Source organism: Microbacterium sp. MRS-1 (assembly GCF_000585455.1).
GTDB classification, from domain to species: Bacteria; Actinomycetota; Actinomycetes; order Actinomycetales; family Microbacteriaceae; genus Microbacterium; species Microbacterium laevaniformans.
On record NZ_JAUF01000045.1, the window covers coordinates 1 to 41,359 of the forward strand.

Below are 41,359 nucleotides of genomic sequence, written 5' to 3' on the forward strand. Positions count from 1 at the left end.
GCTCCGCATGCTCCTCGCCGCCGGCGGCCTCACCCCATGACCCCCACCGGATGTCCGAAGAGCCACAATGCGACGGCAATCGAGAACCTCTCACGAGGACTCGCGCCGTAGCAACGAGGAAAGTACACGCAGGACATCATGGGCTCGATCTAGCCCCGCAGCAGAGTGAACGTAACGGCGCAACGCCAGGAGAGACGAAAGGAATGAGCCCGAAACCGAAGAACACGAACGACCGACGCCGTAATGACGAAGCGATCCTCGAATGGCGCTACTGGGAAGGGCCGCCGACTCGGCCCTGGCAGTGGTACGCCGCTGTGCTCGGCATCGCGCTCGCCATCGGGTTCTTCATCTATCTTCCGCAGCGGGACACCTTCGTCCCGCTGCTCAGCATGCTGTTCTGGGCAGGTATCGTGATCTGCGCGTCGCTCGCGCCGTCGCGTGAGTACGAAGCGCGTCTGAACCGCCAGCTTCTCGAAGTCCGTGACGCGAAGCGCGGGCGCCTCACGATCGAGCGCAACCTGAACGAGTTCGCCACCTGGAAGATCATCGAGTACCCCGAAGACCGCCTCAACGACATCAGCCGCAAGCTCATCTTCCGCCGACGCGACGGCAAGGGCACGGTCGAGATCGCCCTCACCGGCGACGACGAACGCGACGAGCGGATACTCGGCCGCGTCGCAGACGTGGTGCCAGCGGCACCGGACATCGCCCCGACGCTCTGGGAGCGGTTCGACTACATCGCGCAGCGGTGGATCGGATGGCGGTGAGCCCGAACGATCCAGCGGCTCCGCTACCACTACTCTTCGGGATGGAGAGGAAGACATGGCAAACACCAAGGCGGGGTCGGTTGCATTCACCCTATGGATGGCGATCGTCTGCGGCTTCTGGCTGGGAATCGCCGGTCTCGTCGTCGGCATCGTGCTTGACATCTTCACCGGCATCCACTTCCTCGGTTCCTCGAGCTTCAACCTGATGATTGCCGGCGCCATAGTCGGTGCAATCGGTGGCGGGCTCATCTTTGGCATCGAAGCCGCAGCCGGACACGCAAAGGAAGCGAACGCGGAGCGCGAGCGGGAAGTCCGTGCTCGCGAGGAGGGCGAGCGTAGCCGTCGTGACCAGCTCAACGGAACCGCTGCGCAAGCACGAAACGCCTGCAACGAAGCCGTGCAAGCGTTCGAGCAGCTTCCGGCCGATCTCTCGAACGCTCGCGGCTGGAGCGCCGAGGCTCGGCAGCACTTCAGCCAGCACGCCTACTCGCCGTTCTGGCAGTCGGTCGAGCACGCCTACGATTGCCTCGGCCACTATAACCAGCGCCTCACGAGGATCGCTCAACTCCTGCGCCAGCATGCTGAGGCAGTGCGGAGTTACATCCGTCAGGGCGGAACGGAACGGCTCCCGGCATTCCCCGTACAGCTTGACGCCGCGAACGCGACACAGGCTGCCGAGACGATCACTCGCACTCTGAACAAGATCGTCTACGAGGCACAGCGCGACGCCGTCTTCGCTCAGATCTGGGAGCAGCGGCGCACAACGTCCGCCGTCATCGCCGGGTTCGCCAATCTTGAGAGCGCCGTCAGCCGTATGTCGAGTTCGCTCAACTCCTCGATAAACTCGCTTGCTGCGGAAGTGCGTGGCGTGGGTGCTGAGGTCTCGCAAGCCTCGACGCGAGCTGGACTTCACGGCAATGCCCAACTCGACGCCCAGAAGGAACTGACCGCCAAGGTCGACAAGGCCGTCTACTACCTTCGCGAAGAGGAGAAGCGTGCTCTGCGGCTTTGAGGCTGGGGGCGGCGCGCAACCCCACGTGTCAGCGTCCCTCTCGGCATAATCAACGACATGGCTCGCAAGCAGATCACCCAGTACATCGACGACCTCGACGGTGCCGTCCTCGATGAGGGCGAGGGGACGACGATCCGCTTCTCCCTCCAAGGCCGCTCCTACGACATCGACCTGTCCGCGCCGAACGCGCAGAAGCTCCGCGACGCGCTCGCGCCCTTCATCGAGGTGGCGACGCCTGTCCCTGCCGTGGCGAAGTCAGATCGCTCGCGCACCAAGCGGGGCGTCGACCAGAAGGCCGACCTCGCCGCCATCCGTGCCTGGGCGAACGACAACGGCTACACGGTCAGCGACCGCGGCCGGGTGCCCGCGACCGTCCTTGAGGCGTACAACGCTGCTCACTGAGCCGACGGCTCGATGCTCGTAGCAGCTGGCGCGCTCGTGCCGCGCTCAGCGGTGCGCCATTCGCCGGCGAGCTTGTCCAGGGTGCCATCGATGTCGGCATCGAAGTCGTACTCGTGCGTGAGGTGGTCGAGACGCTGACGGAGAAGATCAAGGCGTCGGTTCGCTTCCTGGAGCGTGGCGGAAGGATCGAGCTCTCCGGATTCCTTGGCTGCGACGTAGAGGGTCTCGCGTGCGTACTTGTCGAAGATCCACTCGACGTAGACGAGTGTGAGGAAGTACCTGGTGTTCGCGTAGTGCGCCTGTTCTCGCTCGCCGGCCGATCCCTGCGTCTCCGGCTGGATCATCTCAGCGATGGTGTCGGCGTAGTCGAAGAGGGCGAAGAGGAAGTCGTGTAGCTGTTTGCCTTTCATGGTCGGGGTCTCCTGGAGCAGCTGCTCCGTTACATATCCGTCCCTGACTATGAGGAATCGCGGCCGTTCTTTCAAGGCCTGTGCGGCGTCCTCTCGGCGGCACCAGTGGTCGCCCGAGAGTGTGGAAATCACAACACGCGCCGCGTAGCGTTCCACCATGACCGAGTCCGAGAGCGCGCCTGCGTCGCCCAGCCGCTTCGGCGTCCGCGTCGCGTTCAGCGGAGCCGAGTGGACGGCCACGATCCCGGCCGTGCCCGATGCGACGATTCACGCGCCCGACCTCCAGGCTCTCGATCACCTGGTGCGCGAGACGATCCGCCTCTACGACGGGGCCGCCAGCGTCGGCACGCTCGTCGAGCCGATCCAGCTGGAGTACGACTACTCGGACGCACGTACCGGCATCGCCTCCTTCGCTGAGCTCGGGGTGCGGATACGCAAGCTGATCGAGGACGATCGGCTTGGCGTGGCGCTGCTGCTGCGTGCTGCTGCGACCGACCTCGACACCTGGGATCTCACCCTGGCCGACTACTCGCACCTGCTCGGTATCTCGACGGCACACGCCGCCGAGATCCTCCGTCTGCAGGACGAGTACGAAGAAGAGCCCTCGGCTTTCCCGGAGGAATGGCTCAAGGACTCCTGATGCTCATTACGCCGTGCTGTACGTGTCACGCGCGGTTCCACGGCGGGAGCGGGTACTCGCTCGCCGGTTGCGGCGTCAGCAGCGCCAGGACGCACAACGTCGCCACCACGGCCGCGCTGAGGACAACGACCAGCGTCGCTGTGACCCGTGACGACCGCGGGCGGCGTGTGGCGCCGGCGAGCAACGTGACCATCGCCAGCGCGAGTAGCACCAGCCATCCGAACAGCCCCGCCACGCCGAGGGCGACGCCGAGTTCGCTTTCGCCCTCTTCCCAGCCGTAGCCGTGGGCGAACCCGCCCGACCAGATCAGCCCCGAGAGCGCGAACCAGAACGCCGCAGATGCCCCGACGACAGTCGCCACGATGCCGAGCACGATCCCGCCGCCGATCCGCATCCCCCGATTGTCCCCGCCGATGTCGACAGGGGCGGGTAGCATGTGCTCATGGTCGATCAGACGCTCCTCTCCCAGGCGAAGGGCCTCGGCGTGGCCGAGCGCGTCGAGCTGATCAACGAGCTCTGGGCCTCCATCGACGCCGACGTGCTGCCCGTCTCCCCCGCAGAAGCTGCCCTCATCGACCAGCGCCTGGCCGAGGCCGACGCCGAGCCTCTCGCGGGCCGGTCGTGGGAAGAGGTCGAGGCGTCGCTGCGCGCCCGAGTCCGGTGAGCTACTCCGTCCTGTTCCGCCACAACGCGGAACGCGATGCCGAACGCGCCCAGGACTGGTACTCCCTGCACGCCCCGGAGCAAGTCGACCGCTTCACCGACGACCTCGCCGCGACTATTACCTCGATCCGCCAGTCGCCCTATGCGTTCCGCGTTCTTCGCCGTGACGCCCGCCGCGCCGCGCTGAGGATCTTCCCGTACCTCGTCTGGTACCGCATCCACGACGAGCTGCAGGTCATCGAGGTGCTCGCGGTCGTGCACCAGCGACAGGAGCACGAACGGCTGCAAAGTCACCTCGACTGAGTCCTGGTAGCTGCCCGAATTCCTACTGTGTGAAGCCGTCGAAGAGTCGCAGTTCCTCCTCCAACGCCTCTCGCTCCGCCGACTTCGCTTGGTCGATACGTTCGAGGATCTTCTGACGCTGCCTGGCTGTGTAGCTGGATACCGAGGGCGCGCCGGTGACTGCGCTGTCTGAGCGTCCCAGATCGGTCTTGCGTCGTACCCTGCCTTCAGTCGTTACTGCGCCGGCGACGATGTCGGCAACCAGCGGAACTGCAACCCACTCCCGAAGATCCTCGCGGGCAGACGGGTTGATGGTCTCTGGGCGAGATTGCTGGAGCTCAAGGAATCCGGCCCAGTGGCTCTGGGCAACTTGCGGATAGGCGATCATGCCTCCGGCCCCACTCCGCCGATAAGGGCCGAACTTCTGCGCCCAGGAGCCGGAGCTTACGATCTCCACCCACCATGCTGTGATCGCCGGGTAGTAGCTACCGTTGCTCCATACGGAACCGTCCTGCCCGAGCAGGATCGACACAGTCTGCCAGCCCCATTCGCTGTCCTGACGGCGTCCCTCGAGTGCCCAAGCCATGCCCCAGAACTCGCTCGTGGCTGTCCGATGGAAGAGGTTCCCACCGAAGACGCGGAAGGAGTACGTCAGTGTCTCCGCGCTCAATGAGTGAGTCACATAGACGGGCACAGGCGTGATACCCCGCTCTTCGAGCAGCGCTATGAGCTCCGGGGCCCACTCGGGAACCCAGGCAGCCTTCCGCGAGGCCGCTCGGGCAAGCTCCGCGGCAGCCTCCTCCGCCCTCCGTCGTTCGAGTGCATCGGCATCGTCAAGCAGGCCCATCGGTGCCTGTCCCTTCTGTGAGCAGAGGTGCGAGGTACTTCGATCGGTTCTCACGCCAGAAGTATCGGTAGAAGAGCATCATCGTGTGGTCGAGCCACGAGAGGTTCCTCGGAATGGAGAGCACGTCCCGGTTGAGTGAGCCGAGGGTCAGCTCTCTGGTGGTTGGCGCTTCCATGAAGTGGGTGACGAAGAGCGGCATCAGGGGCAGGCCGGCGCGAGCACCCCAGTTCGTGACGTCGTAAAACACCTGGGAGACCTCATGCCAGTGCTGCTCGTACTCCTCGTCGCCCCAGTCGTCTTCCCGTTGGCGGTATCGGTCTGAGAGGTATGCCTCCAGCACGGGAATCCGGCCGTCCGAGCCCGCCCAGGCTTCTGGCTCCTGCCGAAGAATCTCCTCCGCGATGTCGACGTACCCGCGGATACGAATGACCGCGTCGAGAGTCTTCTCGATCGCCTCAATGGCGACACGGGCGTTCACATAGTCGAACTCTGAGCGATCAGGGTCGCAGAGCACCTTCCGGTAGAGCTCGGTGAAGGTTGCGGTGTCCACGGTGTCCGGGCGGAGCATGCTCTCCGCGAACGCCCGGTAGAGCTGGCGCATCCGCTCAGGGTCGGAGCGCCACCCCGAGTCATACGCAGCCATCACCTCGACAGCACTGTGCGGTTCGTCGCGGATTAGGGCGGTTCCCCCGGCGTTGCCGCCGTTGATCAGGACGTGCTCCCAGGCGCCGACAATGCCCCAGGGATGCTCGACGACTTCTCGGACGGCATCAGCGGTAAGTCCCTTGGCTGCGACGTAGGCGATGACGTCGCCGTAGTCGCCGGCTATCGCGCCCCGCATGGTGTTGCCGAGGCGGTGCGCGCTGCCGATGATTTTCTTCTCCACGATCTGCACCAGGTCGAAGTCGACGGGGTCGAGTGGCCCATCGGGCACGAGGAACAATGACGCCATACCGTGCAGGCAGAACATGAAGAAGTGCAGCAGCCGCCAGCGCACCGCGCGGTCGGGATGCTCGCTGATCCGCTGCGCGACGGTCGCGAGGTCCATGCCTTCCAGCAGATCCTTCGGCCAGGGGTGCCGAGCAAGTCCAGGCGGCCCGGCCGCGATGACGTCGAAGAATGCGAACACCCCGGCGAGCGGTTCACGGGATTCGAGCGCCATGCACGCCTCCAGGAGCGCCCCGTAGTGCTGCTTCGGTCTCTTGATTAGGCGCGAGATGAGGTCGCGCAGATAGTCGACATCGAAGTGCTGGCTGGTCTGCGGTGCGTCGGCCCCGATGACGTCGATCGGGGCCTCGGTGTCTGCGGCCGCCAGGAGCGCGGTACGCGCGCCATCCGGGTCGACGTAGAACCAGGCGGGCCAGGCGCCGCGCTGGCGCGCGTCTTCGGCAAGCATCGCCAGAGCGGCTTCGTCCTGGAAATGCTCGGCGAGGCCTTCGAGCAGCTTGTCCGGCTCTCCTGTGATGTATCGGGGGTCGTCTTGGGCGTCGATGAGCCGGCGAATGAGCGCCAACTGCGCGTCCGACGTCATTCGCGTGAACAGGTGGGTAGCGACCACGCGCCAGTCGTCACCGCTGGCGAGCAACCCGAGGAGCCGCTCCACCATTGTCGATGGATCGCCGCCTTCACGCTCCTGCATGTACATGGCGACCAGATGCTCCTGCACGGTGCGGTGCACCCAGCGATACGAGGTGTGCAGGCGCAACGCTGCTGCGACCGCCATCGTGAACAGACCTTCGGCCTGCACGATGCGAGCCAGGTCTTCGCGATCGGGCCGTTCCACGGTGCGGAGTATCTGACTGAGCGTCTCGCTCTCGCGCCACCGACTTGCGTCCTTCTGGTCGTCGTCGCCGTATGCCATCCGCCAGGCGAGGAGCCTGGCCAGGTGCATCAGGTTCTCGATGACGACGTCGCTCGGTTCGTGAAGGCCGGCAGTCTTCCAGATCCGTTCGAGCGTCAGTGCGATGTACTGCTCATACAGGTCGGAGAGCGAGTCGAACTCACGGTCGAAGCTCGCCGCGTAGGCCACGAACCCCAGCAGCAGCGGACTGCCGCTGATGTCAGAGGCGACATCCGATTCCAGAATCGCGAGCGCCCGCGCCTTCCGGGGGTCGTCCGCGCTCTCGAACCACAACTCGAGGAGCTGCTTCGCGCTCTCGCTGCGCACCGACTGCATCGTGACCGTGTCCCAGCCTGCGGGCACGCTCACCCGCGGCCCGGGCCGCGAGGACACGACCACCGCGCCCGGGACGTCCGCCAGAGCTTCGATCGCACGCCGCACCCGATCTGCGAGAGCGCCCTCGGGAACCTCGTCGAGGCCATCCAGACAGAGCACAGTGCTGTCGTCGGCCTCCAGCCGTCGCAGCACCTGCTTCCGGGCCTCGGCGTCGACGGGGGCGTAGAGGCGTGCGCTGAGATCGATTAGAACGCCGAGCAGTTCCGGCAGCGGCAAGGTGCGTTCGGGGAGCTCTTCGGCCAAGTCGATCAACGGTACAAACACGCCCACCGCGCCGGGCAGTTCCTTCATCTGCGTGAGGGTGATACTCCGCAGCAGGGTCGACTTGCCCGTGCCCGGCTCGCCCACGACGTAGGCCCGCGCGCCGGCGGCCCGCAGGAGCTCGCTCGTGTCCTCCGACTCGTCTCGCCACAGTGGCGGCAAGGTCGGTACGGCGTCCGGGTCGGGGTCGTCTGCCGGAACGCGGATGTGCGGGTTGAGCATCGGCGCGAGGATCGAGGTCGTCAGATGGGCCGGGTAGTGCAGCGGCAGCCGCGCAAGACGACGCACAAGCTCCGCCTCGACGTCCTCCGTCCACCCCGAGGCAACGATCGAATGCTCGGCGTGCAGCGACGCCGCCGCGGATGCGCGGGCCGCGGCCGACTGCGTCGCAGTCAGGAGGGCATCCTGGAGCGCGATCAGGGCGCGGTCGACGATGTCCGACGCGAACTTGACCGTGCGGTCGTCGCGGAACCGGAACTTGTTGCTGTCCCAGTCCAGGCCCAGGACTTCGGCCGCTCGTTGCTGTCGCCACTCCCGCTCGTCGACCGAGCCGGGCGTGACCCACATCTTCTGCAGGTAGAGCAGGTACCGAGCGGCGTTCGCCTCTGGCGAGTCAGATCGCGGCGCCTCCAGAACGCGCTTCACCTGCTGCCAGGTGTCCTCCTTCGTCCACTCGACGCCGACGCCCGAGACAGCGATGAACTCCTCGTTCGTCTTCGGGCATCCGACGACAGTGGTGAAGGCGTCGACGGTGCGCGTGCCGCGCCGCTGTCCTTCGCGCTCGTACTGCCCGATCAGCAGGTGACGCAGCTCGCTCACTACGGTCGCGGAGTCGAAGGCCATGCCTCTCATCGTATGAGAGCACCTGTTTCCCTCAGCCGCGCACCACAGTCGCCTTATTGACAATCATTATCATTAGTGATATAATACGCAGTCGAGGGTGGCCCCTCCAATCCGGAAGGAGGCCACCCCACAATGGCCCATTCACACACACGACCTGGACGCCCGGCGTTCACCATCCCATCCTCGCCGAACCGCCTCTCGCAGATGCACTCGCTCGCCGCGAGTGCACTCGAGGAGCTATTCATCTTCTACGACGACCGCAAGGCCAGCGCCGAGGAGCTCGCGGGATCATCCAAGATCGGCATCCTGGAGCTCGTCCACGTCTGGGTGCTGCACGGCAACGCCGTCGACTTCCTCGACACCTACGAGAAGTACCTCACCTCCGTCGGCGAACTCGTCGCCGTATACGGCGGCAAGCTCACCGACATCCTCACGCTGGAAGAGGCGAAGCCGCGCAGCTTTGCCGCCGAGCTCCCGTTCGGCTTCCAGCCGCTGCCTCCGGTGCCGACACTGCTGCATCCCGCAGTTCAGCGCGAGACGTACGAGCACGCACGAAGAAGGCGACAGGCCAGCTACGAGCTGAACTGAACCCACCAAACCATCAGCAATGGGCCACCGGCCCCGTACCGACTTATCATCGGCACGGGGCCTTTCTCATGCCCGGATGCGGCAGTGAAGCCGACTGGCAGAACCTCGGCACAACGGCAGAACCGTCCCGTTGAGTCTGCCGATATGCCAGCCAGAGTCGATGGCATGAACAGCATCGCTCCCACGCTCGAACCCACCGCCAACCCCACGTCGCCCCCGGCAATCCCGCCGAAGGTCGACCCGATCGTCATCTTCTACGTCAGCGACGCGAACGCCGCCGCGATGCGCGCCATGACCGTCGTGACGGAGGAGCTCGAGATCCACGGGCGCCTCTCGATCGACGCCTCCACGCTCGAGCTTGCTCACGAGCTCGCCGGCATCACCACGGCGTTCGCGGAGGCGCTCACTGCCATCGCCAACCAGGCCGACGGGGAGCCCGCCGGTGGCTGAGTCGCTCGACCTCTCTGACGTCGCGCTCTCCGTCGACGTGGAGGTCGTGGAGCGCGTCGCGCGCATCACGACCTCCCGCGCGCTGGCGAGCGCCATCGAGGAGGGCATCAGCCGCCACGGCACCAGCTTCACCGTCTACGTCCTCCTCGTCGCCAGCGACGACGACTTCACCCCGGACGCCCTCGACGGTGCGTACCGCTCCTGCTACGTCGGCTCCTTCACGGACTGGAACGACGCCAGCCGCTTCCTCAAGGCGCTCATGAGCACGGTGACCGGCGACACCAACGCGCCCTTGCTCGACGCGCTCAACCTGCTGCAGTTCATCACGGTCGGACAGGACACCTTCGTCTTCGCCCGCCCGCTGGGCCTTGGCCCTCTCGATCCGCGCGGCGCTCTCGCCTCGTGAAACGGCGGGAGCGATCGGGGATTAGGCCCTCCGATCGCTCCCTGTCACCTCAAGAAAACCCACCCCATCCATCTGCGAAAACGAACACGGAAGGCATCTCTCATGACGTACATCACGGTACCCCGCGCTCTCGCGGCGGTCACGCTCGCCGGCGTTGCGGCGCTGGCCCTCACGGCCTGCGGCGACTACAACGCCCCGGGCCAGCTCGGGCAGCTCCAGCAGCAGCTCCAGTCCTGCCCGGACGGCCTCAAGGTCGCCACCCGCGTCGACTGGGACGGCACCGGCTCCGGCCGCTCCACCCAGCTCGACACGGAGCGCCTCGCCATCATCGAGCAGCTCGCCACGGAGGTCGCCATCTGCGGCGGCCACTTCACCGTGACCGGCTACTCGTCCTCCTCCGGCGCGACCGTCACGCTCTACGACGCCGAGATCACCATGCCCGGCGCGACTTCCAACGCGCAGCTGCGCCGCGTCCCCCAGGCCGTCGAGGATCTCATGACCGAGATCAAGGACGCCTACCCGGACGCGCTCGCTTCGCTGCCCACGGACGGCTCGGACATCACGGGCGTCTGGCGTCTCGCCAGCGAGCAGCAGGCCCAGCTGGGTGACGGCTACCAGTTCCAGTACGTCAACCTCACGGACGGGCTCGACAACGTCGGCGTCACGCTCGACGCCGGCCTGACGCCGGAGCGGGCGACCACTCTGGCCGATCAGATCACGGTGCCGAAACTCGACGGGGCCGAGGTGACCGTCGCGGGCATCGGGCGCGTCGCCGGCGCCCCGGTCTCCTCGCACCTGGCCGAGGCGCTGGTGGCGTACTACGACCGCCTCTGCGAGCGCACCGGCGCGGCCTCCTGCCTCGCTGTGACGGACTGGCGGTGACCACGATGAGCACCCATCAGAACCGTCTGGGCCTCCTCGTCCGCCGCGTCTCGTCCCCGATCCCGGGGCCGAGCGTGGCGGCGCTGGAGCAGCTCCAGGACGCTGAGCAGATCACCTTGCAGCGCGTCGATGAGGCCGCTGCGGTGGCGAAGCCGGGGAACATCTCTGGCACCTGGGTCGAGCAGGAGTACGACGACCTCGAAACCGAACAGGCCCCCTCCTGGACGGCCGCGGGCATCGAGACCGCCCGCCCTGTCGAGGTCGAGGCCGCTGGCCTCCAGCCCGCCGCCGACGCCGCAGAGCGCATCGTCACCGGGCATACGCCGGTGCTCGAAGCGGCCGCCGCCCGCTACGTGGATACGCAGGAGGCGCTTGCGCCGTTCCGCCGCCGAACCGGCGGCAAGCTCATCCACTACGCCATCAAGGGCGCGCTGGTGCTCGGGGACGCGGTCGGGGTGACCCTGCTCGGCATCAACATCGGGGACTACCCGCTGCTCGCCGGCCTCATGTCCGTCTCCGCCGCGACCGCCGCCGTCACGGCGGGGCTGGTCGGAGCGGAGTACCGGGTGCTCCAGGCAGCCGACCGCCGCGCCTGCGACCCTGACGCGCTCACCGAGAAGCAGAAGCCCTTCCGCTACCTGTTCACCGGCGCGAACTTCGGCCGCTCGATGCTGAAGCTCGTCACCGGCATCTCCCTGACGGCCGCGGCGCTCATCGCGGCGGCGATCTTCGCTGGACGCGCTGAGATCGAGGGCAGCCTGGTCGGTGCCCTCTACGGCGGCATCGCCCTCGCCGTCGCGGGAGCGAGCTTCATCGAGTCCTTCATGCACGCCGACGAGATCGCCGACGTCATCGACGGCTCCGCGAAGGCCTACGACGCGGAGATCGCCCGCCACGAGCGCCTCGCCGCATCGAGCCCGTGGCGCACCCAGCTCGAGCGGCGCGCCGACGCTGATTCGGTCATCGACGAGCACATCCAGCGTGGCGAGGCTGCGGGGCACCGCATCCGGGCAACGAAGTGGGGCATCCTGCGCCGCAACCCTGGCGTCGCCGGTCACGGCCCCGCTGCGGGTGTCCCTGGGCCGGTCGGGCGCACCGACCGCACGCAGGGCGGGGGTGGTTCCCGGTGACTCCGCGCATCCAGCCGCCCCGGCTGCAGCCCGCAGGGCTCCTGCCAGTCCCTGTGACCGTCTATGGGCGCGAGCGGGGGGAGCCGTGGTTCGAACTCGGCTTCCCCGGCCTCGACCCGGTGCGACCGAGCCTGGACATCCTCTGCTTCGACCACTCCGGCTCCGTCGTCGCCCCTGGCGGCACCGATCCGATCGGGCGGCGCTTCCTGGAGGCGAAGCAGGCGATTCGCATCGTGCAGGCCTGGACCTACACGTCCCGCCCCAAGGTCGCGGTCATCCACTTCGACCAGCCTTCGGCCGGGAACAGCGGCGCGGTGCCGCTGAACTCCACGCACGCCGGGCGGCAACTCGCCGCCGCGTTGAAGGTGCCGATCGACGCGGCAGGGTCGAGCAACCTCGCCCCGTCGCTGACGGTGGCGGAGGAACTCGCCAAGGCGCATCCGGATCATGACGTGCGCTTCACGATCCTCAGCGACTTCCAGATCACCGACCTCGACCCGGAGACCGTCTTCAAGCGGCTCGCGGACTTCCCTGGGCAGGTGCACGCCGTGCTGCTGAACGCCCCCGCGCCGCCGGATCTGGCCGGGGAGAACATCACGATCACCGAGATCGCGCACGGAGACGCCCCTGGCGCGCTGTCGGCGGCGATCCACCGCTCTCTCACGGCCACCCGGCGTGGCCGACGCCTGTCGGTGCTGCACGCCGACCGGACCCGTCCATCGATCCCGCCGCTCTCGCCCGAGCATTCCCGGAAGGGGAACCGCTGATGCGCACCCACGACCTGCCCCGGTTCTCATTCACCGAGGGCGAGCTGCTCCAGGCCCGCATCGAGCTCACCGAGTTCGTCCACCTCATGGCCGACCAGACGAAGGAGCGACTCGGCTTCGGCTGGACGCCGCACCCGGACGCGCCGAACACCTGGCGCGCTCTCAAGACCGCCTGGCAGCACAGCCTCGCCACTAGGGAACCGTTGCCGGTGTTCGACGGCGGCTCCGACGCCGTCATCTTTGCCGGCCCGGAGGCGAACTGGGCGTACCGCTTCTGGCACGACGTGACGCACCTGGAGCGGGGACGGGACTTCACGTCGCCGCACGAGCTGGACATGGCCGTCTTCCACCTCTGGGAGGCGGAGCGTCACGGGCTGGAGCGCGGGAGCCTGCCCTGGCGGCTGCTCCATGCCGATGCCGTGGGCCAGGTGCTGCACTGGGCTGTCCGGCGCGAGTTCCTCATCGACCAGCGCGCCTTCATCGTGAACTACCTCCGGTTCGGCGTCGAGGACGCCGTGCTGGCGGAGATGGCCCGCACCGGGCAGCTCGCCCCGCAGGTGCTGCCGATCGGGATCGACATCACGACTGCGGCCGAGACGCCCGTCGAGCCGACGCACTGGACGGCGCGGACGTGATCGCGGCCGCCTATACGAAGAACCCGCCTGTCGCTACAGGCGGGCGGGTTCTTCGTGCCCTCGAGTGGGGCCTCGTGTTAGGCGGCGAGGGGTTCGTGGATGTCGCCGACGTCGAGTGCTCGTACGTTCTCCTGGACGAAGCGCGTCAGGTAGGTGAGCGCCTCCGGACGCCGGTCGCTCATCGTCTCGGTGACTTCGTAGGCCACGTCGTAGAGCGTGAGTGCGTCGGTGTCGAGCTCCGCGCCGTTGAGCATCAGGAAGGTGTTGGTCAGAACGACGGCCATGCGCTTATTGCCGTTCTGGAACGGGTGATCCTTGCAGGCCGCATAGAACAGCACGGCGGCCTTCTCTTCCAGACTCGGGTACTGCTCGCGCCCGTCGAACGAGGCGAACGGCGCAGCCAGCACCGCTTCGAGTCGGTGCGGGGCGCGCGTGTGGAACGCGGGCATCGGCTCCGTTGTGAGCAGCAACTGCGCGCTCTCGAACGCGACCTCGGCGTCAGCGATCGTCAGCGCAGCCGTCACGTACGCGCAAGGAGCTCCAGTGTCTTGCGGTAGCGCTTCACCGTCCGCTTCACGGCGGCTTCAATCAGCACCTTCTTCTGTGGAGGTGTCATCTGCACTGGTGATGGTGTCGGCTTCGAACTCTTTTCCATACTTCTGCATGTATTTTACTTCATTTCGCCGCGCATTCCAATACTCGGGAGGCGAATACACGTTTGCGACACACACTCCCAACCGCGACATTTCCGCAAGAGAAATGCGACATTTTGTCGCGGTGGGCGATAGCGCATGTCGCATTCCAGGGAAAGTCGGGAATCGTTACCTCTGTTCTCCCGATGTGACATGCGATGAGACGGTTGTGTCTCCGAAACCGTCACGTATAACAAACGACGGCACCCGGCCATTCATCGCCCCCTCGATCATCGAGGAGGCGAACTCTTCATCAGCTCGCGCCGGGAGAAAGGAATACACCCGCTATAACCACAACTCCACCACCAGAGAAGACAGCACCGTCTTCTCGCTATACCGGCCCGCGCTTCTCGACCATCCTGGCCGACCCGCCCTGGGATGTGCAGCAGAAGGGCGCGAGGGGCGCCGAGCGCAAGTACGACCTCCTCACGCTCGACCAGATCAAGGCAATGCCCATAGAGCAGATCGCGACCGAGGATGCGCACCTCTGGCTCTGGGTGACGAACGCGACGCTGCGCGACGGGTACGACGTGGCCGAAGCCTGGGGCTTCACCGTGCGCAGTCCGCTGACCTGGGTGAAGTGGCCGCGGATCGGTCTGGGGAACTACCTGCGGAACAACACCGAGCACTTGCTGTTCGCCACCCGCGGCAAAGCGCCGGTCAAGTACCGTTCGCAGCCGACCTGGTTCACCGCGCCGACCACCGACCACTCGCACAAGCCGGAAGCCCAGTTCTCGACCATCGAACTGGTCAGCGGCGCCGGCCCGAAGCTCGAGCTCTTCGCACGGCGCCGTCCACCGCAGACACCGGACAGCCCGTGGAGCGCGTGGGGCAACGAGATCGACTCCGACATCTCGATCCCGGACTACCCGGTTCCGAGCGACTTCGACGACCAGACCGAGAGGAGCTGACTCATGTCCTGGTTCAGCAATGACGACAAGAAGCACGACGAAAAGAAGAAGGACACCATGAGCCAGAAGTTCTTCAACGCCTGCCTGCTGATCCTCGGCGGGGTCATCGTCCTCGCCCTGGCGATCCAGTTGCTGTCCCAGATTTGGGTCTGGGTCGTCATCGGGCTCGCGGCTTTCGCGGCCGGATGGATCGCCTTCCGCATTTGGATGGCACGCCGGAATCGGTGGTGAAAAGCGTGAGCACGTTCACCTCTGAAGGGATGTTGTGGAATACGCAACACCTCTTGACGATTCGCACCCTATTTCGTATAAGCAAGTCGGGAAGGACTGTCCCATTTTGTGGACAGCAGACGGTGGGTCTGTCATTCCGCTCAAGTAATAGCAACCGTAAGCAGGAGACCCACCCTCATGCCTAACCCGAAGCCCCAGCGTGCCACCAAGCGCGCCTATCGCAGTAGCGACCATCAGCTGCGCGCATTCTCCGACCCGACCTACCAGACCGACATGCTCGCGCTGGCTGACGCCTTGCGGCTGCACACGGCCCAAGCTCAGGCCGACGCGGAGCACCGCCCGGCGGGTCTTCTCGCCGGGGTGCAGAAGCTGGCCGGATTCCGGCCGGAGCTGGCGATGGAGAACACGGAGGCCCCCGATGCCTAAGCCCACGTCCTCCCTGGTGTTCTCCCGCCTGTTCCTGCCGCATCCGCTCCCCGCGGATCACGTCGAGGCCTTCCTGACTCGTCTTGCCTCCGACCGCCGCGATCAACCCGTCATCCTGGAGACCCGCGTCAGTTCTGAGGGCATCGTGCACCTCGTCGGCTGCGACCAGAGCTACATCCACGAGCTGCGCCGGCTGCTCGGCGATCTCATCCCTGGCACCCTCATGACCGGCCTCGACGGCTACGTCCGTAATCCCTTGCGCACCAGCGGCACCGTGAAGATCACGCCGGTCGGACTGCCGCTGAACGTGCACGGCCCCGAGCGGATCAGTCGCGCCCTCTACTCGACGCTCTCGCGCCGCTTCCAGCCTGGCGAAGAAGTCGTCCTGCACGTGCTGCTCGGCCCCGGCATCCCGCCGCGTCAGGTGCCGCCGAAGATCGCCCCGCCGGGCGGGATGGGCGTCTGGCAGGCTCTCACGAAGGGGAAGACCGACGCGCCCAACGAGATCCGCAACGCGGTGCGCGACCGTGCTGCCCAGTACGGCATCGACGGCACGATCCGCATCGGCGTGAACGCCGTGGACGACGACAAGCGCCGCCGCCTCGGCCTGGAACTACTCGCCGGGCTCCGCTTGGCAGAGTCCGCCGGCACGAGCATCCGCCTGTACCGTGACCAGTCCTCGACGCTGAATACCCCAAGCCGTCCGCGCTCCTTCACGGCGCACCTGGCCGTCTCCGAGCTCGTGCCGCTCTCCGGCTGGCCGCTCGGCGCCGATCCGCTTCCCGGGATGCCGCCCGCGCATCCGAAGCTGCTGCGCGCCGAGAGCAAGGTCTCGGACGGCCCGCTCGCCATCGCGACCTCCCTCGTTCCCGGCGACAACCGAAGCCTCGGCATCTCGTTCGCCGCCGCCATGCACCATCTGTTCGCGCTCGGCCCGACCGGCGTAGGCAAGACCACCATGCTGGAACACCTCATGGCGACGGTCATCGAGGCGGGGCATGCCGCGCTCATCCTCGACCCGAAAGACCAGACGCCAGCGGCGCTGCTGCCCCGCATCCCGAAGGAGCGGTGGGCGGACGTCTACGAGATCAACGCCGCCGACGAGCATCCGAACGGCTTCAACCCGTTCGATCCCGGCGACCGCGATCCTGACGTACAGGCCGACAGCATCCTCGCGGTGTTCGAGAAGGTCTTCATCGACCTCGGCCCGCGTACCTCGGATATCCTCAGTGCCTCCGTCAGGACGCTGCTTCGCACCGGCACTCCCGAGAAGCCGAACACGATCCTCGACCTGCCCCGGCTCTGGACGGACGCCACGTTCCGCCGCCAGCAGGCAGGCAAGATCGCCGGCGACGTCACGCTGGCGGGATTCTGGGCCTGGTACGAGTCGCTCAAGCCCGCCGCACAGATGTCCGTCGTCGCGCCGGTGATGAACCGGCTGCGGCAGATCCTGCTGCGCCCCGGCGCGGTGAAGATCCTCGGACAGCCGAGGCCCGCCTTCCGGCTCCGAGACATCTTCCGCGAGCGGAAGATCGTCATCGTCCCGCTCAACGAGGCCCTCATCGGCCCCGTCACGGCGAACCTCATCGGCGGCCTCATCATGGCCGAAGCCTGGCAAGCCACCCAGGAGCGCGCTTCGGAAGAAGGGCATCAGAAGCGTCCGGGATTCGTGTTCGTGGACGAGGCCGACCGCTTCATGAACGGCACCCTCACCGTGTCGCTCGCGGACGCCCTCGCGCGGAGTCGGTCGCTCTCGGTCGGCTGGGCGCTCTCGACCCAGTACTGGGATCAGCTCCCGAAGGAGATGAAGTCCGCCATCAAGTCGAACGCGAGGACGAAGGTCATCTACCGGCTCGAAGACGAGGACGACGCCCGCACGATCGCCAAGCTCGCTCCGGACCTGGAGCCGCTGGACTTCATGAGCCTCGGTAAGTACGAGGTCTACCTCCGGCTCCTGGTCGACGGCATCACCACCGGCTGGGCGCTCGGTAAGACCCTGCCGCCCGTCGCCGGTGCTCACAAGGTGACCGAGGTGCGCCGCGCCTCCCGCGAGCACCACCAGCCCGTGCCGTTCGACCACGAGAACCTTGTCGACGTCACCCCGGGGCTGGAGGAAACGGAGCCGCCGCCCGACCTGCTCCAGCCCGCACCGGGGCCGCTCGGACGCCGCAGGAGGCAGCCATGAGCGCCCTCTCCCGAGCGATTCGCGCGACGGCGAAGCCGGGCGCGCCTCGTCGCATCGACCGTCTCACCGACCGTCACATCGCGACGCTCACGATGTCCCGATACCCGCGTATTTCCGCCCCTGTCGCCTCTGTCCCGGATGGGACTCACCCCTTGTTCAGGGGTGACGCCAGCTGCGACGAGCCGCCGACCAGACGCCCGTACCGGAGCATCCCGACCAGTACGAGGAGGGGAGCATGAACCCCGTCGATGCCGCCTTGCTCGCCACGCTCTCGGCCCGCGACCTCGCGATCCTAGACGACCTCGAGCAGCTGCGCCTGCTGACGTCCCGCTCCATCCAGCAGCTGCACTTCCCGGTCGCCCCCGGCGCCCACGCCACCATGACCGGTGCCACTCGAGCTGCGATGCGCGTGCTGAACCGTCTCAAGAGCGAACGCCTCATCTCGCACCTCGCCCGGCGCGTGGGAGGAGCCCGGCGTGGGTCACAGGGCTTCATCTGGCAACTCACCAGCCTGGGCGACCGCATCCAACGCGCCCGAAGAGGCGAGAAGGGACGCCGCCGCTACACCGAGCCCTCGACGCAGTTCGTTGACCACACGCTCGCCGTCACCGATCTCGTCACCACACTGCGCGTCCTTGACCGGCAGCGCCAGGTCGAGCTTCTGAAGGTCGAGACGGAGCCGAGCTGCTGGCGCGAGTTCACCGGCCCGCACGGCACCGTCCTCACGCTCAAGCCCGACCTGTACGCGGTCACCGCGGCCGGGGCGTGGGAGGACTCTTGGTTCGTTGAAGCCGACCGCTCCACCGAGCACCTCCCCGTGATCCTCGCCAAGTGCCGTCTCTACGCCCGCTACGCCGCCACCGGCATCGAGCAGCAGTCCGCGGGCGTCTTCCCGATCGTGCTCTGGGTCGTACCCGACAAGGCCCGCGAGGCGCAGATCATCCGCGCCATCCGCGGCGACCACTCGCTCCCGGACGACCTGTTCCGCGTCGTCACGACCGAGCAGTTCGCCGCGCACTTCACCACTACCAACCCCTGACCTTCCGAAAGGAGGACACCCCTATGGAACACATCCCCCGATCCCGCGCCGGCCACGGCGACCAGGAACACAGCACCACAACGCAACACGAACACGCCGACACCGGCGAAAGCCTCCCGGAAGACGAGATGGCTTTCCTCATCGAGGCCCTCCAGCACAGCACCCGCGAAGCGATCCTTGGCGCGCTCGCCGAAGGGCGGCCCCTCACCCACGCGGAAGCGCGCCTGCTGATATCAACGATCCCTGCTGGCGACGACGCCCGCCACATCGACATCCGAAAGCGCTTCATGATCTCCGGCAGCGGCGACCCGGCCGAGGCGCGTGCCAGCCTGCAGCCCGCCTACCGGGGCGAGCACAGCCGCGAGACGGTCACCACGGCGGACTGGCTGGGCACCCACCTCATCCATGCTCAACATCCGCAGCTGGCAAGCGGCCTGCTCCCGCTGATGGCCGACGCCGTCGTGCGGTTCCCCGACAGCCCCGCCGAGCGCGACGGCATCTGGAAGACCATCGCCTACGTCACCAGAGACGAGCTGACCGAAGCAGAACACGAGACGCTCCACGAACAGCTGGCAGCCCACGTCAACGAACACGGCGAGCCCTTCCGCGCCTTCCTACGCCTCCCCGGCGTGAACGCCCAAGACTCCGCCCTCGTCGCGAAGTTCCAGGCCGCGCACGTCACCACCGTCGATGACCCTGACGATCTGTACGACCCGGCGCTGCCGGTGGCGATCGATGCCATCGACCTGAACGGCCGCATCCACGTCTTCGACGTCTCCGGCCTCAGCGGAGGGCAGTCGTGATGGAACGACCGACCCCGAACCCCGAGCGGCGCGATGAGTTGTCCGAGCTAGAAGAACTGCTGCAGACGCTGCCCGAGCCGAAGGAGGCGGGGATCTTCGTCACGGCGATGTTCTCCGACAAGACCCAGGACGTCATTTTCGAGACGCAGGCCGCCGGGCAGAACATCGACCCGATCACGGCGCGCCTGATCGCGTACACCCTCACCGCGCATGCCCCGGACGAGCTGGAGACCGCGCGGCTCCGACGCTTCTTCGCCACCGGAATCGGCTCACACGAGCACCTCAAGGCCGAGTACCTGCCGCTGCGCGAGCACCCGGCAATGGAGCCTGAAGAGCATCTGCTCATCGACTCGCTCGGCACCTACTTGGCGAACAGGGAAGGTGACCAGCCGCGACAGGATCGTCGAGCACGTCGGATGGGACAAGTGCTGTTCGCGCTTCTCACGCACGCCGACGGCCACCACGACGGTCTGCTGTTCAAGACCCGCGCTCAGGTCGGCGAACTGGGAGCTGCCGCGCTCGGACTTCGCCTGGCCCGGCTGGCTCATGATCACGGCGAGCCGTTCATCGCGTTCCTGCGCGCCCCGGCCGTCGACGCCGCCGCGCCGGACATCGAGGCGCTCTTCCGTACCGCCTACATCGGCGAGCAAGACGAACTCGACGCCGTCCGCAAGGCGCCCGACAGCACGCACCCCGTCACCTGGAACACCGTCGAGATCGGAGGACGTAGCTATGTCTTCCACGGCTAACGCCCCGACCATCCCCACGTTCACCGCGATCCGAAGAGAGGAGGAAACCCGCATGGAACGACCATCATCAACCCCCGGCGAACGCCCTGTCCGCCAGCGCACCGCTGACGTGCCGAGCTTCGTGAACAGCTACCACGAGGAGCACGCCACCGCACTGATCTCCCAAGGCATCGAAGACGCCCGAAGGCAAGGGCTCGGCCTCAGCGCCTCCACCGCGCGCATCATCGCCGCGGCGCTGCACAAGGGCCACGGCACACACATGGAGCACTTCGCCGCCACCGGCGATCTGAACCCCGATGGCGTCCTGTCAGAGCTGGATCAGATCCGCAGCCTCGGGCTCGAGCACGTGCCCTGGGTCGTCGCACTCTGGGACTTCCTCGAACGCATCGAGGGAGCCGACCCCGACCTCATCGAGACCGAGCACGTCGAACCCGCCCCAATGGTCTTCGCCCAGGCCGACGACCCCGACATCGGACCACGCCCCGGCGGCGCCTGGCTGCACACCGACGTACCCGCCGCCGAGCTCCGCGAGCAGATGGAACAGCTCCTCACCGAGCACGCACCATACAGCGACCGCATCGTCGTAACCGCCTCCGTCGGCTTCCACGGCATCGACATCCCCGAAGACGCCAGCGCTGCCGACGTCATCACCTACGCGGACGGCATCCGCCGCTACGGCGAGGCCTACGCCGTCTTCGCCCGGCTCGTCGGCTACCCGGTCGGGCCTGCCGCGTTCTCGCTCCGCTACGAGAACACCTACGACACCATCACCGAGTTCATGGCCGATCACACTGAAGGGCTCACCGCCGCGGTCGAAGCCGCCGGAAAGGTCGCCACCCAAGCTCGCGAGGACACGGTCGATGAACACGAGGAACGGCTGCGCCGCGAATGGCTCGTCCTCGACGGCCACCAAGGCCGCGTCCACGTCTTCACCCGCAAGTTCGGGCTGCCCGAGCGGGAGGACGACCTGTAATGGAACGCGAGCCGATTCCCAGTGGCGAGCAGCCGAACGACCTCGCGAAGCTGGCGAGCGAGTTCCTCGCCATGCACGACATCGAGGCCGCGCGCCGCGAAGGCCGCGACATCGACGTCATGACCGCACGCATGTTCGCGTCACTCCTGCAACCCTCGCCGGATTCCGCGCTGGCCCGATTCGCCAACGCCGGCGAAGGAACCAACGCAACACTCCGCGCCGAGTACCTCCCGATCTACCACCAGGCCGACGCACCAGAAGAAGTCACCGAGGCGATCGACTGGCTCGGCGCGCATCTGGTCACGGCGGACAACGCCCGCCCGACCCCGGTCAAGCGGCCACCCGGCTCCCCGAAGCTGCGGAACATCCTTTGGCAGACCGACATCACCGTCAATCAGGCTCCGCTCCAGGTCAGGGTCCGCGCCGACACTCCGGTCGATGCCGTCGAGACCCTCGGTGAGCGGCTGGCTCCGCTGATCGCTCAAGACCCTGTGCCGTGGCGGCTCTTCCTCGCCCTGCCAGACGTCGACGCCGCCTCCGAGCACCTCACCGAAGCGTTCGAGGCCAGCTACCGCGGCGCGTTCGAGACCGAGAAGCAACTGCTCGATGCGTTCACCGACGCCCCGCAAATCCGCGACGTCCTCGACGGGCTCCGCGACAGATTCATCGGCGGCTACTGGGTCGAGTTCGACGAAGCCGGACTCCTCGAGGAACTCCGCGAGCACAAGGACGTCATCTTCCACGACGGCAGATTCCACGTCTTCGACCAATAACCACTCATCCCTCGAAAGGAGGAACCCCTATGGAACAACAACCCCAGAATCACGGCCCCGAGCAAGCCGAGAGTCGTATCGAACCCGCTGACGCCATCGACCGGATCGCCAGCGATGGCATCGCCGCTGCGCAGGAGGCCGGCAGCGAGATATCTACCGATGCCGCCAAGGCGATCGCACACGGCCTCGTCCAACTCCTCGGACGACCGAACACCGCGCTGGAGCACTTCTCCGATACCGGCGATGGCGACTACCTGAAGCTGCGTGAGGAGTACCTCGAGCTATACGCCGACCCGACCATCCCGGCTCACGCGAAGGAATGGATCGACTGGCTCGGCACCTACCTGATTCAGCGTGACAACGCTCGCCTGGCAGAAGGTGAGGAGGCTGGCAATGGAACGCGATAGCCACATCCCCCGAGACCCGGAACGTCGCCCCGACGACCAGCGCCTGCGCGCCGAAATCATTGAGCGCCTGCCCGGGACCGGAGAGCACGCCTCGCACCGCGCCATCGAGGTCATCGGCGCGATGATGGGCGCCTGCGTCATGGCTCACACCAAAGGCCGGCCCCTGAGCAGGGAGGACGCCCAGGGTGTCGCACACTTCCTCGCGCTCGGCATCGACAAAGGCACGGCACTGCGCAACTTCGCAGACGGCCGCGAAGTCGACGTTGACGAGGTCCGCTCCGAATGCCTCGAACTCGCGTCCCGTCCGAACGTCTACCCGGAAACCCGCGAAGTCATCAACTGGCTCGACGGGCACCTCCTCGACCGAGCAGCACCGCAACTGCGCCCAGCGCTTCCCGCCGATGAAACGCAGTGGCGGCATCTGATCTCCTACAAGGAGGATCTCGGCCTCACCGTGGCGATCCACGGCAGAGGCGACGAGAACCTGTTCGAGGACGGCACGGTGCTCGACCACGCCGAGCGGTTCGCACTCGATCGCGGCATCCCCGGAGTCGCCTACCTCCGTCTCCCGACCACCGACACGAGTCGGCCCGACGTCGAGCGTGGCTTCGCGTCGGACTACGTGGGCTCCTACGCCGACCTGGCCGAGCTGTTCGACACGACGACCAGGGTCTTCCAGCTCGACGATGACAACCACACGACCCCGGTCTCGTACCGCGACCTCAGCGACACCGCTCGGGCGCAGTTGCACGACGGTGCCGGTACGCATTGGAGCGCCGTCGCTGTCGCAGGACAGATCCACCTGTTCAAGAAGAACCACCATGCGAAGGAAGAGACAGTGAAATAGCACCTCTGTTGGACGTATAGGCGCAATAGCCGGAGTTCGCCGAAGGCAGACAGAAAGTGTTGTAAAAAACGCCTTTCATCAGGACTTTTCCACAACAAAGGAGTAGAATGGGTGAGATATGTAAATGGAGACCCGCACCATGAATAGCGCGACAGCGGCTATGCGCCTGGGCCCTTCCATAAAACAGGCGCGCACCCAACAAGGCCTCTCTCTCCGCCGGCTCGCGGAACGTACAGGCGTTCCCCGCACCACCATCGAACGCATCGAGCAGGAGAAACTCGAACGTCCTCGGCCGGACATTCTTCATGCTCTCGGAGAGGCCCTCAGCCTGGCCGTACCCGATCTGTACTCGCTGGCGAATTACCCGACCGTCACAGCACTGCCGTCGTTCGCGCCCTACCTGCGCGCCCGCTACCAGGGCCTCTCGGTACAGGCGATCACCGAACTCGACATCTACTTCCGCACCCTCGCGGAGCGTGAAGGCATCCTCGTCGACGGCCCCGCTCCCGGCGAAGACGAGCAGTAGACCCGCAGCACAGGCTGCGAACACCACAACAACCAGTCACTCCCGGGTGGGGGAAGGAGGAAACAACCAATGACACCTTTGACACACGCCGCAGCATCTGAAGCGCCGACGGCCACGCAGGTCTCGCGCCGATCCGTGCTGCGCCGGTTGCGCAAGCTCGTGCCCGAGCAGAGCTTCCCGTTCAGCTGGCGCGCCACTGAGCGCATCGCGGAGCACCAGTCCTCGCTGCTGCGTCGGCTGGCCCGCACCGCAGCAACCGACCCGGTCGGGTTCGTGGAGAACCTCCCCGCGATCGTCATCCGCTTCGTGCCCGACCTGCCGCGCTCCAGCGAGAGCCACTGGGATGAGACCTCGAAGCACTGGGTCATCCAGATCGTAGAGACCCGCTCGACGGCGTCTCGCCGGTTCCTGATCCTGCACGAGCTCAAGCACATCCTCGACCACGGCAAGTCCGTCCATCTCTACGACCCGCACTTCCGTCGCGGCCCGCTGCAGGCGCAGATGGCCGGAGATCACTTCGCCGCCTGCGTCCTCATGCCCGCAGCCGAGATGCGCCGCGCCATCCGCGACGGGCTGACGACCACCAGCTCACTCGCGAAGCACTTCGACGTGCCCAAGCACCGCGTCGTGCTGCGCCTGAACGACCTGAACCTCATCAACAAGATCACCGACAACTAACGAAAGGAGGGGAACCCCTTCATGAACGACACCATCCAACAAACCGCCACCGGGCGCCTGCTCACGCTCCCGGAGAGCATGGAACGGCTACGAGTGAGCAAGGCGACGCTGTATCGGCTGATCCGAGACAGGGAGATCCCCTCGGTCAAGATCGCTGCCCGCCGCTTCATCTTCGAGTCCGACCTCGAGCGATTCCTCACGCACCAGCGCGTCGCCCAGCGGCCAGGAGCACATCATGGCTAAGCGCGCGAACGGCGAAGGAACCATCACCCTGCGCAAGGACGGCCGCTGGGAGGCCGCCTCCTACGTGCCGACACTCGACGGGCGGATGAAGCGCGTCCGCTTCTACGCCCGTTCGCGGAAGGAAGCCCATGAGAAGCTCGTCGCCAAGCACGAGGAAGTGCGTCGCGGCCTCCTGACCCCGAACTCGCAGGTCACGGTGGCCGAGTACCTGCAGCAGTGGCTGGAGTCTGTCGTGCCGCGCCGCAACCGGCGCAACACGGCGCGGGGCTACGAGGGCGTCGTCCGGCTGCACATCGTGCCTCGCATCGGCAGCAAGCGCCTGACCTTGTTGACTGTGCGCGACGTCCAGAACGCCGCCTATTCGCTGCTCGACGACGGCCACTCGATCCGCACCGCCCAGAAGTTCCGCACCGTGCTGTCTGCAGCGCTCACCCGCGCCATGCGCGACGAGCTCGTGAGCCGGAACGTCGCACGCCTCATCGAACTGCCGATGGCCAAGCGCAAGGAGTTCCTGCCCTGGAACCCCGATGAAGTCGCGACGTTCCTGCGCACCGCGCACGGGCACCCCTGGTACATCGGCTACCTCATCGCCCTGACCTACGGCCTCCGCGCCGGAGAGATCGCCGGGCTGCGCTGGGCGGACGTCGACTTCGCCACCAACCAGATCACCGTCCGGCAGCAGATCAGCCGTATCGACGGCTCGCTCCAGGCCGCATCCGTGAAGACCGACGCGGGCAACCGGCGACTGCCGCTCGTCCCGTTCATCAGGCACGCCCTGCTCGAGCACGCCACGGCGACCAGCGCCGTGATCAACGAGCACCTGTCACCGATCCCATCCGAGACGTTCACGACGGAAGGCACCGTGCTGACCAGCAAGGTCGGCACGCCTGTAGAACCTCGTGGCCTCCTGCGCACCTTCGACATCCTCACCGCACGGGCGGGACTTCGCCGCATCACCCTGCATCAGGCGCGCCACACCGTCGCCACGCTGCTCGGTAGCCTCCAGATAGACCCGAAGGACGTGCAGATGATCCTCGGGCACTCCAACGTCTCCACGACGATGCAGATCTACCAGCACGGCAACCACGAGCGCCGACGCGACGCCATCATGGCCGTCACGAACACCCTGGAAGCACACCTCGGGCAACCGTCGCCGGATGTGTCCGCGAGCGCGTCGGAGTCTGTGGAAAACTCGTACGGTAGCCGTCAAGGCGACGACGTTGCCGTCAACGCTTTCCCGCTCAGCGCGGCCGTTCTACAGGGGTCGCAACGTGATACGGAGCACGAAAACCCGAACGACCCTAGCGCCCTTCTAATCTTCAGGCCAGCGGTTCGAATCCGCTCCGGGGCACCACATTCGACCCCTGTTATTTCCGTGTTCGCGGACCTTCCACACGACCAAATCGTGTTGCTGGAAGTACGCGCGCGTAACCAGTTGTTCGGCGCGGTTGCCGTCAACGGTTGCCGTCAGATCGTCACATCGACCGTCGCATCGGCACCCCGGTTGCAGGCCGCTCTCAGTGACCTCATCGCGCTCCGCGAGGTGCTCGGCAACGCACACACAGCGCAGCGGACCCGCGCCGCGTTCCCCCTCAGCCTCATCCCGACCGACCGCCTCGACCCGATGGAGGAAGCAGCATGACGCCCCGCATCAACTACGGCCTGCCGGACCTGCCCGGCATGCCCGACCTCGACAAACTCACCGCGCCGCACGTCCGCCAGCTCCAGCTCGGGAACGTCCTGGACGCCACGCTCGACCTGGACGCGGTGCCGAAGGGCCAGCGCGCCGTCGTGTACTTCCGCGTCTCCGACCCCTCGCAGACCAAGACGTCCCGGGACTACGCCAACGGCGCCTCGATGGAGACCCAGCGGCAGCTCTGCTACGAACGCGCCACCGCCCTCGGCTACACCGTGATCGAGGAGTATGTCGAGCCCGGCAAGTCCGCGATGTCGATCGAGAAGCGGCCCGTGTTCCGGCAGATGCTCGCCCGCATCCAGGCCCGCCGAGACGTCAACGTCGTGCTGGTCTATATGTTCGAGCGCGCCGCCCGCAACCAGTGGGAGGACGCCGTGCTCGGCATCGTGTTCCAATCCCTCGGCGTGCAACTCATCTCCGTCACCGAGCCGATGGACGACACCCCGGCAGGCAAGGCCATGCGCGGCATGATCTCCGTGTTCAACGAGATGATGTCCACCTCCCGCGGTGCCGACATCAAACGCAAGATGGAAGCCGCCGCCAAACGCGGCCAGACCCTCGGCCGCGCCCGCCTCGGCTACCTCAACGTCCGCGACATCTCCGAAGGCCGCGACATCCGCACCATCGAAATCGACACCGAACGCGCCCCGTTCGTGAAGCTCGCCTTCGAGCTCTACGCCACCGGCGAGTACACGCTGAACGACATCGTCGACGAGCTCACAGACCGCGGCCTCACCACCCGGGCCACGGCGAAGCGCCCGGCCGGGCCGGTGTCCGTGAACAAGGTGCATCAGATGCTCCGCGACCCGTACTACACCGGCGTGGTCACGTACGACGGCGAGCAGATCCCCGGCAAGCACCACCCGCACATCAGCCAGGAGCTCTTCGACAAGGCGCAAGAGGTCAGCCGCATCCGCGGGAAATCCGGCGAACGCCGCCGTGAGCACCATCACTACCTCAAAGGCACCGTGTTCTGCGGGCAGTGCAAGCAGGAACGCGACATCGACCGGCGCTTGCTCGTCCAGCGCACGGTCGGCAAGAACGGGCAGGAGTACTTCTACTACTTCTGCCCCGGCACCAAGGACGGCACCTGCACCAGCCCGCACCACAACCTCTACCGCGTAGAGGACGCCGTCGAACGCCACTACAAGACCAAGCGCTACACGCCCGAGTTCCTCCGCGCCTTCCGCGCGCTCATGGCCGACACCCTCGGAAGCCAGGACGAAGCCCAGCGACTCCTCAAGAAGCAACTCGACGGCCAACTCGACGCCCTCGACGTGCAGGAAGAGAACCTGCTCGACCTCGCCGCCGACGGCACCGTCGCCCCCGGGAAGATCAAGGTGCGACTGCGGAAGATCGGGCAGGAACGCGAACGGCTCACCACGCAACGCGACGCCGTCGCGGTCGACCTGACCTCCGGGGCGAAGTTCCTCGACTCCCAGCTCAGCCTGCTGGAGAACCCGCACGAGCTGTACAAGAACACCACCGACGAAGTCCGCCGCCGCCTCAACCAGGCCGTGTTCGGCGCGATCTACATCACCGACGAAGACGTCGTCGGCAGCCGCCTCACCTCTCCGCATGACGCGCTGTTCGCCACCGAAGCTGCCTACCAGGCCGCTACCCTCGGCCTGAACGAGGACGCCATCCGGCAGCACTTCGCCGCTGCCTTCGCCCGCAGCCAGGGCCAGACCATCCCCGCCAAACACAAAGAGACCGCCCCGAAGGGCGGTCTCTTTGCTGACAACTCAACAGTCGCGACAACGGCCTGGAGCTCACTCTTCACCGGCTCTGCAGCAGGTGCTGTTTCGAGTAAGCCTCCTATGGTGGAGCTGGGGGGAATCGAACCCCCGTCCAACGCTGAGATACTGCGTCTTCTCCGGGCGCAGTCTGTGAAGACGTTCTGCTCGGCTCCGACCTTTGTCACAGACACCTAAGTCGACGAGCCCAGCCTGGGAAGAGTCCCGTGTGACGTCCAGGCGCCGTCACACAGCAAGACCCCTAGATGACGCCAGGGTCCGTGGCGGGGTCACACACGGTCTGACGGACTATCGGGCTCGCTTAGGCAGCGAGGGCGAAGTCAGTGCGCTTGGATTCGGCACTTGTAGTTTTGCAGAGATCGTTAACGAGATAACCCTGCATCCTCGGCCCGCTTCTCGCAGATTCACAGACGCTGTCGAAACCGATCAGCCCCTTGTGCGTCACGGCGACGTGCCGTGCGGCGAATGAGCCACTGTCACTTTGTGGAGTTATCAGCGGATGCCGTCGGCACCCGAGCATTACAGTTTACCCCATGAGCGAGGTCACGATCACCGTCCGAGGAGAAAGCCACACCCGTGTGCTGCCCGAGCGCGCGGTCGCGCACGTCACGGCATCCGCCGACGGGCCCGAGCGCGCGGACGTCGTCGCGCGGGTGGCCGGCCTCACCGAGCCGATTCGCATCCACCTGGCCACACTCGCATCGGCGGGCACGATCGCCGACTGGTCGAGCCAGCGCATGTCGGTATGGGCCGACCGACCCTGGAACAGCGAGGGCCGGCAGCTCGACCTCGTGCACCACGCATCCGTGGAGATCACCGCGACCTTCGCAGACCCGGGCTCCCTCTCCGACTGGCTCAACGACATCGCAGCGGTCGACGGGCTGCAGGTGGGCGCGGTCGACTGGCAGCTCACGCCCGAGACCCGCGCTCGCGTCGAGCGGGAGGTCGCGACGGATGCCGTCGCCGCAGCCGTGGAGCGCGCCTCCGCCTATGCCGCGGCGATCGGACGAAGCGAGGTCGTACCGGTCGAGATCGCTGATCTGGGGCTGCTGGGCGCCGCATCCTCCCCCACCCCCGCGCCGCGGATGATGGCGAAGGCCGCGGCGGAGTTCGATCGCGCCGCCGCCGTCGAGTTCCGCCCCGACGACATCGTCGTATCGGCGGGCGTCGAGGCCCGCTTCATCGCACGCTAGGTCGCGGCATTTCGTGCGACGCGCGCCGCACGGCGTCGCACCGACTCCGCAGAATCACACGTACTCCGCATCCAGACGCGCCTCCGGCTGCGGAGTTCGTGACATTCTGCGGAGTTCGTGGGGACTACTCGCCGCGGAGGTTGCGGCTGCGCATCGCCCGCTCGGCCTCGCGCTTGTCTTCGCGCTCGCGGATCGTCTGCCGCTTCTCGTACTCGCGCTTGCCCTTGGCGATCGCGATCTCGACCTTCGCACGCCCGTCGGAGAAGTAGAGCTTCAACGGAACCAACGTGTACCCGCCGGCGCTGACGGCGTGCGACAGCTTGACGATCTCCTCCTTGTGCAGCAGCAGTTTGCGGGTGCGCTTGGAGGCGTGATTGGTCCAGTGCCCCTGCGAGTACTCCGGGATGTGCACGGCATCGAGGTAGGCCTGGCCCCCGTCGATGTAGGCGTATCCGTCCGACAGGTTGGCCCGGCCCTGACGCAGCGACTTCACCTCGGTACCCGTGAGCACGAGGCCCGCTTCGTACGTCTTCTCGATGGTGTAGTCGTGGTGCGCGCGACGGTTGGTCGCGACGACCTTCTCCCCGCGTTCCCTGGGCATGGTTGATCCTCTGTGGTGGATGGCGTTGTTCCGCCGATGGACGACGGGATGCCGCGGACACGGCAGCCCGTCAGTCTATCTCACGCCCGCAGCCACCGGCGGATCGCGAAGCTCGCCGACAGCGCGGCGAGCACCAGGCCGATGACCACGATGACGGGGATGACGATCGCGGCATCCCCCATGTCGATCCAGTCGGTGATGAAGCTCACGCGACCCTTGAGGTACTGGCCGACACCGAAGTGCACGCCCACGACGATCGCGGCGCCCGCCATGAGCGAGCCGATGAACGCGGCGAAAACGCCCTCCAGGATGAACGGCGTCTGGATGAACCGGTTGGAGGCACCGACAAGTCGCATGATGCCGACCTCCCGTCTTCGCGCGTAGGCCGACAGCCGGATGGTGGTCGCGATGAGCAGGACAGCCGCGATGAGCATGAGCACGGCGATGCCCACGGCGATGTACGTCGCTATCGTCAGGGCGGAGAACAGAGGCTCGAGATACTGCAGCTGGTTCTTCACCTCTTCCACCCCGGCCATCCCGTTGAACGCCTCGGTGATGACGTCCGCCTTCTCGGGGTCGATCAGGCCGACGAAGTAGGTGTTGCCCAGCTGCGCAGGGGTCACATAGTCCTTGTACTCGTCGCCGTAGAGCTTCAGCAGGTTCTGGTAGGCCTCGTCGGAGGACTCGAACCGCACGTCGCGCACAACCCCGCTCAGCGCGGAGCTCGACAGTCGTTGCGAGACCTGATCGATCTGCTCCTGCGTCGCGGCGCCGTCGGCACACGTCGTGGCCGTGGAATCCTCGCGGCACATGATCACCGAGACCTGCGCACGCTCGGACCAGTAGTCGCGCATCTTGCCGATCTGCATCTGCATCAGCATCGCGGCACCGACGAACGTCAGCGACACGAACGTCACGAGCACGACGGAGATCACCATCGACGCGTTGCGGCGCAGTCCCGTGAGCGCCTCGCCGAGAATCAGCTGCATCCTCATGAGGTCGGTCCCACTTCGTCGTTCTCGTCGGCTTCGCGGCCGCGGCGGTCGGCGACCCCGAGTTTGCCGAGGTCGATGTCACCCACGCCCAGCTCGCCGAGGTCGACCTCGGGGGCGGCGATGGTGATCGGACGCGTGAGCGGCACCGGCTCCCCGCTCGCCGGAAGAGGCGCGGGACGCTGCATGGCCGGTCGCGGCGACGCGTCCGCCGCCCGGTCGGCAGGCGTCGTGGCTGCAGGCGCGGGAGCGGCCGGGCGTGTGAGGGGCGGGGTCGCCGCGGCATCCGGCGCCGTCGGAGGCGCGGGGACGGGCTCGACGGGAGCTTCCGCGATCTCGCGCTGCAGTTCGAGCACCGCGGTCAGGGCGGCCGTTGCTGCCGCGCCGCGTTCCGTCTGCGGTTGCAGCGAGGGCAGCGATGACGTGTCGCCGTAGCCGCCGTGGCGGTCGTCGCGCACCATCACACCGCCGCGCAGCTCGATGACGCGGCGCTTCATCTGATCGACGAAGCCGGCCTCGTGGGTGGCCATGACCACCGTCGTGCCACCGGCGTTGATGCGGGCGAGCAGCTGCATGATGTCGATGGAGGTCGCCGGGTCGAGGTTTCCGGTGGGCTCGTCGGCGAGCAGGATCTGCGGCCGGTTGACGATCGCCCGCGCGATCGCGACGCGCTGCTGCTCGCCACCCGACAGCTCGTGCGGCAGGCGCTTCTGCTTTCCGTCCAAGCCGACGAGAGCGAGCGCTTCGGGCACGGCCTGCTGGATGAACGCGCGGGATGCGCCGATGACCTGCAGCGTGAAGGCGACGTTCTGGAACACCGTCTTGTTGGGCAGCAGACGGAAGTCCTGGAAGACCGACCCGATGTGCCGACGGAAGTACGGAACCTTGCGTGTCGAGAGGCTCTTGAGGTCGCGACCGAGCACGACGACGCGGCCCTCGCTCGGGCCGTCCTCCCGCAGGATCAGGCGCAGACAGGAGGACTTTCCCGAGCCGGACGCGCCCACGAGGAAGACGAACTCCCCGCGCTGCACCTCGAAGTCGACGTCGCTCAGCGCCGGCTTGCTGGTCCCTCGGTATTTCTTGGTGACGTGCTCGAACCGGATCATGACTCGATGAGCCTACGTCGCCCCCCTGCGGATGCCGGGTGCGACACTCGCCGCGTGTCGACTGCACTCCCGACAGCGTGGCCGGGTGCGCATGCTCGATCGTCGGCATCGGCGAGAGCGCGCACGTCATCGTGCTGCACCCACGCGGCACGAGCCGAACCGGCGGCCTGTCACGCGGATGGTGGACGGATGCCGACGACGTCGTCGCTCCGCTCGACGCGCTTCACGTTCCCTCGGTCTCCGTGCTCGCTCATTCGGCCGGCACGCGGCTCGCGCTGGCGACCGCGACGCGCCACCCGGGCCGCGTCGCGCCCCTGGCGCTGATCACACCGCCGGCGACCTGGCTGTGCGGATCGCCATCCGACGCCGCGGCCATCGGCGCCGCCCGCACCGAGCCCGAGGTGGTTTCCGCGCTCGTCGCGCTGGGCGAGGACACCGCGACCACCGACGCCGACGTCGACGAGCAGTTCCAGCGACAGGCGCCGGCCAACTACGCGAAATGGACGGAGCGTGAGCGCGACCATGCCCGTGTCGGGCGGGTGTCTCTCGCGGCGGCATCCGCGTGGTTCCACGACATTCCAGCCGAGGCGGCCGAGCGCATCCGCTCGGCGCCTCTTCCAACGATGACGGTCATCGCCGGCGACGCCGACCTGCTCACCGGGGTGCAGCCCGTGGCCGACTATGCCGCAGCGATCGGGGCCGAACTCGTCTGGCTCGCCGCGTGCGGCCACTACCCCTGGGTGGAGCAGCCCGCCGCGTTCCGCGACGCGGTCACGACATGGCTGGGCCGCGACTGATCAGTCGTCGTCGTCCTTGCGCTTGCGCCAGCGGATGCCGGCGGCGATGAGGCCGTCGAGGTCGCCGTCGAAGACGACGGCGGGGTTGCCGACCTCGTAGCCGGTGCGGAGATCCTTGACGAGCTGCTGGCCGTAGAGGAAGTAGGAACGCATCTGGTCGCCCCAGCTGGCCGTGATGGTACCGGCGAGCTCCTTCTTCTTCGCGGCCTCCTCTTCGCGCTTGAGCAGCAGCAGACGCGTCTGGAGCACGCGCATGGCCGCAGCGCGGTTCTGGATCTGGCTCTTCTCGTTCTGCATCGAGACGACGAGGCCTGTCGGCAGGTGGGTGATGCGCACCGCGGAGTCGGTCGTGTTGACCGACTGACCGCCCGGGCCCGACGAGCGGAACACGTCGACGCGGATGTCGCTTTCGGGCACCTCGACCTCGACGGCCTCTTCGAGCGCGGGGATGACCTCGACCGCGGCGAACGACGTCTGGCGCTTGTCCGCGCCGCCGAACGGGCTGATGCGCGCCAGTCGATGCGTGCCGGCCTCGACCGACAGGGTGCCGTACGCGTAGGGCGCGTCCACCTCGAACGTGGCGGACTTGATGCCCGCTCCCTCCGCGTAGGAGGTGTCCATGACCTTGACGGAATACTTGTGCCGTTCCGCCCAACGCAGGTACATGCGCAGGAGCATCTCGGCGAAGTCGGTGGCGTCGTCGCCGCCGGCGCCGGAACGGATCGTGACGACCGCGGGGCGGTCGTCGTACTCGCCGTCCAGCAGCGTCTGCACCTCGAGCTGGCCGATGACGTCCTGCAGCGCGGCGATCTCGCGGCGCGCCTCGGCCGCGGTGTCTTCGTCGTCCATCTCGTGCGCCAGCTCGACGAGCACATCGAGGTCGTCGAGGCGCTGCTCGACGTCGGTGACGCGCTTGAGGTCGGCCTGACGATGGCTGAGTGCGCTCGTGACCTTCTGCGCCTTCTCGACGTCGTCCCAGAGGTCGGGGGCACCGGCTTCGTCGGACAGGCGCGCGATCTCCGCACGCAGTCCCTCGACGTCGACCACCGCCTGGATGTCGGAGAAGGTGGAACGCAGGGCCTGGATGTCGGCGGAAGGATCGAAATCAAGCATGACACTCCAGACTAACGTGGATCGGGTGAGCTCCCGCATGCCAGATCCCGCGTCCGCGCCGGGCGTGGGACCGATGCTCTGGCGCCTGGCCCCCATGATCTACGGTCCGACCGTGCTCTTCGCCCTCGGCGAGGGGGCCGTCGTTCCGCTCTTCCCGGTGATCGCGGCGCAGCTGGGCGCCGACGTTCCGACCGCAGCACTCGTGGCCTCGGCCCTCGTCGTCGGGCAGCTCTGCGGCAACATCCCGGCGGGCTGGGCCGTGAGCCGCATCGGCGAGCGGATGACGATGATCGTCGGCGGGGTGCTCGCACTCGGCGGCGTCGCCGGGATGCTGTTCGCACCGAGCCTGCCGGTGCTGGCGGCCGCGGTGTTCCTCATCGGATTCTGCGCGGCCGCGTTCGGTCTGGCACGGCATTCGTTCATGACGACGCGCGTGCCGGTCGCCTACCGGGCGCGGGCGCTGTCGCTGCTGGGCGGCACGTTCCGCCTCGGCATGTTCGTCGGGCCCTTCCTCGCCGCCGCCCTCATTGCGATCTTCGGCGATGAGCACTCGACGGTCTGGTTCTTCGGCGCGTGCCTGCTCGCCACGATCGCACTGCTCGTGTTCGGCGCCGACCCGGAGGATGCCGTACCGGTCCCCCGCGTCACGCGCTCGTCCGGCGACTCGAGGCTCGCTGAAGACACCGGTGAACCTGTCACCGGGTCGATCCCCGTGCCCGAACGCGTGGGCGTCTTCCGCACGATGTGGCGCTTCCGCGGCGTGCTGTCGCGGTTGGGGCTCGCGGCGGCATCCCTCTCGGCGGTGCGATCGGCGCGTCAGGTTGTGCTGCCGCTGTGGGGCGTGTCGATCGGGCTCGACGCGCAGACGATCGCGCTCGTCGTCGGCATCTCCGGCGCGATCGACTTCGCCCTCTTCTACGCGAGCGGCCAGGTGATGGACCGCTTCGGCCGCCTCTGGGCCGCGCTTCCCGCGATGGTGCTGATGGGGTCGGGTTTCCTCGCGCTCGCGTTCACGCACGACCTCTCGCAGGCGGCGATGTGGTTCGCCCTGTTCGCGGCGGTTCTGGGCGTGGGCAATGGTCTTTCCAGCGGCATCTTGCTCACGCTCGGCGCCGATGTCGCACCGCAGGACGACCCGGCGGCCTTCCTCGGGTCGTGGCGGACGCTGACGGATGCCGGGGGCGCGATCGCTCCCCTGCTCGTCTCTGCCGTCGCCGCGGTGGTCTCCCTCTCGGTCGCCACCGGCGTCATCGGCGTGATCGGCCTCGCGGGGGCGGCCGGGTTCATCCGCTGGGTGCCGAGGTTCGTGCCGCGCACGCGATGAGTGCGCGCCGATCACGGCTGCGGCAGGATGACGGGATGAGCCCCTACACCCGCCCGTCGATCGCACCGCAGGTGTTCGTCGACGCCGACGGGCAGGTCATCGACTACGGGCACCGGTGGTCCGACTCGCCGCCGACCGAGGCGTATTCGGTCACCGTGCATCCGGAACGGTACGCTCCGCTGCACGCGGTCGCCGCGGCACTCATCGACCATCTGCGGCTCACGTACGACGTCGAAGTCGACGAAGGTGCGCATGTCGTCGCCGACCTTCTCGCAGCACCGAGCTGGGATGTGCCGCGCGCGGTGCGGGTGCGCCCCCGCGATCCGGAGTGCGCTCCGCTGACATTCGTGCTCACGGCTTTCCCGGGGGTGATGGTGCACGCCGGCCTGCTGCAGGACTTCCCCTACCCGCTGTGCGGATGCGACGCCTGCGACACCACGTGGCAGCGCGAGGCCGACGAGCTGGAGGAGCACGTCTTCGCCGTCGTCAGCGGCAATTGCAGCGAGAGCGTCGAGCGGCGTGACGGAGAGCCGGCGGCGTGGTACCAGGTGCGATACCCGAACGGCTCGTCCGGAGGATCCTCGAGCGCGACCACCATCGAGCCGGGCCATCTCGCGGCGGCGGAGCGCGTGCTCGATCAGCTGCCGTCGGGATGGGCCGCGTGGCCGCGCCGCCGGGAAACCGCGGAGGGCGAGTCGGCTACCTGAGAGCCGTGCGGCTGGTCGCGGTGGCCTGTAGCGGCCAGCCGTCCGGGACGAACAGCGTCAGCACGGGAGGGTGCCAGGTCGTCGCGACGGTGACGCGCGCCGAGACACCATCGGGTGTGGATGCCGCAACCAGCTCGGCCGTCTGGGTGGCCGCGAGCAGCTCCTCGGCCTGAGCGTAGACGCCGGCGTCCGTCAACCGTGCGGTGGGACCGGTCGCGTCGACGGTGAGGGTGAAGCCGTCCGCGCCGGCGAGTGCCGCCGCGTCCGCTGCGGCATCCAGGCGCTTCTGCGTGAGGTAGAGACTCGTCGCGTCGACGCACACGAGCACCAGCACGACCGCGATGACGAAGTAACCGAGCGCCAGGATCAGCACGCTGCCGTCTTCATCGTCTCGAAGGCGCGACGCGAGGGCCCTCACGGCTCGACCCAATAGCGGGAGACCTTCTGCACCCCGGTCGCGGTGACCGGCACGCGCGTCGCCTGGTCGAGACCCAGCACCGGCGGGACCAGCGGCAACGGCACCTCTGCCGTCACCGTGACCGAGAGCATCGCTCCGGCCGCGGGGCACGGCCCGGGCGTCGCGCACTGCACCTGAACGTCGAGAGTCGAGCGGTCGATGCCGTATTCGGCGACGATGGCATCGACGACCCGCTGAGTGCGGGCGTCGGCTGTCGCTCGGTCGGATGACGAGGCGATCGTGCGGGCGAGCTGCCGTGCAGCTGTTTCGGCTCCCAGCGCCTGGGATTGGATGCTGCCGAGCGCGACGATGAGGTAGACGATGGGCACGAGCAGGATGAGCCCGACGGTGATGAACTCCAGGGATGCCGAGCCGCTGTCGTCTCCGAGCGTCGCGCCCCGAATCGCCCGCGGTGGGTCAGTCGAAAGTCTCACGCGGGGCACGGGCGCTCACCTCCATCCCGGAGGGCACTCCGAGCAGTCCCACCAGTGGGAGCGTCGCCACGACGCGGACCTCCACCTCCGATCCGCGCGCCGTGTCGGTGTCGGCTGCGCTCACCCGAGCGCCGATGCCGTCACCCACGGCCGTCGCGATCAGCTGTGCAGTGCGTGCGGCGCCGGCTTCGGCATCCGTGTCGGCGAGAGCGCCGAAGTAGGCGCCCTCCACCGCCGCATCGTGGACGACGTTGCGGATGTACACGGCGAGCGCCAGCTGCAGCACGCCGAGGGCCAAGAGAGTGAGAAGCGTTCCGACGAGCACGAACTCGACGGTGCTCGAGCCGCGCTGATCGTGGCGGAGGCTCTCCACGCCGATTCCCGGAGTCAGAGTCCCGAGACGCGGCTCAGCGCCTGCTCGAACAGCGCAGCCAACGCGGGGCCGGCGAGAGTCCAGATCGCGACGACGAGTCCGGCCGTCATCAATGTGACGAGCACCCAACCCGGAACGTCACCCGTCTCATCGTCGACGAACTCGCGCAGTGCGGATCGGTGTGAACTGTCCATGCGTCGAGTCTGATCGGATCAGATTTCGCACGCGGGAGTTATCCACAGCAGTGGGAACGAGGCGCGAGGTATCGCGCTACGCGACGACGACCGGCACGGCTCAGCCTGTCAGCCGACACCGAGGCGCAGCATGACGATGCCGGGGAAGATCGCGAAGAGAACCGACAGGGGCAGAATCAAGAACACGAGCGGCAGAAGCATCAAGATCTCCTTGCGCCCGGCCAGCTCCAGCAGCCCCCGCTTGGCGTCCTCTCGCGCGTCGACGGCCTGCTCCTGCAGAACATGCGCGAGAGGCGCTCCACGGTCCATCGCCGCCACGAGGTGCTCGATTGCTCGCGCGAGTGCCGGCACGTCGAGGCTCTTCGACACCGAAAGCAGCGCGTCCGGCAGGCTCGATCCGGTGCCGCTCGCCAGGACTGCCGCGCGGAGCTCACCGGTCAGCACGCCGGAGCCGACCTCGCCCACGCGACGTAGCGCATCGCGCAACCCTTCACCGGCAGCCAGGCACAGCGAGAGGAACTCCAGCACGGTCGGAAGTTCCTCCTCGACGCGCGTGATCCGCTGGCGCGCCGCTCTCGTCAGTCGGTAGTCGCAGCCGAGAACTCCGGCCGCGGCGAACAGTGGTGGCAGAAGAGCGAGGGTCGGCGCTGCGCGTCCGAGGAGAGTCAAGGCGACGATGAGAAGGCCGCCCGCGCCGAGGCCCCCTACGGCCCACCCGAGCTGCAGGGCGCGGAAGGCCACGACGTCCTGACGCCACCCGGCCTGGCGGAGGCGACGCGCGACGCTCCCTCCACCGCCGAGTCCGACCCAGGATGCGGCGACCCGGTCTCGCACGAGCCGCCACGAGGAGGCGACCGCCGGCGCCGCGAGCGGAGTGATGCCGCGCGGATCGGCGATGTCGCGCAGGTAGGGCGCGACGCGACGCGACAGCGAGGGCGCCGCCCACCGCGGAAGCCGGCCGATGGCCAGCACAAGCCCCGCTCCCAGCGCGACACCGAGGACGACGGCGGATGCGGCGAGGCTGACGATGCTCATGCGAACCACCGCCGCGGCTCCGGCAGGCGACCGATGCGAATGGTGAGGCGGTAGGCGCCTACCGAGACAACGGCACCGATGATCACGACCACGACGCCGGCGGGACTCGCATACGCGCTGGCACCTTCGGGGCGAAGCGCCAGCAGACCCAGAACGATCCAGGGTGCGACCACACCGACGACCGCTGCTCCACGCACCCATGACTGTCGCGCCTCGACTTCGGCGCGGAGGGTGGCGTCGGCCCGCACGGATGCCGAGAGCGCACGAAGCACGGCGGTCAGCTCGGTCCCTCCGACCTGGCGTGCCATGCGGAGTGTCTCGATGATCCGGTCGGCCACCGGATCGGCGAGAGCGGCCTTGAGGCGGAGTGCGCTGGAGTCGAAGTGTCCCGATGCGGCCATGTCGACGCGGAACCGGTCGAACGCGGGTCGCAGCGGAGGGGGTCCGCTCGTGGCGAGAGCGGCCACGGCATCCGGCAGCGACATGCCGGCCCGGGCGGACGAGATCAGGAGGTCGCACACGTCCGACCACAGCGCGCGGCGTGACCGCCGAAGCCGCCGCGCACGCCCGCGGAGCCAAGTGAAGGGCGCTGCCGCTCCAGCCGCCGCCGCGACCAGCGCGACGGCGCCGAGTCCGGTCGCCAACCAACTGATGGCGCAGAACAACGCAGACAGGACAGCCGCGATGAGCACCGGGCGCATCGTGGAGGCGTGGGCGAAGCCCGCCTCATCGAGCATGCGCGATACACGACCGTCCCGCTGCGGTGCCTCGCGGCGCTCGTTCGCCGGCCACAGCCAGGGCGACAAGACGAGGAGGATGCCGGCAGCGAGCACCGCGCCCCAGACGACCGTCATGAGCCGCCCCGTCGAAAGACGACGCGGGTGTCGATGGCATCGTCGTGAATGCGACCGGTCGTCTCGATGACCTCCTCGACGAATCGCTCACCGCCGGTGCCGCGCCGACAGTGCACGACAAGGTGGACGCCGGTCGCGATAGCAGGTTGGACGAACGCGGCGTCGATGTTGCGGCCCGCAAGCAACGGCAGGGTGGCCAGGCGCGACAGGGCATCGTCGGCGCTGTTCGCGTGGATCGTCGCCGCGCCCGGCACGCCGGTATGCAAAGCGAGAAGGAGATCGAGTGCCTCCGCGTCACGGACCTCCCCGACGATCAGGCGATCGGGGCGCATGCGCAGTGCCTCCTTCACGAGGCGACGCAGGCTCACCGCGCCCGTCCCCTCCAGACTCGGCTGGCGCCCCTGCAGGGCGACGATGTCGGGAGCCGTGACCGCCAGTTCGAAGGTCTCCTCGACCGTGATGATTCGCTGCTCGGGGCGACACCCGCCGACAAGCGCCGCCAGCATCGTCGTCTTGCCCGCATGTGTGGCTCCGGACACCAGGACGTTTCGCCCCTCCACCATGGCGTCGCGCAGCATGTCAGCGACGTGCGCGGGCAGCGATCCTGCGCCGACGAGGTCGTCCAGACTCCGCCGCGCGGGAAGGAACTTGCGGATGTTGACGGCGAGGTGCGAGCGCGTGATGTCGGGGATGACGACGTGAAGTCGGCTTCCGTCCGGAAGTGACGCGTCGACGAACGGCTGGCTGAGATCTACCCGTCGTCCGGTGGCGTGCAGCATCTTCTCGACGAGATCGCGCACCGCCTCGTCGCTGAGGCGCATCGGGACGCGCTCGCTGCGCCCCGCGCGCGCCGCGAAGACCGCACCGGGACCGTTGATCCAGATCTCCTCGACCTCCGGGTCGTCCAACAGCGGTTGCAACGGTCCGTAGCCCGTCACCCGCGCAAGCACGTCGCGGACGGCGGCGCCCTCGTCGTCGACGAACTCGAGCCCACGGGCGAGGGCATAGTCGTTGTGACGGCGAACCTCCGCTACGGCCGCCTGGTGGGCGCAATCGGGGTGGCGGAGCGGATCGGCCTGTTCCTCACGAAGCCGGTCGCGCACACGTTCCGCGATCGCCTGCACAACACTCGCCGACGCCCCCGCCGACACGAGCGGCGCGTCGGGCGTGTACGTGGAGGGGCTCACCCCGGCATCGTGGCATCGTCGACGCACCGCCGGTGAGAGATATCCACAGCCCGACGCCTGTCCGGCGACAGCTCTCTGCCGCGGCAGCAACGTCGTTGAGCGGTGCTTCAACAAGCTCCCGCAGTGGCGCGGGATCGCGATGCGCTCAGACAAGACCGCCCGCGACTACCACGCCGGCCTCTGCCTCGCCGCGACACTCCACCGGCTCACCACCGGCGTTCTCTAGGCATCGAAGTCGACTGCTTCACCCTCGCTCATCCGCTTCAATCGCGCCAAGTGGTATCGCCACCCCTCTGCGTGTTCCGCAGGCAACGAGTGCGGAGTTCGAGCACGGCAGAATCCTGACTCGGTGAGGGTGACCGAGGTTGCCTGCCCGTGCGCTACCAGCTCGATCACGACGTCGAGAGGGTGCTCCCAGCCCTGTTCGGTCCAACTGAATCCGAGCACATGCGGCTCGTCACAACGCGTGACGCTCCCCGTCGCGCATACCTGACGGCCTTCCTCGACCCAGGTCTCGACGAGCGGCGAGCCAACGGCCGCCTCGAAGCGCATCTCAGGCCACCATGCACCTCGTCCAGCCGTCAGGAATCGCCAGACAACCTCGGCGGACGCATCAACGTCCGCCGCCACCGTCACCGAATCACGAGGCATACAGCCAAGCTATCGATCCAATCGAGGCCTTTAGCAACACGCCCTAGCTCGACCGGGAAGCGCGCATCATCCAGGACCACCACGCCAACGCAGGCATAGCGATGCCGACGGTGACGGCGGTGTCCCGCGTCAAGTAGTTGGCAGGATTTCTTCTGTTTCAAAGGTGGGGGTGGTGGGGTCGGCC

49 protein-coding genes, 1 other RNA gene and 1 pseudogene are annotated in these 41,359 nt (G+C 67.4%); 33 read left to right on the plus strand and 18 right to left on the minus strand.

Annotated features, from left to right (window positions below; genetic code table 11):
• Positions 1-203: 203 nt before the first annotated feature.
• Genes AS96_RS08935 through AS96_RS08945 form a run of 3 tightly spaced genes read left to right on the plus strand, consistent with a single transcriptional unit; the run spans position 204 to position 2,181 of the window.
• Positions 204-767, plus strand: a complete 564-nt coding sequence (locus AS96_RS08935; protein WP_036288617.1) for a hypothetical protein — start codon at positions 204-206, stop codon at positions 765-767.
• A 55-nt stretch (positions 768-822) separates the two neighbouring features.
• A complete protein-coding gene (locus tag AS96_RS08940; protein ID WP_155947544.1) occupies positions 823-1,779 on the plus strand; it encodes a hypothetical protein in 957 nt (318 codons plus the stop codon).
• A gap of 57 nt (positions 1,780-1,836) precedes the next feature.
• Positions 1,837-2,181, plus strand: coding sequence for a histone-like nucleoid-structuring protein Lsr2 (locus AS96_RS08945; protein WP_036288623.1), 345 nt, complete (start codon positions 1,837-1,839; stop codon positions 2,179-2,181).
• On the opposite strand, the gene AS96_RS08950 is transcribed toward AS96_RS08945, so the two are convergent.
• Positions 2,175-2,750 carry a hypothetical protein gene (locus AS96_RS08950; RefSeq protein ID WP_155947545.1) on the minus strand — a complete coding sequence of 192 codons (576 nt, stop codon included), beginning with the start codon at positions 2,748-2,750 and terminating at the stop codon, positions 2,175-2,177. The two genes, AS96_RS08945 and AS96_RS08950, sit on opposite strands and share 7 nt — an antisense overlap.
• Here AS96_RS08950 and AS96_RS08955 point away from each other — a divergent pair.
• Positions 2,749-3,231, plus strand: coding sequence for a hypothetical protein (locus AS96_RS08955; protein WP_036288629.1), 483 nt, complete (start codon positions 2,749-2,751; stop codon positions 3,229-3,231). The two genes, AS96_RS08950 and AS96_RS08955, sit on opposite strands and share 2 nt — an antisense overlap.
• A gap of 25 nt (positions 3,232-3,256) precedes the next feature.
• Here AS96_RS08955 and AS96_RS08960 read toward each other — a convergent pair whose 3' ends face one another.
• Positions 3,257-3,667, minus strand: a complete 411-nt coding sequence (locus tag AS96_RS08960; RefSeq protein WP_155947546.1) for a hypothetical protein — start codon at positions 3,665-3,667, stop codon at positions 3,257-3,259.
• A 6-nt stretch (positions 3,668-3,673) separates the two neighbouring features.
• Here AS96_RS08960 and AS96_RS08965 point away from each other — a divergent pair, with 6 nt between their 5' ends.
• Positions 3,674-3,895, plus strand: a complete 222-nt coding sequence (locus tag AS96_RS08965) for an addiction module protein (RefSeq protein WP_036288634.1) — start codon at positions 3,674-3,676, stop codon at positions 3,893-3,895.
• Positions 3,892-4,197, plus strand: coding sequence for a type II toxin-antitoxin system RelE/ParE family toxin (locus AS96_RS08970; protein WP_036288637.1), 306 nt, complete (start codon positions 3,892-3,894; stop codon positions 4,195-4,197). The genes AS96_RS08965 and AS96_RS08970 overlap by 4 nt, the downstream gene beginning before the upstream one ends.
• Positions 4,198-4,219: 22 nt before the next feature.
• Here AS96_RS08970 and AS96_RS08975 read toward each other — a convergent pair whose 3' ends face one another.
• Positions 4,220-5,023: a hypothetical protein gene (locus tag AS96_RS08975; protein ID WP_036288639.1), complete on the minus strand. Its 804-nt coding sequence runs from the start codon at positions 5,021-5,023 to the stop codon at positions 4,220-4,222.
• Complete coding sequence (locus tag AS96_RS08980; protein WP_036288642.1) at positions 5,010-8,363, minus strand: NACHT domain-containing protein; 3,354 nt, start codon at positions 8,361-8,363, stop codon at positions 5,010-5,012. Before AS96_RS08980 ends, AS96_RS08975 begins: the two co-directional genes overlap by 14 nt.
• 204 nt (positions 8,364-8,567) lie before the next feature.
• Here AS96_RS08980 and AS96_RS08985 point away from each other — a divergent pair, with 204 nt between their 5' ends.
• From AS96_RS08985 to AS96_RS09015, 7 genes are all read left to right on the plus strand, one after another.
• Positions 8,568-8,951, plus strand: a complete 384-nt coding sequence (locus AS96_RS08985; protein WP_036288655.1) for a hypothetical protein — start codon at positions 8,568-8,570, stop codon at positions 8,949-8,951.
• 165 nt (positions 8,952-9,116) lie between these two features.
• The gene (locus AS96_RS08990) at positions 9,117-9,401 is read left to right on the plus strand and encodes a hypothetical protein (protein WP_036288658.1); all 285 of its coding nucleotides are present in this window, start codon (positions 9,117-9,119) and stop codon (positions 9,399-9,401) included.
• Positions 9,394-9,807, plus strand: coding sequence for a hypothetical protein (locus AS96_RS08995; RefSeq protein WP_036288660.1), 414 nt, complete (start codon positions 9,394-9,396; stop codon positions 9,805-9,807). Before AS96_RS08990 ends, AS96_RS08995 begins: the two co-directional genes overlap by 8 nt.
• 102 nt (positions 9,808-9,909) lie before the next feature.
• Positions 9,910-10,689: a hypothetical protein gene (locus AS96_RS09000; protein WP_036288663.1), complete on the plus strand. Its 780-nt coding sequence runs from the start codon at positions 9,910-9,912 to the stop codon at positions 10,687-10,689.
• Positions 10,686-11,819: a hypothetical protein gene (locus tag AS96_RS09005; protein WP_036288665.1), complete on the plus strand. Its 1,134-nt coding sequence runs from the start codon at positions 10,686-10,688 to the stop codon at positions 11,817-11,819. Before AS96_RS09000 ends, AS96_RS09005 begins: the two co-directional genes overlap by 4 nt.
• Positions 11,816-12,586: a hypothetical protein gene (locus AS96_RS09010; RefSeq protein ID WP_155947547.1), complete on the plus strand. Its 771-nt coding sequence runs from the start codon at positions 11,816-11,818 to the stop codon at positions 12,584-12,586. The genes AS96_RS09005 and AS96_RS09010 overlap by 4 nt, the downstream gene beginning before the upstream one ends.
• On the plus strand, positions 12,586-13,221 hold the full coding sequence (locus AS96_RS09015) for a hypothetical protein (RefSeq protein WP_051498814.1): 636 nt from the start codon (positions 12,586-12,588) through the stop codon (positions 13,219-13,221). Before AS96_RS09010 ends, AS96_RS09015 begins: the two co-directional genes overlap by 1 nt.
• Before the next feature lie 77 nt (positions 13,222-13,298).
• On the opposite strand, the gene AS96_RS14695 is transcribed toward AS96_RS09015, so the two are convergent.
• Positions 13,299-13,745 carry a type II toxin-antitoxin system death-on-curing family toxin gene (locus tag AS96_RS14695; protein WP_051498815.1) on the minus strand — a complete coding sequence of 149 codons (447 nt, stop codon included), beginning with the start codon at positions 13,743-13,745 and terminating at the stop codon, positions 13,299-13,301.
• Positions 13,746-14,272: 527 nt separating this feature from the next.
• Here AS96_RS14695 and AS96_RS09025 point away from each other — a divergent pair.
• From AS96_RS09025 to AS96_RS15990, 16 genes and pseudogenes are all read left to right on the plus strand, one after another.
• Positions 14,273-14,824, plus strand: a complete 552-nt coding sequence (locus AS96_RS09025) for an MT-A70 family methyltransferase (protein ID WP_269319610.1) — start codon at positions 14,273-14,275, stop codon at positions 14,822-14,824.
• A gap of 3 nt (positions 14,825-14,827) precedes the next feature.
• Complete coding sequence (locus AS96_RS09030; RefSeq protein ID WP_036288674.1) at positions 14,828-15,055, plus strand: hypothetical protein; 228 nt, start codon at positions 14,828-14,830, stop codon at positions 15,053-15,055.
• 177 nt (positions 15,056-15,232) lie between these two features.
• Positions 15,233-15,481, plus strand: coding sequence for a hypothetical protein (locus AS96_RS09035; protein ID WP_036288677.1), 249 nt, complete (start codon positions 15,233-15,235; stop codon positions 15,479-15,481).
• A complete protein-coding gene (locus AS96_RS09040; protein WP_155947548.1) occupies positions 15,474-17,666 on the plus strand; it encodes a type IV secretory system conjugative DNA transfer family protein in 2,193 nt (730 codons plus the stop codon). Before AS96_RS09035 ends, AS96_RS09040 begins: the two co-directional genes overlap by 8 nt.
• A gap of 235 nt (positions 17,667-17,901) precedes the next feature.
• Positions 17,902-18,705, plus strand: a complete 804-nt coding sequence (locus AS96_RS09045; RefSeq protein ID WP_036288680.1) for a replication-relaxation family protein — start codon at positions 17,902-17,904, stop codon at positions 18,703-18,705.
• Positions 18,706-18,833: 128 nt separating this feature from the next.
• A complete protein-coding gene (locus AS96_RS09050) occupies positions 18,834-19,508 on the plus strand; it encodes a hypothetical protein (RefSeq protein ID WP_155947549.1) in 675 nt (224 codons plus the stop codon).
• Positions 19,508-20,257 carry a hypothetical protein gene (locus tag AS96_RS09055; protein WP_036288685.1) on the plus strand — a complete coding sequence of 250 codons (750 nt, stop codon included), beginning with the start codon at positions 19,508-19,510 and terminating at the stop codon, positions 20,255-20,257. The genes AS96_RS09050 and AS96_RS09055 overlap by 1 nt, the downstream gene beginning before the upstream one ends.
• Before the next feature lie 52 nt (positions 20,258-20,309).
• Positions 20,310-21,230 carry a hypothetical protein gene (locus tag AS96_RS09060; RefSeq protein ID WP_036288688.1) on the plus strand — a complete coding sequence of 307 codons (921 nt, stop codon included), beginning with the start codon at positions 20,310-20,312 and terminating at the stop codon, positions 21,228-21,230.
• The gene (locus tag AS96_RS09065; protein WP_036288691.1) at positions 21,230-22,003 is read left to right on the plus strand and encodes a hypothetical protein; all 774 of its coding nucleotides are present in this window, start codon (positions 21,230-21,232) and stop codon (positions 22,001-22,003) included. The genes AS96_RS09060 and AS96_RS09065 overlap by 1 nt, the downstream gene beginning before the upstream one ends.
• A 29-nt stretch (positions 22,004-22,032) precedes the next feature.
• Positions 22,033-22,410 (plus strand): hypothetical protein, encoded by a 378-nt coding sequence (locus AS96_RS09070; RefSeq protein WP_036288694.1) that lies wholly within the window; start codon positions 22,033-22,035, stop codon positions 22,408-22,410.
• A complete protein-coding gene (locus AS96_RS09075; RefSeq protein ID WP_036288697.1) occupies positions 22,397-23,257 on the plus strand; it encodes a hypothetical protein in 861 nt (286 codons plus the stop codon). Before AS96_RS09070 ends, AS96_RS09075 begins: the two co-directional genes overlap by 14 nt.
• 124 nt (positions 23,258-23,381) lie before the next feature.
• Positions 23,382-23,783: a helix-turn-helix domain-containing protein gene (locus AS96_RS14700; RefSeq protein WP_081768017.1), complete on the plus strand. Its 402-nt coding sequence runs from the start codon at positions 23,382-23,384 to the stop codon at positions 23,781-23,783.
• A gap of 69 nt (positions 23,784-23,852) precedes the next feature.
• The gene (locus AS96_RS09085; protein WP_036288700.1) at positions 23,853-24,461 is read left to right on the plus strand and encodes an ImmA/IrrE family metallo-endopeptidase; all 609 of its coding nucleotides are present in this window, start codon (positions 23,853-23,855) and stop codon (positions 24,459-24,461) included.
• Between the two features lie 21 nt (positions 24,462-24,482).
• Positions 24,483-24,704 (plus strand): helix-turn-helix domain-containing protein, encoded by a 222-nt coding sequence (locus tag AS96_RS09090; RefSeq protein ID WP_036288702.1) that lies wholly within the window; start codon positions 24,483-24,485, stop codon positions 24,702-24,704.
• Entirely contained in the window at positions 24,697-26,346 is a 1,650-nt protein-coding gene (locus tag AS96_RS09095) for a tyrosine-type recombinase/integrase (protein ID WP_051498818.1), read from the plus strand. Before AS96_RS09090 ends, AS96_RS09095 begins: the two co-directional genes overlap by 8 nt.
• 38 nt (positions 26,347-26,384) lie before the next feature.
• Positions 26,385-27,245, plus strand: a pseudogene (locus tag AS96_RS15990) (recombinase family protein); the annotation flags it as partial.
• A 976-nt stretch (positions 27,246-28,221) separates the two neighbouring features.
• Here AS96_RS15990 and ssrA read toward each other — a convergent pair.
• Positions 28,222-28,591: a transfer-messenger RNA gene (gene ssrA, locus AS96_RS14995) on the minus strand.
• 99 nt (positions 28,592-28,690) lie between these two features.
• Here ssrA and AS96_RS09105 point away from each other — a divergent pair.
• Entirely contained in the window at positions 28,691-29,350 is a 660-nt protein-coding gene (locus tag AS96_RS09105; RefSeq protein ID WP_036288705.1) for an SIMPL domain-containing protein, read from the plus strand.
• A 124-nt stretch (positions 29,351-29,474) separates the two neighbouring features.
• On the opposite strand, the gene smpB is transcribed toward AS96_RS09105, so the two are convergent.
• The 3 genes from smpB to ftsE form a co-directional block, all read right to left on the minus strand.
• Positions 29,475-29,951, minus strand: a complete 477-nt coding sequence (gene smpB / locus AS96_RS09110) for an SsrA-binding protein SmpB (RefSeq protein ID WP_036288708.1) — start codon at positions 29,949-29,951, stop codon at positions 29,475-29,477.
• A gap of 80 nt (positions 29,952-30,031) precedes the next feature.
• Positions 30,032-30,946 (minus strand): permease-like cell division protein FtsX, encoded by a 915-nt coding sequence (gene ftsX / locus AS96_RS09115; protein WP_036288711.1) that lies wholly within the window; start codon positions 30,944-30,946, stop codon positions 30,032-30,034.
• A complete protein-coding gene (gene ftsE, locus AS96_RS09120; RefSeq protein WP_036288714.1) occupies positions 30,943-32,049 on the minus strand; it encodes a cell division ATP-binding protein FtsE in 1,107 nt (368 codons plus the stop codon). Before ftsE ends, ftsX begins: the two co-directional genes overlap by 4 nt.
• A gap of 38 nt (positions 32,050-32,087) precedes the next feature.
• On the opposite strand from ftsE, the gene AS96_RS09125 reads away from it, so the two are divergent.
• Positions 32,088-32,846: an alpha/beta fold hydrolase gene (locus AS96_RS09125; RefSeq protein ID WP_231477193.1), complete on the plus strand. Its 759-nt coding sequence runs from the start codon at positions 32,088-32,090 to the stop codon at positions 32,844-32,846.
• On the opposite strand, the gene prfB is transcribed toward AS96_RS09125, so the two are convergent.
• A complete protein-coding gene (gene prfB, locus AS96_RS09130; RefSeq protein ID WP_036288717.1) occupies positions 32,847-33,959 on the minus strand; it encodes a peptide chain release factor 2 in 1,113 nt (370 codons plus the stop codon).
• Between the two features lie 73 nt (positions 33,960-34,032).
• Here prfB and AS96_RS09135 point away from each other — a divergent pair, with 73 nt between their 5' ends.
• Positions 34,033-35,283 (plus strand): MFS transporter, encoded by a 1,251-nt coding sequence (locus tag AS96_RS09135; RefSeq protein WP_081768019.1) that lies wholly within the window; start codon positions 34,033-34,035, stop codon positions 35,281-35,283.
• 35 nt (positions 35,284-35,318) lie between these two features.
• Complete coding sequence (locus AS96_RS09140) at positions 35,319-35,990, plus strand: DUF6226 family protein (protein WP_036288723.1); 672 nt, start codon at positions 35,319-35,321, stop codon at positions 35,988-35,990.
• Here AS96_RS09140 and AS96_RS09145 read toward each other — a convergent pair.
• The 8 genes from AS96_RS09145 to AS96_RS09185 form a co-directional block, all read right to left on the minus strand.
• Positions 35,983-36,408 (minus strand): pilus assembly protein TadG-related protein, encoded by a 426-nt coding sequence (locus AS96_RS09145; RefSeq protein WP_036288727.1) that lies wholly within the window; start codon positions 36,406-36,408, stop codon positions 35,983-35,985. The two genes, AS96_RS09140 and AS96_RS09145, sit on opposite strands and share 8 nt — an antisense overlap.
• A complete protein-coding gene (locus tag AS96_RS09150; protein WP_331280307.1) occupies positions 36,405-36,881 on the minus strand; it encodes a TadE family protein in 477 nt (158 codons plus the stop codon). Before AS96_RS09150 ends, AS96_RS09145 begins: the two co-directional genes overlap by 4 nt.
• Positions 36,865-37,254, minus strand: coding sequence for a TadE/TadG family type IV pilus assembly protein (locus tag AS96_RS09155; protein WP_036288733.1), 390 nt, complete (start codon positions 37,252-37,254; stop codon positions 36,865-36,867). Before AS96_RS09155 ends, AS96_RS09150 begins: the two co-directional genes overlap by 17 nt.
• 14 nt (positions 37,255-37,268) lie before the next feature.
• Entirely contained in the window at positions 37,269-37,448 is a 180-nt protein-coding gene (locus tag AS96_RS09160) for a hypothetical protein (RefSeq protein ID WP_005055077.1), read from the minus strand.
• 108 nt (positions 37,449-37,556) lie between these two features.
• Entirely contained in the window at positions 37,557-38,483 is a 927-nt protein-coding gene (locus AS96_RS09165) for a type II secretion system F family protein (RefSeq protein ID WP_036288736.1), read from the minus strand.
• Complete coding sequence (locus AS96_RS09170; protein ID WP_036288738.1) at positions 38,480-39,337, minus strand: type II secretion system F family protein; 858 nt, start codon at positions 39,335-39,337, stop codon at positions 38,480-38,482. Before AS96_RS09170 ends, AS96_RS09165 begins: the two co-directional genes overlap by 4 nt.
• A complete protein-coding gene (locus AS96_RS09175) occupies positions 39,334-40,524 on the minus strand; it encodes a CpaF family protein (RefSeq protein WP_036288741.1) in 1,191 nt (396 codons plus the stop codon). Before AS96_RS09175 ends, AS96_RS09170 begins: the two co-directional genes overlap by 4 nt.
• A 222-nt stretch (positions 40,525-40,746) precedes the next feature.
• Positions 40,747-41,175 carry an SRPBCC family protein gene (locus tag AS96_RS09185; RefSeq protein ID WP_231477194.1) on the minus strand — a complete coding sequence of 143 codons (429 nt, stop codon included), beginning with the start codon at positions 41,173-41,175 and terminating at the stop codon, positions 40,747-40,749.
• Between the last annotated feature and the right edge of the window lie 184 nt (positions 41,176-41,359).

Coding starts and splice junctions, on each gene's coding strand:
- AS96_RS08935 (WP_036288617.1), top strand. CDS start 204: ATGAGCCCGAAACCGAAGAACACGAACGACCGACGCCGTAATGACGAA.
- AS96_RS08940 (WP_155947544.1), top strand. CDS start 823: ATGGCAAACACCAAGGCGGGGTCGGTTGCATTCACCCTATGGATGGCG.
- AS96_RS08945 (WP_036288623.1), top strand. CDS start 1,837: ATGGCTCGCAAGCAGATCACCCAGTACATCGACGACCTCGACGGTGCC.
- AS96_RS08955 (WP_036288629.1), top strand. CDS start 2,749: ATGACCGAGTCCGAGAGCGCGCCTGCGTCGCCCAGCCGCTTCGGCGTC.
- AS96_RS08950 (WP_155947545.1), bottom strand. CDS start 2,750: ATGGTGGAACGCTACGCGGCGCGTGTTGTGATTTCCACACTCTCGGGC.
- AS96_RS08960 (WP_155947546.1), bottom strand. CDS start 3,667: ATGCTACCCGCCCCTGTCGACATCGGCGGGGACAATCGGGGGATGCGG.
- AS96_RS08965 (WP_036288634.1), top strand. CDS start 3,674: ATGGTCGATCAGACGCTCCTCTCCCAGGCGAAGGGCCTCGGCGTGGCC.
- AS96_RS08975 (WP_036288639.1), bottom strand. CDS start 5,023: ATGGGCCTGCTTGACGATGCCGATGCACTCGAACGACGGAGGGCGGAG.
- AS96_RS08980 (WP_036288642.1), bottom strand. CDS start 8,363: ATGGCCTTCGACTCCGCGACCGTAGTGAGCGAGCTGCGTCACCTGCTG.
- AS96_RS08985 (WP_036288655.1), top strand. CDS start 8,568: ATGCACTCGCTCGCCGCGAGTGCACTCGAGGAGCTATTCATCTTCTAC.
- AS96_RS08990 (WP_036288658.1), top strand. CDS start 9,117: ATGAACAGCATCGCTCCCACGCTCGAACCCACCGCCAACCCCACGTCG.
- AS96_RS09000 (WP_036288663.1), top strand. CDS start 9,910: ATGACGTACATCACGGTACCCCGCGCTCTCGCGGCGGTCACGCTCGCC.
- AS96_RS09015 (WP_051498814.1), top strand. CDS start 12,586: ATGCGCACCCACGACCTGCCCCGGTTCTCATTCACCGAGGGCGAGCTG.
- AS96_RS09030 (WP_036288674.1), top strand. CDS start 14,828: ATGTCCTGGTTCAGCAATGACGACAAGAAGCACGACGAAAAGAAGAAG.
- AS96_RS09035 (WP_036288677.1), top strand. CDS start 15,233: ATGCCTAACCCGAAGCCCCAGCGTGCCACCAAGCGCGCCTATCGCAGT.
- AS96_RS09040 (WP_155947548.1), top strand. CDS start 15,474: ATGCCTAAGCCCACGTCCTCCCTGGTGTTCTCCCGCCTGTTCCTGCCG.
- AS96_RS09045 (WP_036288680.1), top strand. CDS start 17,902: ATGAACCCCGTCGATGCCGCCTTGCTCGCCACGCTCTCGGCCCGCGAC.
- AS96_RS09050 (WP_155947549.1), top strand. CDS start 18,834: ATGGCTTTCCTCATCGAGGCCCTCCAGCACAGCACCCGCGAAGCGATC.
- AS96_RS09055 (WP_036288685.1), top strand. CDS start 19,508: ATGGAACGACCGACCCCGAACCCCGAGCGGCGCGATGAGTTGTCCGAG.
- AS96_RS09060 (WP_036288688.1), top strand. CDS start 20,310: ATGGAACGACCATCATCAACCCCCGGCGAACGCCCTGTCCGCCAGCGC.
- AS96_RS09065 (WP_036288691.1), top strand. CDS start 21,230: ATGGAACGCGAGCCGATTCCCAGTGGCGAGCAGCCGAACGACCTCGCG.
- AS96_RS09070 (WP_036288694.1), top strand. CDS start 22,033: ATGGAACAACAACCCCAGAATCACGGCCCCGAGCAAGCCGAGAGTCGT.
- AS96_RS09075 (WP_036288697.1), top strand. CDS start 22,397: ATGGAACGCGATAGCCACATCCCCCGAGACCCGGAACGTCGCCCCGAC.
- AS96_RS14700 (WP_081768017.1), top strand. CDS start 23,382: ATGGAGACCCGCACCATGAATAGCGCGACAGCGGCTATGCGCCTGGGC.
- AS96_RS09085 (WP_036288700.1), top strand. CDS start 23,853: ATGACACCTTTGACACACGCCGCAGCATCTGAAGCGCCGACGGCCACG.
- AS96_RS09090 (WP_036288702.1), top strand. CDS start 24,483: ATGAACGACACCATCCAACAAACCGCCACCGGGCGCCTGCTCACGCTC.
- AS96_RS09095 (WP_051498818.1), top strand. CDS start 24,697: ATGGCTAAGCGCGCGAACGGCGAAGGAACCATCACCCTGCGCAAGGAC.
- AS96_RS09105 (WP_036288705.1), top strand. CDS start 28,691: ATGAGCGAGGTCACGATCACCGTCCGAGGAGAAAGCCACACCCGTGTG.
- smpB (WP_036288708.1), bottom strand. CDS start 29,951: ATGCCCAGGGAACGCGGGGAGAAGGTCGTCGCGACCAACCGTCGCGCG.
- ftsX (WP_036288711.1), bottom strand. CDS start 30,946: ATGAGGATGCAGCTGATTCTCGGCGAGGCGCTCACGGGACTGCGCCGC.
- ftsE (WP_036288714.1), bottom strand. CDS start 32,049: ATGATCCGGTTCGAGCACGTCACCAAGAAATACCGAGGGACCAGCAAG.
- prfB (WP_036288717.1), bottom strand. CDS start 33,959: ATGCTTGATTTCGATCCTTCCGCCGACATCCAGGCCCTGCGTTCCACC.
- AS96_RS09135 (WP_081768019.1), top strand. CDS start 34,033: ATGCTCTGGCGCCTGGCCCCCATGATCTACGGTCCGACCGTGCTCTTC.
- AS96_RS09140 (WP_036288723.1), top strand. CDS start 35,319: ATGAGCCCCTACACCCGCCCGTCGATCGCACCGCAGGTGTTCGTCGAC.
- AS96_RS09160 (WP_005055077.1), bottom strand. CDS start 37,448: ATGGACAGTTCACACCGATCCGCACTGCGCGAGTTCGTCGACGATGAG.
- AS96_RS09165 (WP_036288736.1), bottom strand. CDS start 38,483: ATGAGCATCGTCAGCCTCGCCGCATCCGCCGTCGTCCTCGGTGTCGCG.
- AS96_RS09170 (WP_036288738.1), bottom strand. CDS start 39,337: ATGACGGTCGTCTGGGGCGCGGTGCTCGCTGCCGGCATCCTCCTCGTC.
- AS96_RS09185 (WP_231477194.1), bottom strand. CDS start 41,175: ATGCCTCGTGATTCGGTGACGGTGGCGGCGGACGTTGATGCGTCCGCC.